The sequence below is a fragment of the Aeromonas simiae genome, from assembly GCF_000820125.1.
GTDB classification, from domain to species: Bacteria; Pseudomonadota; Gammaproteobacteria; order Enterobacterales; family Aeromonadaceae; genus Aeromonas; species Aeromonas simiae.
In genome coordinates this window covers 1-57,671 of sequence record NZ_CDBY01000067.1, presented here as the reverse complement: position 1 = coordinate 57,671, position 57,671 = coordinate 1, and the positions used below count along the sequence as shown (strand labels likewise).

Genomic DNA, 57,671 nt, shown 5'->3' with positions numbered 1-57,671 from the left:
CCCCTTGATGTGGATCATCGAGCCCTGGGAGAAGGCCGCCAGCAGCTTGTGGGTGGATTGGGTCTCATAGACCACCTTGCCCGGAATGGCGTCGCCGCTCATGCCGCACTTGCCCTCATAGATGGGGCTGAAGTTGGTGTAAGGCACCCAGGCGCTGTCGAAGTGGATGAAGGGGGTCTCCAGGTTCTCCTTGATAAAGCCGGTGTTGTAGAGCAGGCCGTCATAGGTGGAGTTGGTGATCACTGCGTAGCGCGGCATCTTGGCGCCTGGGGTCGCCGCAACCTTGGCATGGATGGTCTCGGGCAAGAACTCGCTTTGCGGAATACCGCCGAGGATGCCGTAAGCGTTGCGGGTCGGGCGGAAATAGATCGGGGTCACGTCGCTCATCATCATCAGGTGGGTGAGCGATTTGTGGCAGTTGCGATCCACCAGCACAGTGCTGCCGGCCGGCGCCGAGAACATGCCGACGATCTTGTTGGCCGTCGAGGTGCCGTTGGTGACGATGTAGGAGCGATCGGCGTTGAAGGTGCGCGCGATGTACTCTTCGGCCTCCTTGTGCGGGCCGGAGTGATCGAGCAGCGAGCCCAGCTCCGGCATGGAGATGGAGACGTCCGCCTTGAAGGCGTTGGGGCCGTAGAAGTCATAGAAGATGCTACCGGCCGGGCTCATCTGGAAGGCAGTGCCCCCCATGTGACCCGGGGTGCAGAAGGTGTACTTGCCCTCTTCCACGTACTTGAACAGCGCCTTGGTGAACGGAGGCAGGATAGTATCCTGATAGTCCTGGGTCGCCTGACCCATCTTGAGGGCGATGTCGTCGGCCATGCCGAGACGGTACTCGAAGAAGTGCACGTTGAGGCGCAGGTCGGCCAGGTGGATATCGAGAGTCGACTGATCGTTGGCGAAGGCGAAGATCGGCAGCTTTTCGTTGCGATCGTGGATCTCTTTACACAGACCGAGGGAGTACTTGTCCCAGTCGAAGATGACACCGGTCACGCGCGGGTTCTTCTCGATGAGCTTCAGCAGATCTTGTACGTCGACCGGATAGACCACCTGAAACCCCTTGCTCTCAAGGGAAGCCTGCAACTGATGGATCGGCTCTTCTTTGAAGAAGACCCCCAGGTGGTTGAGGATGGCGATGATATTCATAGAACACTCCACGTGTAAGGGGGCGCTCCCCCTGTGATTCAGGGTGAGTGGGAGCGCCGCTGCGGAAGGAAAGGGGAAATCAGGCCGAGGCGTGACTGGTTTGCTGGGCGTCGTGCTGACGCAGGCCAAGTTTCTTGGCGTAGAACATGAGGATGACCAGGGAGACCACAAAGGTCGCGGTCAGGTTGGAGCCCTTGGCCCCCACCAGGGCAATCAGGCAGAAGACACAGGCCACCCCGGAGAAGAGCATGACGCCGGCACTGCGGGAGGTCATTCCCTCGAAGCGAATGAGGTTAATGCTGGAGTAGAAGTAGGGCAGCATGGTCAGCAGCACCGCATCTGTGGTCAGCACGTTGAACAGATCGGCCGCGTGGGCAGACTGGGCGGTGAAGGCGGTCAGCACCACCATCAGCGCCGTCATCTTGAGCGAGGCCAGCACCAGCCCCTTCTTGGCGACGCCGTTCTTGTCCACTTCCCCATAGATTTTCGGGAAGTTGCCATCATGGGCGGCGCGCTTGCCGGCTTCGCCCACCAACATCATCCAGGAGCCGAGCGAGGTGAAGCAGGCCAGGGCGGTGAAGGCAGAGACAAACGGTGCTGACCACTCCCCGAAGATCGCCGCCGCCGCCATGGCGAACGGGGCCCCGGAGGCAGCCACATCGGCCGCTGGGAACATGCCGCTGATCACCTGGGTCGAGAGGATGTAGATGACACCGGCCATGGCAGTACCGAGCATGGTGGCGATCGGTACGGTGCGCTTGGGGTTCTTGACCATGCCGGAGGAGACCGCCGCCGATTCGACCCCGACGAAAGACCACAGGCAGATCAGCACGGCGCTGATGACGGCGTGGATGTCGTTGCTGCCAGAGGTGTTCCAGTTCTGGTTGTAGAGGGCGCCGTCGAAGTGGCCCCAGCCGATCAGGGCGGTACCGATCACCGGGATCAGGATCAGCACCAGGCCTAAGGTGGTCAAACGGCTCACCCAGCTGCCGCCGAGCAAGTTGACAAAGGTGAACACCCAGACCGCAACGATGGTGGCAACGGCGGCCGGGATCGGATCATTGAGGATCGGGAAAAACACCGACAGGTAGGAGACCCCGGTGATGGCAATGGCCAGATTGCCGATCCAGTTAGCGTGGTAATAGAGCACACCTGTCTGGAAACCGAACACGGGAGAGATCTCACCGGCATAAGCGATAGGACCACCATCCTGAGGGTTCTTGGTGGCCAGGCGGGCGAACACGAAGGCCAGGCCCATCGCCCCGAACAGGCAGATGACCCAACTGAACACCGAGATTGAACCTATCGTGGCCAGCGCACTGGGAAGCAGCGCGATGCCGCTGCCCATCATGTTACCGGCCACTACGCCCGTACAGGCGATGAGGCCAATCTTCTTCGTATCTGACATAAGAACGACTCCGAAAACCTTGGGGGCGCATCGCTGCGCCGCGTGACCTGGCGGACATCCCGCCGGGCAGTGGTTGCAGAGTAGGGAGAAGGGGGCTTAAAGACATCAAGAAGGGCTCAGGGATAAAAACATTAGCCCTGCGCCGGTAAAACGTTGTGCATCAGTCATTAAAAAAAACATAAAGATGTTTATTTTCATGGTGTTAAAAGAGGCTACCGCCTACTGCCATGATATTTTCATGATGTCATCAGCCCCTCCTGATAAGCCGGTTTTCGCTCGCCACGGTGCGCGCAAGGCATGTAGCGCGCCGGCGCACACGTGAGAAAAAAGAGGGCGGCAAGCGGCTGGTCTCGCTCAGTCAGAGCGGATGGGAACGGGAGGAAGTAAATGGTCACTGACACGCGACGAGCCAGTCACCAAGCGGGGTGATGATGGCAAAAGAGGGGGCGAGCGCGCCATCGGCCCCCGGCGCACGCGTACGCCGGGAGCCTGCACTCAAAGTGCTTAGAAGAGCTTGACCTCGCTCGGGGTCATGCTGTGGTAGAGATAGGGAGCCAGGGTTTCGAGATGGCTGTCAAAGCCAAGGTGGGCGCAGAGCCGGAAGGTCTGCTCGCTCGCCTCCATCAGGAAGGCCTCGGCATAGGCGTCGCCCGCCATCTCGGCATGCCCCTCCAGCTCGGCCAGCTTGCCGGAGAGGATGTGATAGAGCACGCTCTGGCCATGCTGGGCCGCCTGGGCCAGATCCTGGCGAGACTGGGAGAGATCCCCCTCCAGCAAGGCCTGCAGGGCCAGCGCCTCCCAAACCCTGGAGGCGACCCCGTGGTTCAGTCCCTCGGCTTGGCCGCGCAGGCGCTGACCGCTCTCCGCCAGCGGCGTCCCCTCCTCCTTGCCGCCCAGCGCCAGGTTCACCATGCCGGCCAAGTAGCGCTCGGCCAGCAGCAGGGCGTTATCCGGCTCATCTTGCAACGCCCGATCGAGCAGCCCGAGGCCATGGCGCTGGCTCTCGAGCTGATTGCTGTTGATGTAGTAATAAGCCTCCATCATGGCCACCAGCGCCCCTTCGTCGCTCGGCCACTCCTGGCCGGGCTCGCTGTGTTCACTGCCCAGCGCCCGCAGCAGATCACGGCTGCTGGCCGCCAGCGCCGCCCCGACATGCTGCTGACCGAGCTGATACTGTTGGCTCAACATCACCCGCCCGGCGCCGTGGTTGCGGTACTCCAGATCGAGATAGGTGCCGCCGCTCTGGCGAGCCACCCGGATGCTGACTTCACGCCCAGGCTGGATGCCGCCGGTCAATCCCGCCTCATCCAGCTGCACCCGCAGCGGGGTCGCCGCCGTCACCTCACGCATCAGGGCGCGGGTGATACCGTCGGCCAGCCGCCCCTCCCGCTCACTGCCCTCGCCCCCATGCAGGCGAAACACCACCAGCTCGGGGTCGAGCACACTCTGCACATGGGGCTTGGACTGCTGCCAGGTGAGCGTGCTCACCAGCGCCACCAGCACCAGCACCACGAAGAGATCGAAGCTGAGCAGGCGCAGACGACCGCCACGGCGATTGGCCTGGTTGGCGCGCAGCGAGAGGGAGCGGGTCAAGGGGCCGGCGGGGAAAGGGGTCTCAATGGGCGCGGCCTCCTCCGGCAAACTCTCCTCCGCCGTGGTGAGCCCCTGCACCTCGACCTCCTCCAGCTCGCTCACCGGCGCCACCAGCTTGTAGCCCCGCTTGGGCACGGTGGCGATATAGTCCACCGGGTTGGTATCCCCATCTTTGAGGATCTTGCGCAGCTCGAAGATGGACTGGGTCACCACCTGATCGGTCACCACCGCCCCCTCCCACACCGACTCGATCAGTTCGTCACGACCGAAGACGGTATTGGGGTTGTCCGCCAGGAAGCGCAGCAGATTCGCCAGGCGCGGCTCGAGCGAGACCTCGCGATCCTGACGGTAGAGCTTGTTTTCATCAACGCGGAGGACCCAGTCATGGATCCGGTAAAAGGGTAATACCATGGCCAATACATCTGCGATTTAAGGAGGGTGGGAAGTGCGATTGACGAGGAGGGGTGATGCCCTGCTCGCGCCATCATGACGACGGTGTCGCGTTGGCATCCATGCGACGATCTTTGCTTTATACCAAACTTTATTCAAAAACTTAGGGGTGATTCAAACTTATCGTCAAATTAATGCGCTAAATATTGATCTAGCCCAACTTAACACCCGTGGCGGAGCGCCGGCGACCCCTGATAAATAAAAAAGCCCCCGCCATGGGCAGGGGCTTTGACCTCAAGGGTTTAGCAGTAACCGTAACTCATCAGACGCTGGTAACGCTGCTCCAACAACTGCTCGTTATCCAGTGGCCGCAGGGCATCGAGATCCTGCTTGATGCGGCTCTTGAGGCTCTTGGCCATCTTCTCCACATCGCGGTGGGCGCCGCCAAGCGGCTCGCTGACGATGTGATCGATGAGCTTGAGCTCCTTGAGGCGCTGGGCCGTGATCCCCATCGCCTCGGCGGCGACGGTGGCCTTGTCGGCACTCTTCCACAAAATAGAGGCGCACCCTTCCGGTGAGATCACCGAATAGGTGGAGTACTGCAACATGTTGACGCGATCGCCCACGCCGATGGCCAGGGCGCCGCCGGAGCCGCCTTCACCGATCACGGTGCAGACCACAGGCACGGTCAGGCCGGCCATCTCCTTGAGGTTGCGGGCAATCGCCTCGGACTGGCCACGCTCCTCGGCGCCCACGCCGGGGTAAGCGCCCGGGGTGTCGATGAAGGTGATGATCGGCATCTTGAAACGTTCGGCCATCTTCATCAGGCGCAGGGCCTTGCGATACCCCTCGGGGCGCGGCATGCCGAAGTTGCGCTTGATCTTCTCCTTGGTCTCACGCCCCTTCTGATGGCCGATGACCATCACAGGCTCGCCGTCGAGACGGGCGATACCGCCCACGATGGCCTTGTCATCGGCATAGGCGCGATCACCGGCCAGCTCGTCGAACTCGGTGAAGATGTGCTCGATGTAGTCGAGGGTGTAGGGACGCTGGGGATGGCGTGCCATCTGGGATACTTGCCAGGCCCCCAGGTCAGCGAAGATCTTCTTGGTCAGCTCTTCGTTTTTCTTCTCCAGCCGACGGATATCCTCATTCAGATCAACGGCATTGTTGTGCTCGCTTACGTGCTTGAGTTCATCGATCTGCGCCTGCAGCTCGGCGATCGGCTGTTCAAAATCCAGAAAAAGACTCATAGGGCCTAGAACCTCTATTCAAAAACCAATTCCACCCGGTCCCGCCCCAGCAGGACTCTCAGGTCATCCATCAGTTGGTCGGTGGGGGTCACCCGCCACTCGGTACCGAGCGTCAATCGTCCCCGAACACCGGGGCGACGGTAGTGTACCTGAACCGGACAGACTCCGGCACGGGCAGGCTCCAAAATCTCGGTAAAACGCTGGAAAAAGCGCTCATCGATCCGGGTTTCATCGATGTAAATACGAATGCCGCGGGCAAACCGCTCCCGCGCCTCATCGATGTCCAGCACTTCGCGGGCCGACATTTTAAGGCCACCGGAGAAGTCATCAAAGCTGACCTGTCCCGACACCACCAAAATGCGGTCCTTCTCGAGCAGCGCCTCGTAGCGCTCCAGCGCCTCACTAAACAGGGTGACATCGAGGCGTCCGGATCTGTCGTCCAGGGTCATGATGCCCATCTTGTTGCCGCGCTTGGTGATGATGGTGCGGGCCGCGATCACCAGACCGGCCGCCGTGGTCACCTTGTCCCGGTCGGTCGGATGCAGGTCACACAAGCGGCCCGAGGTGTAACGGCGCAGCTCACCGCTGTACTGGTTGATGGGGTGACCGGTCAGGTAGAGACCCAGGGTCTCGCGCTCCCCTTCCAGCCACACCTTGTCCGGCCAGTGCGGCACGTTGGCGAACGCCTTCTTGACGTCGTCGATCTCCTCGGTGAGCACGCCGAACATGTCGACCTGACCCATCGCCTGGGCCTTGGCGTGCTGATCGGCGGCGCGCATCGCCTCCTCAAGGGTCGCCATCAGGGCCGCACGGTGCGGCCCGAGTCGATCCATGGCGCCGGAGAGGATCAGTTTTTCCATCACCCGCTTGTTGAGCTTCTTGATGTCGACCCGGTTGCAAAAATCGAACAGATCGCGGAACGGGCCATCTTGGTCGCGCGCCTCGAGGATCGCCTCGATGGGGCCTTCCCCCACCCCCTTCACCGCACCGATGCCATAGACGATGTGACCGTCGTCATTGACGCTGAAGCGATAACGGCCGGTGTTGACGTCCGGCGGTATCACGGTGAGCCCCATGCGGTTGCACTCGTCCACCAGGGTCACGATCTTGTCGGTGTTATCCATATCGGCGGTCATCACCGCCGCCATGAACTCGGCCGGGAAGTGGGCCTTGAGCCACAGGGTCTGGTAGGAGACCAGCGCATAGGCGGCAGAGTGCGACTTGTTAAAGCCGTAACCGGCGAACTTCTCCACCAGATCGAAGATCTTCATCGCCAGCTCGCCATCGACCCCGTTCTTGACGGCGCCCTCCTCGAAACCGGCGCGCTGCTTGGCCATCTCCTCGGGTTTCTTCTTACCCATGGCCCGGCGCAGCATGTCCGCCCCGCCCAGCGTATAGCCCGCCAGGGTCTGGGCTATCTGCATCACCTGCTCCTGATAGAGGATGATGCCGTAGGTGGGCTCAAGGATGGGTTTTAGGCTCTCGTGCTGCCAGGTGGCGTCCGGGTAGGAGATGGCCTCATTGCCGTGCTTACGGTCGATGAAGTTATCCACCATGCCCGACTGGAGCGGGCCCGGACGGAACAGGGCCACCAGGGCGATCATGTCTTCAAAGCAGTCCGGTTGCAGCCGCTTGATGAGATCCTTCATGCCGCGCGATTCCAGCTGGAACACCGCAGTGGTCTCAAAGCGCTTGAGCATGGCAAACGACGGGGCATCGTCGAGCGGAATGGCGGCGATGTCGACCAGTGGCCGCCCCTCGCGCGCCATGCGCGGGTTGATCATCCCGAGCGCCCAATCGATGATGGTCAGGGTACGCAAGCCCAGGAAGTCAAACTTCACCAGACCGGCGTACTCCACGTCGTTCTTGTCGAACTGGGTCACCGGGTGGTGCCCCTCGTCATCGCAATAGAGCGGCGCGAAGTCAGTGATCTTGGTCGGCGCGATCACCACGCCGCCGGCGTGTTTGCCGGCGTTGCGCACCACCCCTTCTAGGCGGCGCGCCATGTCGATGAGATCCTTGACCTCTTCGTCCTGCTCATAGAGCTCGGGCAACTTGGGCTCGGCCTCAAACGCCTTGGCCAGCGTCATGCCCGGATCGGGCGGAATGAGCTTGGAGATGCGATCGACAAAGCCATAGGGGTGCCCCAGCACCCTTCCTACGTCCCGCACCACCGCCTTGGCCGCCATGCTGCCGAAGGTGATGATCTGTGACACCGCATCGCGGCCATACATGTCGGCCACGTGCTCGATCACCTGATCGCGCCGATCCATGCAGAAGTCGACGTCGAAGTCGGGCATCGAGACCCGTTCGGGGTTAAGGAAGCGTTCGAACAGCAGATCGAATTCAAGGGGATCGAGATCGGTGATCTTGAGGGCGTAGGCCACGAGCGACCCCGCCCCTGAGCCCCGTCCCGGCCCGACCGGGATGCCGTTGTCCTTGGACCACTGGATAAACTCCATCACGATGAGGAAGTAGCCAGGGAAGCCCATCTGGTTGATCACCTTGAGCTCGATCTCGAGGCGCTCGTCATACTCGCCGCGCTTGGCCGCCCGCACGGCCGGATCGGGGAACAGGAAGGCGAGCCGGTCCTCCAACCCCTCTTTGGATTTCATCACCAGAAAATCTTCGGTGGTCATCTCTCCGGTCGGGAAGTTGGGCAGGAAGTATTCGCCCAGACGCACCGTGACGTTACAGCGCTTGGCGATCTCCACCGTGTTCTCGAGCGCCTCGGGAATGTCGGCAAACAGCTCCAGCATCTCCTGCTGGCTCTTGAAGTACTGCTGCTTGCTGTAGCGCCGTGGCCGGCGCTTGTCGTCCAGGGTGTAGCCATCGTGGATGGCCACCCGGATCTCGTGGGCGTCGAAGTCCTCTTCGGAGAGGAACACCACCTCGTTGGTGGCCACCACCGGCAGCGCAAATTCGCCTGCCAGCTCCACCGCCATGTGCAGGTAGGCCTCCTCATCGCTGCGCTCAGTGCGCTGCAACTCGAGGTAGTAGGCGTCGGGAAAGTACTGCTGGTAGAAGGCGAGGCACTGCTCGGTCATCATGCGATTGCCCTTGAGCAGGAACTTGCCCACGTCCCCCTCGCGCGCACCCGAGAGCACGATCACCCCCTTGGCATGCTCGCCGAGCCAGGCCTTGTCGATGACCGGGTGCCCTTGCACGTGGCCACGCAGATAGCCACGCGAGATGAGCATGGTGATGTTCTGGTAACCGTCGTTATCCATGGCGAGCAGGGTGAGGCGAAACTGCTCGTCGCCGAGCTCCTCGCTCTGCACCCAGAAATCGGCGCCGACCAGGGGCTTGATCCCCTTGCCGTGGGCCGTGCCGTAAAAGCGCACCAGACCGCACATGTTCATCTGATCGGTCAGGGCCAGTGCCGCCATGTTGTCGGCTGCCGCCGCGCTGACCAGGGGGCCGACTTTCTGCAGGCCATCGACCATGGAGAAATCGGAGTGGACGCGCAGGTGTACGAAACGAGGTTCTGCCATGGGGTTACTCCAGTCCCAAGGCGCGGCGCACCGGCTTGAAGCTCTGACGATACTCGGGCAGCGGGCCACGGCTGGCCAAAACGGCGAGGTGCTCCGCCGTCGGGTAGCCCTTGTGACGGGCAAAACCGTACTCGGGGTGGCGGGCATCCAGCTCGGTCATCTCGCCGTCGCGGGTCACCTTGGCCAGGATCGAGGCGGCGCTGATGGCAGGCACCAGGCTATCACCCTTGACCACGGCGCGCGCCTTCATCGGTAAGTCAGGGCAGCGGTTGCCGTCGATGAAGACCAGCTCGGGGGGGATGGCGAGCCCCGCCACGGCGCGCTGCATCGCCAGCATGGTGGCGTGCAGGATATTGAGATCGTCGATCTCTGCCGGACTAGCCCGGCCGATGGCATACGCCAGCGCCTTCTCTTTGATCTCGTCAAACAGGGCCAGCCGCTTCTTCTCGGAGAGCTTCTTGGAGTCATTGAGCCCGGCGATGGGGCGGCGCGGGTCGAGGATCACCGCGGCGGTGACCACGTCCCCCACCAGGGGGCCGCGACCCACCTCATCCACGCCGGCGACGATCAGGTTGCTCGGGATCTCGATGGTCATGGTTCTACCTTGAGAGAGGGCGCAGCCTGCGCTGCGCCAGAGATTATCGGGCGATCAACGCCAGTACCGCCTCGGCGGCCTGACGATCGGCATTACAACGGATCTGGCGGTGCAGCTCGGTGAAGGTGGCGATGAGCGCGCGGTTGTCGTGCTCGAAGAACTTGCTCACCTCCTCCACCAGATTCTCGGGCGTGCATTCGTGCTGAATGAGCTCGGGCACCAGCATGCAACCGGCGAGCAGGTTCGGCAGCGAAACAAACTCGGTCTTCACCAAGCGCTGGGCCAGCCAGTAGCTGAACGGCTTGAGCTTGTAGCCCACCACCATCGGCTTTTTCACTAGCATGGCCTCGAGCGCGGCGGTGCCGGAGGCGAGCATCACCACATCGGCGGCGATCATCGCCTCACGTCCCTGCCCTTCCAGCAGCACCATGTCGAGATCCGGCGCCACCTCGGCCTTGATGGCCATGAACTGCTCGCGGCGCCGCTCATTGACCAGCGGCACGATGAAGCCGAGATCCGGATAGCGCACCGTCAGGCGCTTGCACGCCTCGAGAAACAGGGGCGACATGAAGCCCACCTCGGCACTGCGACTGCCGGGCAGCACCGCCAGCCAGCGCCGCGTCGGATCGATGCCGAGCGCGGCGCGCACCGGGGCTTGCTCCGGCGCCAGCGGAATGTCATCCGCCATGGTGTGGCCGACGAAGCGGCAGGGGGCATCGAAGCGGTCGTAGAAGGCCTTCTCGAACGGCAGGAAGGCGAGCACCATGTCGGTGGCGGCCTTGATCTTGTGGATGCGGCCCTGACGCCAGGCCCACACCGAGGGGCTGACATAGTGGACCGTCTTGATCCCGGCGCGGCGCAGTTTGAGCTCCACACCGATGTTGAAATCGGGGGCATCCACACCGACGAAAATATCGGGCGGATTATCGATAAAATGGCGCAGCAGCTGACGACGAACGGAGAGGATGCGCGGCAGACGGCCCAGCACTTCGCTGATCCCCATCACCGCCAACTCTTCCATCTCAAACAGCGCCTTGACCCCAAGCGCCTGCATGCGCGGCCCGGCGATCCCTTCGAACTGGGCATCCGGGTAGCGCTGCAGAAGCTCGCGTACCAGGCCGGCCGCGAGGATGTCGCCGGAGACTTCTCCGGCGACGATGCCAATGCGGATCGGCTTAGGCACGGATGATCCCGCGCTCGTTGGCCTTGAGGAAATCCACATAGAGCTGGACGGCCGGCTCGGCCTTGGCCATCTCTTCGAGCACCGGTAGCACCTCTTCGATGGTCTTGCCGGAGCGGTAGATCTCCTTGTAGGCGCGCTTGACCGCCACTATGGCCTCACTGCTGTAACCACGGCGACGCAGCCCTTCGGAGTTGACCCCGAACGGCTTGGCATAGTTGCCGGCGGCCATCACGTAGGGCGGCACATCCTTGTTGAGGGCGGCGCAGCCACCGACGAAGGCGTGGGAGCCGACCCGGCCGAACTGGTGGATGGCAGAGAGGCCGCCGAAGATCACGAAATCCCCGATGTGGACGTGACCGGCCAGGGTGGCGTTGTTGGCAAAGATACAGTTGTCACCGATGACGCAGTCATGGGCCACATGCACGTTGACCATGAACAGGTTGCCGCTGCCGACCTTGGTCAGGCTCTGATCCTGGGCGGTACCACGGTGGATGGTGCAGTTCTCGCGGATGACGTTGTTGTCACCGATCTCGAGGTAGGTGCGCTCACCGGCGTACTTCTTGTCCTGGCAATCCTCACCGATGGAGGTGTGCTGGAAGATCTTGTTGCCGCGACCAATCTTGGTCGGGCCCTTGATCACCACATGGGAACCGACCCAGGTGTGGTCACCGATCGTCACCTCGGCGCCGATGACGGAAAAGGGGCCGATCTCTACCCCTTTGCCGATCACGGCAGACTCATGGACGATGGCGGTGTCGTGAATGATGGCAGTCTGGTCAGTCACAGTTAAATCTCGCGTTTGGCGCACATCAACTCGGCAGTACAGACCACTTCACCGTCGACGGTGGCGACGCCGGTGAACTTGGCAATACCGCGCCGCTCCTTCAGGAACTCCACATCCAGCACCAGTTGATCACCGGGGCCGACGGGGCGCTTGAAGCGGGCGTTATCGATGGACGCAAAGTAGTAAAGCTCGTTCGGGGAGGGCTTGCCCACCATGGTGAAGGCCAGGATGCCGGTGGCCTGGGCCATGGCTTCGAGGATCAGCACCCCGGGGAACACCGGCTTGGCCGGGAAGTGTCCCTGAAAGATGGGCTCGTTGAACGAGATGTTCTTGATGGCACGCAGGGTCTTGCGCTCTTCGCTGATCACGTAGTCTTCCACGCGATCGATCATCAGGAACGGATAACGGTGCGGCAACAGCCCCATGATTTCCTGGATATCCAGGCGTTTCGCTTCTTGTGTCAAAGGAGTAACCCTATACCAATCGTTTATTGTTCGTCGCTCAGCTTCTTTTCGAGCTTGCTGATCCGTTTGTGCATCTCCTCGATACGCAATACCCGGGCGGCGGTCTTGCGCCACTCTTTGTTGGTTTGCAGGGGGATGCCGGAGGAGTAAATACCGGGCTCGGTGATCGGTCGCATCACCATGGCCATGCCGGTCACGGTGGCCTGATCGCAGATCTCCATGTGCCCGTTGAAGACAGATGCGCCGCCAATGATACAGTATTTGCCGACCTTGAGACTACCGGCCATCACGGTCGACCCCGCCACGGCGGTGCCGTAGCCGATCTCGACGTTGTGGGCGATCTGGCACTGGTTGTCGATGATGACGTTGTCGGCGATGCGGGTGTCTTCCAGCGCACCCCGGTCGATGGTGGTGCAGGCACCGATCTCGACCCGGTTACCGATGGTGACGCCGCCGAGCTGGGGGATCTTGATCCACTCGCCACGCTCGTTGGCATAACCGAAACCATCGGCCCCGATCACTGTGCCGGATTGAACCAGACAGTCGGTGCCCATGGTCACATTGTGATAGAGGGTGACGTTGGCCCACAGGCGGGAGCGGTCACCCAACTTGCTGTGCTTGCCGACAAAGCAGCCCGGGCCGATGCGGACATCGTCGCCCAGCACCACGCCGGACTCGATGACCGCATTGGCACCGATGGCAACCCTCTCGCCCAGTTTCACGTCAGCCGCGATGACGGCGCTCGGATGAATGTCCTGCGCCGGTTGCGGCGTGGTGTCCAGCAGCTGGGCCACGCGGGCAAAACCGACATAAGGGTCCTTCAGCACCAGGGCATTGGTGGGGCAGAACGGCAAGTCGGCCTCGGTGATGAGCACCGAGGCGGCCTGAGTCTGCTCCAGGTAATGCCGATACTTCTTGTTAGACAGGAAGGAGATCTCCCCCTCCCCGGCCTTTTCCAGTGTCGCTACCTTGCGAATTTCCAGGTTACCGTCACCGTGGACCTGGGCCCCCAGACGCTGGGCCAACTGTTCGAGAGTGAATGCCATTGAATCAGATGCTCTTACTTGCCGACTTTGGAGATAACCTGGGAGGTGATGTCCATCTTGCTGGAGGAGTACGGAGTCGCGTTGTTCTCCAGGATCAGGTCATAACCACCGTCACGGGCGATTTGGTCGATGGCGCTCTTGACCTGCTTGAGGATCTTGGCGCGCTCTTCGCCTTGGCGACGGGCGTTATCCTGCTCGAAGGATTGACGCTTCTGGTTGAACTCCATCTGCAGCTTGGCCAGCTTCTCCTGGTTTTGCTTCTTCTGGTCCTTGCTCATGAAGGCTTCGTCCTTCTGGAACTTCTCGACCAGCTTCTGACCTTCTTGCTCCAGCTTTTGCAGCTCGCGCACGCGCGGTTCGAACTCACGCTTGAGCTGGGCAGAGACCTGCTCGCGCTGCGGCAGACGCTGGAACACTTGCTCCATGTCAACCACGCCGATCTTGGTGTCGGCCATGGCGGAACCCATGCCGGCGGTCATCAGGGCCAGGGTCAAACCAGCAACTTTCACTACTTTCTTCACACTAACTCCTCGTCCCTATATCTGTTTAGGGTGACTGACAAACCACTAAGGGGCGGCATGACCGCCTTTGTTATAGGGCGCCTCGCGGCGCCCTGAAGGCTTTCCCTGTTAGAAGGTACGGCCGATGTTGAAGGAGAAGAACTCAGTACTGTCCCCTTCATATTTCTTGAGGGGGCGCGCTAGGGTAAATACCAGCGGTCCCATCGGCGAGAGCCATTGCATCGTCATCCCCGCCGACACCCGGATGTTGGCCGGATCGGAGTAGTCGATGAGATACTGACAGCCGCTCACGCAGCGATCGGCATAGACGTCGTAGTTGAAGGTGGTGTCCCACACCGAGCCGGCATCCACGAAGAAGCTGGTACGCAGTTGCGGCTGGTAACTCTCGGAGGCAAACGGCGTCGGCACGATAAATTCGAACGAGGCCACGGTAAGGGCGTTCCCCCCGACCGAGCTGGTGGTGCCCATGATGACGTCGTTACCAAAATCGTTGGCACGATAGAGCGCCTTAGGACCGACCGTGTTGCTCTTGAAGCCACGCACCGTGTCGAAACCACCGGCGAAGTAGTTCTCGAAGAACGGCAGGGTGTGGTCATAATCGCCGTTGCTGCCGTAGCCGTTGCCGTAGGAGGCGCGGAACTTACCGGCCATCACCCACTTGTGCTCGCTATCGATCGGGAAGTAGTGGGCGTCTTCAAAGTTCAGCTTGTAGTACTGCAGATCCATGCCGGGCACGGTGATCTTGCCGTTCAGACGCTGACGGTCGCCGGAGGTCGGGAACATCCCCTTGTTGAGGGTGGAGCGAGTCCAGCCGGCGGTGAAGTCCACCACATCAAACTTGACGCGGCCCGAGCTGTCGCTGCCGTCGGCGTAGATGTCCCAGAACTTCTGGATCTGCAGGTAGGCGTTCACCTGGGAGATCTTGTTCTGCTCGACACCGACGCTGAAGTCGAGGCGGTTGGTCTCGTTGACCGGGAAACCGCTGGAGACGCGCAGACCAATGGTCTCGTTCTCGTAGTCGACGATGTTGGCGTCTTTGGCGCTGAACTTGTTGTAGTAGACCCGGCCGCCCATGCTGACGCCATCTACCGTGAAGTAGGGGTCGGTGTAGCTCAGATCAACGTTCTTGGAGTAGTCGTTGGTGCTGGCTGTGATACCGATCTTCTTGCCGGTACCCATGAAGTTGTCTTGTTGCAGACCAGCGGTCAGGCTGATGCCCGACTCGGTACCGTAGCCGATACCGGCGTTGATCGAGCCGGCAGGCTGCTCCTTGACCTTGAAATCGAGATCGACCTGGTCATCGCTGCCCGGTACTCGCTTGGTCTCCACCTCGGCGGTCTCAAAATAACCGAGACGGTTGAGACGGGTCTTGGACTGCTCGACGTTGTCGGAAGAGAGCCAGGTGCCCTCCATCTGACGCATCTCACGGCGCAGCACCTCATCTTTGGTGGTCACGTTACCGGTGAAGTTGATGTTGCGCACATAGACACGCGGGCCCGGCTCGATGTTGACGATGAGCTCGACCTCTTTGGTCTGGTCATTGATCTGCGGGAAGGTGGCCACCTTGGGGTAGGCATAGCCATAACGACCGAGGAACTTGGAGAGCACCTCTTCGGTGTGGGTCACCTGACTGGCGGAGTAAGTACTGCCTGACTCGATGGGGATCAGCCCCTGCATCTCACCGCCGCGACCGATCAGATCCCCCTTGAGCTGGACGCCGGCGATCTTGTACTGCTCCCCTTCCTTGATGTTGAGGGTGACATAGACCCCCTTCTTGTCCGGGGTCATGGAGACCTGGGTCGACTCCTGCTGGAAGCGGATGTAACCGCGATCCATGTAGTAAGAGCGCAGGGTCTCGATGTCACCGGCCAGCTTCTGCTTCTGATAGCGCTGATCGCCGGTGAAGTTCCACCAGGGCACATCATCTTTTAGCGAGAGCTGGCTGAGCAGCTTCTCTTCCGGGAACACCTGGTTGCCGACGATGTTGATCTGCTGGATCTTGGCCGCCTGCCCTTCGACGAAGGTAAGCTTGAGATCGACCCGGTTGCGCGGCAGCGGGGTGACAATGGCCTTGACCTTGGCGGAGTACTTACCCACACCGTAGTAGAAATCTTCCAGCCCCTTCTCAAGGGAGCTCAGCATGGTACGGTCGAGCGGCTCACCAACGCGGATGCCGGAGGACTCCAGCGTCTGGGTCAGCTGCTCCTCCTTGATGTCCTTGTTGCCGGAAAACTCGATGCTAGCGATGGTCGGGCGCTCCTTGACCTGCACCATCAGCACATTGCCATCGCGATAGAGTTGCACATCCTCGAAGTTACCGGTGGCATACAGGCGCTTGATGGCGCCAGCCAGCGAAACCGAGTCAACCTGATCACCGACCCGGATCGGCAGGTTCAACAGGGCGGCACCCAGGGTCACCCGTTGCAGCCCGTCCACCTGGATATCCTGCACGGTAAAGGTGGAAGGGGCAGCCTGAACGGTCAGAGAGGCGCCCAACAGGCAGCTCAACACCAATGCATTTTTCACGGCCATTTTGTTCTTATGTGTCCTTGTTGATGCCCGCCACTCAGAGGCGGGTGAAATCATTAAACAGCGCAATTCCCATCAGGAATACCAGAACGGCTGCACCAATCTTGAAACCGATCTCCTGGGTCCGCTCGGACACAGGACGCCCCCGTACCGCCTCGATCAGGAAGTAGACCAGATGTCCACCGTCCAGCACCGGCAGGGGGAACAGATTGATGATCCCCAGGTTGACACTGATGAGCGCCAGGAAACCCAGAAAATAGACCAGGCCGTAGTCGGCACTGCTACCGGCTCCCTTGGCAATCGAAATCGGGCCGCTCAGATTGTCGAGGGAAACGATGCCACCGATCAACTTGCCAATCATGTTGAACGTCAGGCCGATCAGATCCCAGGTTTTGAGCGCGCCATGCCACAGGGCCTGCAGAGGGCCATACTGTAGCAGAATTCGATATTCATCCGGTAATGGAACCACCTTGGGGGCCACACCGACATAACCGCTGGTGACACCTTTGGTCGTCCGGCTCTGTGGCACCAGGGTCAGTGGCACGATAGCGTCCCCGCGCTGCACCTCAAGCACCAGACTCTGGCCAGGCGCCGACTGCACCACACGGGCAAACTCCTCCCAGTGGGTGATGGTCTGATCGCCGATGCGCAGCAGCTTATCGCCGGCCTGCAGGCCGGCCTGCTCGGCCGCCCCCTTGGGCACCACCATGGCCACCTCGGGCAGCACCTGAGCCCCGAGCGGAATGATACCGAGGCTGGTGACCGGGGACTCCTTGTCCGGATCAAAGCGCCAGCCGGCAATCGACAGCTCGCGGCTCACCGCATACTGGGTCTCTTTTTGCTGCACCTGCAAGGTGAGGCTCGACTCCCCCATGCGCTCGAGCAGGGCATAGGTCACCCCCTCCCAGTCACGGGTTGCGGTCTCCCCCACCCCGACAATCTCCATACCGGGCTCAAGACGAGCCTCGGCGGCGATGGAGCCGGGTCGCACCTCACCGACCACCGGCTTGACCGAGGGCACACCGATCATGAACATCAGCCAGAAGGCGAGCAGGGCAAAGATGAAGTTGGCAAACGGGCCGGCAGCCACGATGGCCATGCGGGCCCAGACGCTCTTGTGATTGAAAGCCTGGCGCTCCTCACCGGGCTGCAACTCGTCGACCCGGCCATCGAGCATCTTCACGTAACCGCCGAGCGGGATCATGGCCACCACATATTCGGTGCCATCCTTGCCAAGCCGGCGCCAGATGGCCCGGCCAAAGCCGATGGAGAAACGCTCCACCTTTACGCCACAGCGCCGCGCCACCCAGAAGTGACCAAACTCATGCACCGCGACCAGAATGCTCAGCGCGATGATGAAGGCGCCAATATTCCAGAGTACTCCGCCCATTATTCCTCCAGCCATTGTTGCGTCTGTCGTCTGACCCGCGCGTCCAGATCCAGCAACGCCGCCAGATCGCTCACCCCCTCGCCCCCAAAGCGGCTACAGGCGCGCTCGACCAGACCGGCGATCGCCATGTAGCCAAGGCCGCCTTGCAAGAAGGCCGCGACCGCCACCTCATTGGCCGCATTCAGCGCCGTGGTGGCCGCCTGTCCGGCGGCGCAGGCCTCGATGGCCAGCCGCAGGCAGGGGTAACGCCGCTCATCGGGACGAATGAAACTGAACTCTCCGACACTGAAAAAGTCCAGAGGTTCCACGCCGGAAACGATCCGCTGCGGATAGCCCATGGCGTGGGCGATCGGCGTGCACATATCGGGATTGCCGAGCTGGGCCAGCACCGAGCCATCCTTGTACTGCACCATGGAGTGGATCACCGACTGGGGATGGATAATCACCTGTATCTGTTCGGGCGCAGCATTAAACAGCCAGCGCGCCTCGATGTACTCGAGCCCCTTGTTCATCATGGTGGCCGAGTCGACCGAGATCTTCGGCCCCATCGACCAGTTGGGGTGAGCGATCGCCTCCTCGGGGGTCACTGCCGCCAGCGTCTCGATGTCGCGATAGCGAAAAGGGCCACCCGAGCCGGTCAGCAGGATCTTGCTGACCCCGGCGGCGGCGAGATCGCAAAAACCGAGGTGACTCTGCACCTCGGCCGGCAGGCTCTGAAAGATGGCGTTGTGCTCGCTGTCGATGGGCAGCAAGGTCGCACCGTGCTCACGCACCGCGTCCATGAACAGCGCCCCCGACATCACCAGTGACTCCTTGTTGGCCAGCAGCACCCGCTTGCCGGCACGCACCGCTGCCAGGGTGGCCGGCAGGCCGGCCGCACCGACGATGGCCGCCATCACGCTGTCGGCATCGGGGTGAGCCGCCACGTCACACAAGGCATCGGTGCCAGACAAGACCCGAGTGGGGCAGCCATGAGCCCGCAGGCGACCAGCGAGCTCACCGGCGGCCAGCTCGTCCACCATGACCGCAAAGCGGGGGGAGAACTCGAGGCAGTCCCGCAGCATCGAATCGACACTGCGCGCCGCCGTGAGCGCCAGCAGTTGCCAGCGCCCCGGGTGTTGACGCACCACCTTGAGGGTACTCTGACCGATGGAGCCGGAAGCGCCCAAGATCACCAGGTTTTCCATGGTCACTCCTAGGAGAGCAGCAGGTAGCTGAGCAGGAACACCGGCAGTGCGGCGGTCAGGCTATCGATGCGATCGAGGATACCCCCGTGACCGGGCAGCAACGCACCGGAGTCCTTGAGGCCGGCCTCACGCTTGAACATGCTCTCGCTGAGATCGCCAAGGATGGAGGCCAGCACCGCCAGCAGAGAGCTGGCCAGCACGATCAGCGTGGTGTGACCATCGGCGCCCTGATACCAAGTCACCCCGACGGCCAGCAGGCTGGCACACAGCAAGCCACCGAACATCCCCTCCATGGTCTTGCCCGGACTGACCGCAGGCGCCAGCTTGTGCTTGCCAAACGCCTTGCCAAAGAAATAGGCGCCGGAGTCGGCAGCCCACACCAATGCCATCACAAACAGCAGGATCCAGGCGCCAGTGCTGCTGTCGTGCCAAATCTCGACACAGCGAAGGGAGAGCATGGCCCAGAAGAAGGGGATCAGGGTGGCGGCACCAAACAGGGTCTTGAGCCAGACCGAACCGCGCCACAAGGTGGCGCTGGCCGGGTAACGCACCACCAGCAGCAGTGCCAGCAGCCACCAGGAGCCGGAGAGATAGAGGGTCGCGTTGGGCAGCGCGGCCAACGCCGGCCCCCACAGCTGCTCGACCGGTTGCCACAGCAGGGTGGCACCTAGCAACAGGCAGAGCAGCAGCGAGACAGGGTAACGCCATCGGGCGCCGACAAAGGCCCCCCACTCCAGCGAGCCGAGCAGAAAGACGCCGGCAACCAGCAGGGCAAACCACTTGATGGGCAGAAAGAAGAGCGCCCCGAAGACCAGGGGAATTAACAGCAGGGCAGTGATGATACGTTGTTTTAGCAAGAGAGTTCCTCTTCGGGGGAGCGGTTACTTGGTCTGTCGTTCGGCAATCAGCGTGCGGATCTGCTCGCCGGTACAACCAAAGCGCCGCTCGCGGCTGACGAAGGAGGCGATGGCCTCGCTGAAGTGCTGTTCGTCAAAATCGGGCCACAGCACGGGGGTGAAATAGAGTTCGGCATAGGCCATCTGCCAGAGCAGGAAGTTGCTGATGCGATGATCGCCACCGGTGCGGATCAGCAGATCCACCGGCGGCAGATCGGCCATGCAGACATAGTCGGAAAAGGTGGACTCGGTGATCTGGTCGCTGCGCAGGTGGCCAGCAGCCACCTCGTCAGCCAGTCGCCGGGCGGCCTGCACTATGTCCCACTGACCGCCATAGTTGGCGGCGATATTGAGGGTCATGCCCGCATTGTTGGCGGTGAGCGCCTCGGCCTTGGCAATCTTCTCCTGCAGCCGTTCGCTGAAACGGGAGATATCGCCAATCACCCGCAACCGGATGCCGTTCTGATGAAGCTTGTCGACCTCGCGGCCAAGCACCATCATGAACAGCTCCATCAGGGCACTGACTTCCCCTTCCGGGCGGCGCCAGTTCTCGCTGGAGAAGGCAAACAGGGTCAGCGCCTCCATCCCAGCCCGAGCGGAAAACGAGACAGCCTCGCGCACCGACTTGACCCCGGCCTTGTGCCCCTGCACACGGATCTTGCCGCGTTGCTGGGCCCAACGCCCGTTACCATCCATGATGATGGCCACGTGGCGGGGCAGACTCTGGTTGGCGGTCTCACCGACGACGGCCGAAAGCGACATGCATATCTCCCACAAACAGAAAAGCGCCGCACAGGGGGCTGTACGGCGCTCGTAATATACCTGTCGGAGCCTTAGATTTCCATCAGCTCCTTTTCCTTCGCGGCCAAGGCTTCATCCACCAGCTTGACGTAGGTATCGGTCAGCTTCTGGATATCGTCCTGAGCGCGACGGTCGTCATCCTCGGAGATCTCTTTATCTTTGAGCAGTGCCTTGAGGTCGGCATTGGCATCACGACGGATGTTGCGCACGGCCACACGGGCGTTTTCTGCTTCAGCGCGAACGACCTTGGTCAGATCCCGACGACGCTCTTCGGTCAGCGGCGGCAGCGGAATACGCATCGTGGTGCCGGCAGTGGCCGGGTTCAGGCCCAGATCGGAACTCATGATCGCCTTCTCGACCGCCTGGATCATGGTGCGATCGAACACGGTCAGCGCCAGAGTACGGGAGTCTTCGGCCACCACGTTAGCCAGCTGCTTGAGCGGCGTGGCGGAGCCGTAGTACTCAACCTGGATACCATCGAGCAGGCTCGGGTGAGCACGGCCGGTACGGATCTTGGACATCTGGGTCTTGAGCGCTTCCACACTTTTGTTCATGCGCTCTTTGGCATCGTTCTTAATCTCGTTGATCACGGTGGTATTTCCTTGTAATTCGTGGGCAGTGGATCCGACGTTGTTACTTGCCGAGATGGTGGATCAAGGTACCTTCAGGCTCACCCATCAACACACGGCGCAGGGCACCCGGTTTGTTCATGTTGAACACGCGGATCGGCAGATCGTGGTCACGGGCCAGGGTGAAGGCCGCGAGATCCATGACCTTGAGCTCCTTGTCGAGCACCTCGTCGTAGCTCAGCTCATGATACATCACTGCATCCGGATTCTTAACCGGATCATCACTGTAGACACCATCGACCTTGGTCGCCTTGAGCACAACGTCGGCTTCGATCTCGATGCCGCGCAGGCAAGCTGCAGAGTCGGTGGTGAAGAAAGGGTTGCCAGTACCGGCAGAGAAGATGACGACCTTACCGGCGCGCAGATGGCTGATCGCCTCGGCCCAGGTATAGGAGTCGCAGATCCCCTGCAAGGAGATGGCAGACATCAGACGGGCATTCACATAAGCACGATGCAGGGCATCACGCATGGCCAAGCCGTTCATCACGGTCGCCAACATACCCATGTGGTCGCCCACCACGCGGTTCATTCCCGCCTTGGCGAGGCCGGCACCACGGAACAGGTTGCCGCCACCGATGACCAGACCGACCTGAACCCCCAGCTCGACCAGCTCCTTGATCTCTTGCGCCATACGATCCAGGACGGCCGGATCGATGCCGAAACCCTCTGCGCCCTGCAGGGCTTCACCGCTCAACTTAAGAAGAACACGTCTGTATGCTGGCTTGGGATTGGTACTCATGAGACTGATTCCTGGTCATATAAAGACCGCGACATCAGTCGCGGTCCGGGGAACGGTAAAACCGGTTCAATTAGGCCTTTTGAGCGGCAGCGATCTGGGCAGCCACTTCGGCGGCGAAGTCGGTTTCCTGCTTCTCGATGCCTTCGCCTACTTCGTAGCGGGTGAAGGAGACAACGTCAGCGCCTTCTTTCTTCAGCAGCTCGGCAACGGTCATGGAAGGATCCTTCACGAACGGCTGACCAGTCAGGGAAACCTCACCGGTGAACTTCTTCATGCGGCCTTCAACCATCTTCTCGGCGATGTCTTTCGGCTTGCCGGAGTTGATGGCGATGTCGATCTGGATTTCGCGCTCTTTGGCGACCACTTCGGCAGACACGTCTTCCGGCTTAACGAATTGCGGGCTGTTGGCCGCAACGTGCATGGCCAGATCTTTGGCCAGCTCGTCGGTACCACCGGCCAGCTTGGTGATAACACCGATGCGGGAGCCGTGAACGTAGGTGCCCAGGTTGTCACCTTCCACCAGCACCACGCGGCGCAGGTTCATGTTCTCACCGATCTTGGCGATCAGGTTGGTGATGGTCAGCTCAACGGTCTCACCGTTACCGAAGTCAGCGGCCTTCAGGGCGTCAACGTCAGCAATCTTCTGGGTTGCAGCGATCTCAGCGATCTTCTGACCCATGGCCAGGAAGCTGGCATCCTTGGAAACGAAGTCAGTTTCGCAGTTCAGCTCGATCAGAACGGCAACGTTGCCTTCGGTGCGGGCGAAGATGACGCCTTCGGCGGCGATACGGCCAGCCTTCTTGGCAGCCTTAGCCTGGCCGGATTTACGCATGTTTTCGATCGCCAGCTCGATATCACCAGCGGCCTCTTCCAGCGCTTTTTTGCAATCCATCATGCCAGCGGCAGTGCGCTCGCGCAGTTCTTTTACCAGGGCGGCAGAAATGTTTGCCATGTCCAGTATCCTCGGTCTCGAATTAACAAGAAACAGGGGCCATCAAGGGCCCCTGCCAACCAATGTTTCAGCTTGGTCAATAAAAGGGCTTTACAGACCTTATTTATTACTCAGCTTCAACGAAGCCATCTTTCTCGGCTTGAACAACGATGTCCTGCTCGCGGGCTTCCAGCACGGTGTCGGCAGCAGCGTTTAGGTACAGTTGTACGGCGCGGATGGCGTCGTCGTTACCCGGGATGATGTAGTCAATGCCATCCGGGTTGGAGTTGGTATCAACGACAGAAATTACCGGGATACCCAGGTTGTTGGCTTCCTTGATGGCGATGTGCTCGTGCTCGGCATCGATCACGAACAGTGCGTCAGGCAGGCCGCCCATGTCCTTGATACCGCCCAGGCTCTTCTCCAGCTTTTCCATTTCGCGAGTACGCATCAGCGCCTCTTTCTTGGTCAGCTTGTCGAAGGTACCGTCTTGGCTCTGGGTCTCCAGATCCTTCAGACGCTTGATGGACTGACGAACGGTCTTCCAGTTGGTCAGCATGCCGCCCAGCCAGCGATGGTTCACATAGAACTGATCGCAACGGGAAGCAGCTTCCTTGACGGCTTCAGAGGCAGCACGCTTGGTACCGACGAACAGAACCTTGCCCTTCTTGGCAGCAGTGGAGCTCAGGAAGTTCATGGCATCGTCGAACATCGGAACGGTCTTTTCCAGGTTCACGATGTGAACGCCGTTACGAGCACCGAAGATGTAAGACTTCATCTTGGGGTTCCAGTAACGGGTTTGGTGACCGAAGTGGACGCCGGCTTGCAGCATGTCGCGCATAGAAACTTTAGCCATTTTATACCTCTATTGGGGTTAGGCCTCCACACATCCCATGTAACCGACCCGCAAGGGGCACCCCGGCACAGGTGTCGATGTGTGTGTGTTGTTTAGGTTAGGGTGGAAAACCCGGGACAGACCCAGGTTCGGCGCGCTTTATACCATAGTCACGGATGAAACACCACCTTGGCATGGTACCGTCAGGCGCCCGACTGAACCATCATGAGCGCCCTCCATGGCGCCGTGATGACAATCACACTGGAACTTGAAGGGGGGTTGCGGGTAAAATTTTGAACCTGTTGCAAACGCAAACCGTTTTCAGTTGCCCCGCCTGGCGCGTCGCCCGGCATGAGAAGGGCACCAAGAGAGAAGCCATGACTGTCCAGATCAAGACCCCCGAAGAGATAGAAAAGATGCGCGTTGCCGGCCGCCTGGCCGCCGAAGTGCTCGAGATGATCGCCCCCCATATCAAGGCTGGCGTCACCACCGATGAGCTCAATACCCTGTGCCACGACCACATCGTCAACGTGCAGCAGGCCATTCCGGCCCCGCTCAACTATCACGGTTTTCCCAAGTCGATCTGCACCTCGGTCAACGACGTCATCTGTCATGGCATCCCCAATCACAAGAAGCTGCGCGAAGGGGACATCGTCAACCTCGACATCACCGTCATCAAGGATGACTATCACGGCGATACCTCGGCCATGTTCATCGTCGGCCAGACCACACCGCTGCGCCACCAGCTGTGCAAGGTGACCCAGGAGAGCCTCTACGCCGCCATCCGTCAGGTGCGCCCCGGCATGTGCATCACCGAGATCGGCGCCATCATCCAGCCCATCGCCGAGAAGGCCGGCTTCTCCGTGGTGCGTGACTACTGCGGTCACGGCATTGGCAAAGAGTTCCACGAAGAGCCGCAGATCCTGCATTATCGCAACAGCGCCAAGCTCGAACTCAAGCCCGGCATGTGTTTCACCATCGAGCCGATGGTCAACACCAAGAAGCACCACTGCAAGATCAATCCGAAGGATGGCTGGACCGTGACCACCAAGGATGGCGGTGACTCGGCCCAGTGGGAACACACCCTGCTGGTGACCGAGGATGGCTGCGAGGTGCTGACCCTGCGCAACGACGAAACCCTCGAGCGCATCATCAAGCACGCCTGATATCATGCAGACCCCGGCCACGCCGGGGTCTTTCACTTAAGCGAGACCCCATGGACGATCTCTCCCTGCTCCCCTCCTGCGCCCAACCTCTCGAACGTGAAGCCTATCGCAGTGCACTGCATCAGTTTTCAGCGCGCCTGGCCGAACGTTTTCGCCAAGGCGAGCCGGTCACCCAGTTGGTGGCAGAGCGCTCACGCTTCATGGATGCCCTGCTGACCCAACTGTGGCAACAGTTCGGTTTCGACAAGGTGGCGGGGCTGACCCTGATCGCCGTCGGCGGGTATGGCCGTGGCGAGCTGCACCCCCACTCCGATATCGACTTGCTGCTGCTCTACCAAGAGGAGCCGGACGAAGTGCTGGGGCTGCGTATCGGCGACTTCATCGCGCTCTTGTGGGATCTGCGCCTCGAAGTGGGCCAGTCGGTGCGCAGCGTCGCCGAGTGTGTCGCCCAAGGAGAGCGTGACATCACGGTGGCCACTAACCTCATCGAGGCGCGCTACATCACCGGCCATGAGCCGGGCTTCGTCGCCCTGCAAGCCGCCACCGCCCCCTCGCTGTTCTGGCCGAGCGAGGCCTTCTTCGAGGCCAAACGCCAGGAGCAGATCGACCGTCACCGTCAGTTCCAGGGCACCGCCTACAAGCTTGAGCCGGACATCAAGAGCAACCCGGGGGGCATGCGCGATATCCAGACCCTGGCCTGGGTCGCCCGCCGTCACTTTGGCGCCACCTCGCTGGCCGAGATGAGCAGCCAGGGCTTTCTCAACCAGGCCGAGTACCAGGAGCTGCAAGATTGCCAGACCTTCCTGTGGCAGGTGCGCTTCGCCCTGCATCTGGCCATCAACCGGGGGGACAACCGCCTGCTGTTCGACAGGCAGCGCACCGTGGCCGAGATCCTCGGTTTCACCGGCGAGGGTAACGGCCCGGTCGAGCAGATGATGAAGCGCTTCTACCAGACGGTGCGCCGGGTGGCCGAGCTCAATGAGATGCTGCTGCAACTGTTTGACGAGGCCATCCTCGGCAACAGCGCCATGGACGTGCGCCGCATCAGCGACGAGTTCCAGCTGCGGGGTCGCCTCATCGATGCGGTCGAGCCCGACCTGTTCGGCCGCGAGCCGGCGGCCATCTTGCGTCTTTTCTACCAGATCGCCCAGCACCCCAATGTGACCGGCATCCATTCGGCCACCTTGCGCCAGCTGCGCGAGGCTCGGCGCAAGCTCGGCTGCTGGTTGCAGGACATTCCCGAGTGCCGCCGCCTGTTCATCGCCCTGCTGCGCCACCCAGGCGGCATTGGATTGCCGCTGACCCTGATGCACAAATACGGCATCCTGGCGGCCTACCTGCCCCAGTGGCACCTCATCGTCGGCCAGATGCAGTTCGACATGTTCCACGCTTACACGGTGGATGAGCACACCCATCGCCTGTTCAAGCACTTCCACTTCTTCACCGATCCGGCCAGCCGCAAACCCCACCCGCTCTGCCACGAGCTGTTCAACCAGTTGCGCAAGCCCGAGCTCTTGTTCGTGGCCGCCCTGTTCCACGACATCGCCAAGGGCCGCAAGGGGGATCACTCCGAACTCGGCGCCGTCGATGCCCTGGAGTTCTGCCAGCTGCACGGCTTTGATCGCTACGAGAGCCGGCTGGTCGCCTGGCTGGTGCGCCACCACCTATTGATGTCAGTGACCGCCCAGCGCCGCGATATCTATGATCCGGACGTCATCACCGACTTTGCCCAGAAGGTGCGCGACGAGCTGCACCTCGAGCTGCTCTGCTGCCTCACCGTGGCCGATATCTGCGCCACCAACGACACCCTGTGGAACGACTGGAAAGGCACCCTGCTGCGCGAGCTGTTCTTCGCCACCCAGAAGGCGCTGCGCCAGGGGCTGGAGAACCCGCCCGACATGCGCCTCAAGATCCGCGAGAACCAGCGCCAGGCCCGCCAGCTGCTGCAAGAGGCCAGCGACGAGGCGGTGACCCAGCTGTGGAGCGACTTCAAGGCCGACTATTTCCTGCGTCACACCCCGGAGCAGATCGCCTGGCACACCCGCCACATCCTGGCCCACGCCGATCCCTCGGTGCCGCTGGTGCTGGTGGGCAAACACACCAGCCGGGGCGGCAGCGAGCTGTTTATCTATTGCCGCGACATGCCCAACCTGTTTGCCACCGTGGCCTCAGCACTGGATCAGAAGAACCTCAACATCCACGATGCCCAGATCATGAGCTCACGCACCGGCTTCGTGCTCGATACCTTCATCGTGCTCGAGCCCAATGGCCAGCCCATCAGCCCTAACCGCATCGCCACCATCAAGGGGGCGCTGGAGAAGGCGCTGGAGGAGCCGGGCAAGCTGGTGCTGCGCAGCAAACCCCTTTCGCGCCGCCATCGCCAGTTCAATGTCCCGACCCGGGTCACCTTTTTGCCCCACAAGGGCGAGGTGCGCCACACCTTAGTCGAGCTGATCGCCCTCGATGCGCCCGGCCTGCTGGCGCGCATCGGCGCCGTCTTCCAGCAGTGCGGACTGGCGCTGCACGCCGCCAAGATCACCACCATCGGCGAGCGGGTGGAGGACTTTTTCAGCCTCACCACCCTGGAGGGGGAACCACTGGACTTGGCGCAGCAGCGCCAGCTGGAGGAGCGGCTGATCCAGCAGTTGGCCGAGCTGACCGAGGGCTAACTCCCCGTACTGTCTGTACATTTGGTTACAGACGGTCACTCAACGCCCACTGACAGGTTGTGCTCACCGCAGCTACGCTCTGCGCGTAGTTTGTTTGGCTCTGGGCATATCCCATGTCACTTTTCCCCTTTGTCCGGCCCACCTCCTGCCTGGAGGGGCCGGACCCTCTTTTGGGTTCGCGCCAAGGTGCGGCCAGGAGGCGCGCATGAGGCTGCACTGGCGCCACTGGCTGGCCCCCCTGTGCAGCCTGCTGCTGCTTGCCTGCGCCCTGTTGCTGCTCTATCGCCTGACCCATGACTGGCACTGGCGCGATATTCGCCACGCCCTGTGGCAGAGCCCGCCACTCGCCCTCCTCTTGGCGCTGCTGCTGACGATGCTCAGTTACCTCTGCCTCACCGGCTACGACTGGCTGGCCACCCGCCAGGCAGGCGCCCGCCTGCCCTGGCGTCACATCGCCCTGACCTCGTTTGTGGCCTACACCTTCTCCAACACGCTGGGGTTTGCCCTGCTCACCGGCAGCTCGGTACGCTATCGCAGCTACTCGGCGCTCGGGCTCAGTACCGGGGCCATCGCCCGTGTCATCGTCTTTTGCAGCACCACCTTCTTTCTCGGTCTCGGCTCGCTGGGGGGGATCAGCCTGTTGTGGGGGGCTGGCCATCCACTGCTTGCCCTGATGCCGAGCTGGAGTGTGCCTCTTTTCGATATGGCCGGTCTGCTCTCGCTGGCACTGGTGGGGATCTACCTGCTCTGGCCACACCACACAGTACGCTGGCGCCAGTATGCCTGGTCACTGCCGAGGCGAGGCTTGCGCCTGCTGCAACTGCTGCTCGCCCTGCTCGACTGGATGACGGTCGCCGCCGTACTGTTCTGCCTACTGCCGGCCGGCAGCGTCAGCTACCCCGCCCTGCTGGCCGCCTTCGTGCTGGCCTCGCTGCTCGGGGTCATCGCCCACGTGCCAGGAGGGTTGGGGGTGTTCGAGGCGGCCATGACGCTGCAATTGGGTTCACAACTCCCGACCAACCAACTGCTCGCCGCCCTGCTGCTCTATCGGCTGATCTACTACGTCTGCCCGTTTGTGTTAGCGCTGCTGCTCTTCACCCTGCGCGAGTTCTCCCTGCGCCCGCACTGGCGCAGCGGCCTGCTGCGCGCCCGTGAATGGTTGCCGGCGCTGATCAGCCTCGGGGCCTTCGCCGCCGGCGCGCTGCTCCTCTGCGTGGGCATGGTGCCGACCATGCACATCCGCATCGAGGCGCTGCTGACCCTGCTTCCCCTGCCCCTGCTTGAGGTCGCCCACCTGCTCGGCAGCGTCAGCGGTGTGCTGCTCCTGCTGCTCGCCCGCGGCCTCTATCGCCGCTATGACACCGCTTTTCGCATCACTCAGGGGCTGCTGGTCGCCGGCATGCTCTTCTCGCTGCTGCGTGGCGGTGATTGGGAGTCCGCCCTGCTGTTGGGGGGCTTTTTGCTGCTCATCGCCCCCTGCGCGCCGCTGTTTTATCGCAAAGGGGCGCTGCTGCACGCCCCTTTCACGCCGGCCAGCCTGCTGGCGATCGGCGCCGTCCTGCTCGGCGCCATGTGGCTGCTTTTCTTCTCCTATCGCCACGTGGCGTATGACCCCGCGCTGTGGCTGACCGTCACCCCCCACGGCGGGGCATCACGCGGCCTGCGCGCCATGGGCGGCGTGGTCGCCGTGCTGGCCACGGTGGGCATGGCCCAGTTGCTGGCGCCGCTGCGCCGTGCTGGCGAGCCGCCGAGTGCGGCCGAGCTGGCCCTGGCGCGCCAGTTGGTCAGCGGTGACGGTGACATCCATGGCTGTCTGGCCCAGCTGGGGGACAAGTCGCTGCTGTTTCACCCGTCGGGGAGGGCCTTCGTCATGTATGGCTGTGAGGGAGGAAACTGGATCCTGATGGGCGATCCGGTGGGGGATCCCGCGCTCGCCGAGGAGCTTTTGTGGCAGTGCCGCGAACATTGTGACGAGCTGGATGCCAACTTGGTGGTCTACCAGGCCTCCCCACGCTATCTGCCCTGCTATCTGGAGTTGGGCCTGCTGCCCTACAAGCTCGGTGAGGAGGCCGTTGTCGATCTCACCGGCTTCGATCTCGCCGCCAGCCGGCTGCGCAACCTGCGTCAGAGCCACGCCAAGGGGCGCCGCGAAGGGCTGCGCTTTGCGGTGATCGAGCCTGAAGCCGTCGCCCCCTGGTTGGGCGAGCTGCGCGCCATCTCCGATGCCTGGCTGCTGAACAAGCAGGGACGTGAGAAGGGCTTCTCGGTGGGTTATTTTGACGTTCACTATCTGCAAAGCACGCCACTGGCACTGGTGTGGCAGGGCGACCGGCTGGTCGGGTTTGCCAATATATGGAGCGGTCAGCAGCGCGCCTGCCTCTCGGTCGACTTGATGCGCTATCTCCCGGAGACGGGCAGTAGCGCCGTGATGGACTTTCTCTTCGTCGAGCTGCTGCTGTGGGGAAAAGCCCAGCACTATCACACCTTTAATCTCGGCATGGCCCCCATGTCAGGGCTGCGTGACCATCCGCTCGGCGGCTATTGGGCCCGTCTCGGTAACACCCTCTATCGCCGGGGGGGCCGTTTTTACAATTTCCAGGGACTACACCGCTACAAGGAGAAGTTTGCCCCGAGCTGGGAGCCCCGCTACCTGCTGTGTGCCAGCCGGCTGGCACTGCCACGCATCCTGACCCAGCTCGTCACTCTGATAAGCCGTGGCCCGCTCGGCTTGCTGCGTAAATAGGAACCACCATGAGACTGCTTGTTGTTCTGTTGCTCACCCTGTTCTGCTTGCCGCTGCGAGCCGCCGATCTGGACGATGATCTGGGGCTGACCCTCTACCCGGCACAAGGCCACTCGGACGCCCCCATGGTGGTGTTTCTCAGCGGTGATGGGGGCTGGGCTCCGCTCGACCGTGGGGTCAGTCAGGCGCTGCAACGCCATGGCCTGCCGGTGGTGGGTTGGAGCTCGCTGCACTACTACTGGCATGCCAAAACCCCGGAGCAGGCCCTCGCCGATCTCATCCGCCTGCTGCGCCGCTACGGCCCCCTCTGGCAGCGTCCGCGCTGGCTGCTGGTCGGCTTCTCCTTCGGTGCCGAGCTAGTGCCCTTCATGCTCCAAGGCGTGCCCGATGATCTGCGCCAGCAACTGGTGGGGGCGGCCATGCTCTCCCCCTCTGTCGCCTCCGACTTTGAAATTCATGTGAGCGATCTCATGCGCAGCCATCAAGGTGGGCGCTACAACGTGCTTGCCGCAGCCCGCACCATTCATGACGTGCCCCTGCTCTGCCTACAAGGCAGTGATGACCACTCACGCGATCGCCTCTGCCCCCACTTAACCCAGCCGAATGTGACGACGCTGACACTGACTGGCGGGCACCACTTCCAGGATGACTACCCCCTGCTGACCCGAACCATACTCCAAGCGCTGCACATTGAGCCGACGCCGCCGTAAGCCTGCTGACAACTTTTCCCAAAGGTGGGCGGGATGGCTGAACCCAGCGGCAAAGTGTGATACAACAAGCAGAATTTTTTGAAAGGGAACTGACATGACCGAGTTGCAACAGATCATCGAAGCCGCCTTCGAGCGCCGCGATACCATCACTCCTGGCAGCGTGGATGCCGAAACCAAGTCTGCCATCTTGCAGGCCATTGAGCTGCTCGATAAGGGCCAGGCCCGTGTGGCCGAGAAGATCCCCGGCGAGTGGGTGGTACACCAGTGGCTGAAAAAGGCCGTGCTGCTCTACTTCCGCATCAATGACAACGCCATCATCAAAGGCGACGATGCCCAGTACTATGACAAGGTGCCGCTCAAGTTCTCCGGTTACAGCAGCGACGAATTCAAGGCTGCCGGCGTGCGTGTTGTTCCCCCAGCCACCGCTCGCAAAGGCTCCTTCATCGCCCCCAATACCGTGCTGATGCCCTCCTACGTCAACATCGGCGCCTTCGTCGATGAAGGCACCATGGTCGACACCTGGGCCACTGTGGGCTCCTGCGCTCAGATCGGCAAGAACGTCCATCTCTCTGGCGGCGTCGGCATCGGCGGCGTGCTGGAGCCGCTGCAAGCCAACCCGACCATCATCGAGGATAACTGCTTCATCGGCGCCCGCTCCGAAGTGGTGGAAGGGGTCATCGTCGAGGAAGGCTCCGTCATCTCCATGGGCGTCTTCATCGGCCAGTCCACCCGTATCTATGACCGCGAAACCGGTGAGATCCATTACGGCCGTGTGCCGGCGGGCTCGGTCGTGGTCTCCGGCTCCCTGCCCTCCAAGTGTGGCAAGTACAGCCTCTACGCCGCGGTCATCGTCAAGAAGGTCGATGCCAAGACCCGCGCCAAGGTGGGTATCAACGCCCTGCTGCGCTCCATCGACGAGTGATGCAACCGGGTATGCAAAGGGCGCCACAAGGCGCCCTTTTTCATGCCTGTATCATGGTCGCTGCCTTGAGTTAAGATGAGTGCGCAAGGAATGTTCTCAGCCGAGGAAGAGCGATGTACGACAATCTCAAGAGCTTAGGGATCCAAGACCCCGACACGATCGAAAGCTACACCCTGCGCCAGGAAGCCAACCACGACATTCTCAAGATCTATTTCAAGAAGCAGAAGGGCGAGTTCTTCGCCAAGAGCGTCAAGTTCAAATACCCGCGCCAACGCAAGACCATATTGATCGACTCAGGCACCCACGAGTACAAGGATGTCACCGAGATCAACGCCAACCTCAAGTACGTGGTCGACGAGCTAGACAGCCTGACCCAGGGCGCTCACCCTCCCCACATCAACCCGGATATCAAACAGAAGATCCTGGCCGATCTGCGCCACCTCGAGAAGGTCGTGCAAAACAAGATCCGCGAGATAGAGCAAGATCTGGAGAAACTCTGAGCCGGCCCATGGCTCCTCAACAGAGCAGCTTAGCTCAGCGCAAAAACAGAAAAGGGAGGCCATTGGCCTCCCTTTCATCATTCAATCTGGGATCAGTTGTTCTTGATCCAGATGTCCATGTCCGTCTTCAGGTTGTCAGACTTGGTACCGAAGATGGCCTGAACACCGGAGCCAGCCACGACCACACCGGCCGCCCCCAGCTTCTTCAGACCAGCCTGGTCAACCTTGGCCACATCCTTCACACCTACACGCAGGCGGGTGATGCAGGAATCCAGGGAGGCAATGTTCTCTTTACCACCAAAGGCAGCCACCAGAGAGGCAGACATTTCGTCCTTGCCTTGATTCACCGCAACCTCGGCAGTTTCGTCTTCACGGCCAGGCGTCTTCAGGTTCAGGGCGCGAATGACGAAGCTGAACACGACGTAGTAGATGGCAGCGTAAACCAGACCCAGACCAACCAGCAGCAGCATCTTATCGGCACGCGGCGATTGCACCACGAAGTCGATGAAGCCGTTAGAGAAGGTGTGACCATGCACAATACCCAGGGTGTTGGTCAGCACATAGGCCAGACCAGCCAGTACGGCGTGAATGGCGTACAGCACCGGGGCGATGAACAGGAAGGAGAACTCAATCGGCTCGGTGATACCGGTCAGGAAAGAGGTCAGGGCTGCAGAGGCCATGATACCCACGATCTTGGCACGGTTTTCCGGCTTGGCAGCATGAGCGATAGCAAATGCAGCGGCAGGCAGACCGAACATCTTGAACAGGTAGCCACCGGCCAGCTGACCGAAGCCATTGCCCGCAGCGCGGGAAGCATCGTCAGCAGTCAGGAAGCAGGTCATGATACCGTGGACGGTTTCACCCGCACCGTTGACGCAGGTACCGGCCTGATAGAAGAACGGTACGTTCCAGATGTGGTGCAGACCAAACGGGATCAGGGAGCGCTCAACCACGCCGTAGATACCGAAAGCCAGTACCGGGTTCTGGTTAGCAGCCCAGTCGGAGAAGGCTCCGATAGCGGCGCCGACCGGCGGCCAAATCACGGACAGGATGACACCCAGACCGATGGAGAGGAAACCGGTGATGATGGGTACGGCACGCTTGCCGGCGAAGAAGCCCAGATACTCAGGCAGCTGGATCTTGTAGAAACGATTGAAGGCCCACGCGGCGATACCACCGGCCAGGATACCACCCAGCACACCGGTTTCGATGCTTTCAACGCCCATCACAGGCGCCATTACCTTCAGGGTGGCGATCATGATGCCGTAGCCAACGATGGCAGACAGACCGGATACGCCGTCGTTATTGGTAAAGCCCAGAGCCACACCCACTGCAAACAGCAGCGCCATCTGGCCAAAGACGGAACCACCGGCTTGCTCCATCAGCTGGGAGACAATTTCCGGCAACCAGCTGAAGTGGGCCGCACCCACCCCCAGCAAAATACCTGCAACCGGCAGGACCGATACGGGCAGCATCAGCGCCTTACCGACCTTTTGCAGATTGGAGAATGCATTTTTCAACATTGTGTGCTCCTGATTTAGATAAAATCCCTTATAGGAATTCATATGAGACCAGCTGTGATTCAACCGGTTGCAATACGAGCGATTCGGTCTTCATGCTGGGCTAATTCTATTGGTCAGGCTAAATATAACTTCTTGAAGACAAACTTTCTGTACTTTAAATGAATGAAAGAATGAATTTGGAGGGGAGATCACAGGAATTAACTAAGCAGATAAATATATAAAAATAAAGCTAATAACGTCCAAAGTAACTATATCAAAGCCATATGACAATATTAGTCACAAACTGTATTGCCGTAGCACCAAAATAATGCACAAAGTAACAAAGTGTAACCTTGCAAAAATAAAAAAACCCCTGCCAAAGCAGGAGTCTTTTCATCGAACGATGGAATGCTTATTTCTGTGAACGCTTGATTGCGTCGACGAACGTTTGTTTGGCTCTGGTTGAACCGGCACGTTGCGCCTCGTCCACCAGCTTCATCGCCTTCTCTATGTTACCGTCCTGCACCGCTTTCTCGATCTGAGCCTGATAGAAGGTCTCGGTCTCGCTCAGCATGGCAGGGGCCGGTTGCGGGCGAGTGGCGGCCACAGCGGTGGTGCCACTAGCAACGGCGGCAGTCGTCGTCACCGAAGGTTGAACCCCCTGACTTAAGGCTATCTTATCGCTGTATTCGGTCTTAAAGACATTATCCAACCCTTGTTCCTTGGCGCGATCTTTTACATCTAACGCCACGACCCCCCAAGCAGAGTGAGGAATAACGGGATCGGGAATATCTGGCTCCTGAGTCGAATTAGCACGAGCAAACGCCTTGGCCGGATGCAGTACTGTCGTCGCCCCGGAGAGCTCGGCTGCTGGCGTATAAATCACCATATAAGCTTCTTGCTTTACGGCATTACGGCTCACATAGATGGTACCCTCGATGCGATCGTTGTCCATCAGATGGGCCGGTTGGTAGGTAAACACCGACTTACCGAGCACCCGGGTCACTTCATGGTTGCTATCGAGCATCAGCACCTGGGGTACCAGCACGCTCTTGCCGACCTGAGCGGCAACCTTGATAAGCAGGTCACCAGTATTCTCGGGCAGACGATAAGCACCGAGATAACTCATCCCTTCTTCGAAACGAAACGCCTGGGAGGCGCCATCTATAGTCAGCACCGAGCTACCTTCGGGCAAGGGCTGGAACTTAAGCTCAGCCAGAGAAGCGCAGCAGCTCTGTACCGCAGCCAGTGACTGCTTGGCGGATTGGCTCTGATCCAAGACAGCGGAATGCTCCTGCAACGGTACGCCTATGTTCACACAGCCAGACAAAGCGACAGCCACCAAGGCCGCCAAGGATCCGTTAACCAACTTCATCCATACTCCCTATCGAATCATCAGAGGAAACAAAACTGCCCCCATTAGGGGGCAGTTATCAACTTAACTCAAGCGGAACTTACCACCAAGCTTCAGCTTGAACACCGAAGTTCCAGTTGTCCTTGGAGGTATTGCCATCAAACGGCTTACCACTCATATCAGTATCATCAGCCGCCACATAGGAAGCAAACACACGGATTTCCGGACGGGCCCAGAAGCTGGAGCCAGCAGACCAAGCTTGAGCCAGGGTCAGCTTATAGCCGCTATCCTTCTGGCTAGCACCACTGGTGGACTTGTTCTTGTCCTGGAAGTAACCACCTTCAAAGATGGTCTTGTTGTAGTCATCCCACTTGTACATCGGACGAACGACAGCAGAGATAGCTTCCCACTTGTCGTTACCATCCCACATTTCGTTACCTACGCCGTAGACCAGCTGGTGACCCATTTCAACCTTACCACCCATCGGGATCACGCCCCAGTTGATGATACGGAAGCCATCGGCACCGCTCTTAGCTTCAGCACCGTACCAGGAGCCGTCACCATAGAAAGCCATGGTCTTGGAGTAACCTTCGGTACCATACTGCAACACGGTCTTGTTGAAGCCACCCAGCACACCGGCAGTCAGCTCGGCGGTCAGCATCACACCGTTCTTAGCGTCGTCATAATTGGTGTTGGAAGAGTCTTTTTGAGCATCGGTGGCGTTAACGATGGCGTAGTCTACGCCCAGCTCGAGGGAGGCATCTTGCCACAGCGGAATACCGGCATAGCGCAAGTCCAGAGTATTGACGTTGAGGTCGTCGTTGAAGTTCCAACCATCATTAGTACCGCTACGGTCGTTACGTACCCATGCGAGGGAGAGCTTGCCCGGACCAGCTTGAATGTTCTCGATACCGGCACCGGCACCGGAGATGTTCCAGTAGTAGAAGTCGGAGATGTGGATGTCGTGACGTTGGTAGAAGCGCTTACCGGCCCACAGAGTTTCGTTGCCACCAAACAGGTTCTTGGCCTGTACGTTGAACTGACGCAGAGCAAAGGTGGAGTCTTCTTTGTTCTCACAGTTGGCAACAACACCATCAGCACCAGTGCAGCGGAACTTAGACTCAGTGGATTCCCAGTCGTTGGAGCCGTTGGAGGTCATGGCAACCATGGAATCAACGTAGAAAGACTTGTTGTCCTTGTTAAATACTTCCTGACCCAGCTGGATTTCACCGTAGGTGTCTTTCTCGTTACCGAGACGGCCTACTTTCTTCTTACCATCGCCACCACCGAGGTTGGTCTGCATATCGCCGTCGCCGGAAACGCCGACGCCGGAGCGGAAGTAGCCGTGGAAATCAACGGCGGAGACAGAGGCGGAAGCCAGAGCAGCGGTCACTGCTGCTGCAATCGGGAGCCACTTTGCGTTCATGTTTAGTTCCTTTTTTCCCGTTGTGGATGTGTGTTCCTGAAAACTGGTAACTATCGAATCCTTACTATTTTCACGAGTCTGAAAATAGTGAGGACGATAACCGAGAGGGATTATAAGAAGTGGCAAAAGGAATAAACTATGAGGCAATTCACAAAACGATGACAAACGCTTCCGACAGAAATAAATGCAAAGCAAAACCAAAGGAAACCGGTTTCCGCGACAACTTACACTCAATAGTTATTGTTTTAATAAGAACATAACCACATGAAAGCGATATCAGTGGTTATTTCTCCACAAAAATAAACTGAATGCAGCCTGTTTAAATAGTGAAAACATGACTGAAAGCGCTTTCTATAAGTGGGAGATATTTTCAGGAAAGAAGGAATAGCTACTAGTAAGACCATGATGTCGTCTGAAAATTCCATCATCCAACAGATAAATTATCAGAGTGAATACTCCAAATTTGTCCCTGCCCAGCGATCACCTGGTACGGCGCTCATACCATTTTTTCGGGGGGCTTAACGCCCCCCTATATGTATCGCCTTTCTCTTAATGATCCACCTCAGCCGGGATCAGAATGAGGTACGGCGGTAGCGGCGATATTCCGGGCGCCAGAAGTTCGCCTCGATGGCGCGATCGATCACCTCATCCGGGGTCTGTACCGCCTTGCCCTGCAACATGGCGGTCTTGGCCACCATCTTGGCGATATGGCGCGACACCGCCTCGATATCCCCCAGATCCGGCAGCAGCGAATCACCACTTCCCTGCACCAGCGGCGAACACTCGGCCAGGGCGCGGCTTGCCGACATCAGCATGGCGTCGGTCACCCGCTTGGCGCCACTCGCCAGCACCCCGAGGCCAATGCCGGGGAAGATGTAGGAGTTGTTGCACTGGGCGATGGGGTAGAGCTTGCCCTTCACATCGACCGGCGCAAACGGGCTGCCGGTGGCCACCAGCGCCTGACCCTCAGTCCAGCGCAGGATATCGGCCGGGGTCGCCTCAACCCGGGAGGTCGGGTTGGAGAGCGGGAAGACGATGGGGCGGGCACAGTGCTTGTGCATGGTGCGGATCACCTCTTCGGTAAACAGCCCAGGTTGGCCGGACACACCGATAAGGATGTCCGGGTGACCGTGCTCCATCACCTCCTTCAAAGAGATGTTGTCCCCCACCGGCCAGTCGGCCACCCGCTCAACCGGCAGGGAGAGGCGGCGCTGGAACTCGAGCTGGTTCGGGATCTTATCGGTGATCAGGCCGAATCGGTCCACCATGAAGACCCGGGCGCGCGCCTGGGCATCGGTGAGCCCCTCGGCCTTCATCTGGGCCACGATCTGCTCGGCGATGCCACACCCGGCGCTGCCGGCGCCGAGGAAGGCAACCCGCTTCTCCGAGAGCTTGGCCCCCGAGGCCTTACAGGCGGCGATAAGACTGCCGAGGGTCACGGCGGCAGTGCCTTGAATATCGTCGTTGAAGCAGCACAGCTCATCTTTGTAGCGGTTAAGCAGCGGCATGGCGTTGCCTTGGGCAAAATCCTCAAATTGCAGCAGCACATCGGGCCAGCGCCGCTTGACCGCCTGGATGAAGGCATCGACGAACTCGGCATACTCATCACCGGCGATGCGCGGATTGCGCCAACCCATGTAGAAGGGATCGTTTAGCATCTGCTGGTTGTTGGTGCCCACATCCAGCACCACCGGCAGGCAGTAGGCCGGTGAAATCCCACCGCAGGCGGTATAGAGGGAGAGCTTGCCGATGGGGATCCCCATGCCACCGATCCCCTGATCGCCAAGGCCCAGGATCCGCTCACCGTCGGTGACCACGATCACCTTAACGTTCTGCTTGGTGGCGTTTTGCAGCATGTCGTCGATGCGATCCCGATCCGGGTAAGAGATGAACAGACCGCGGGCGCGGCGATAGATGTTGGAGAACTCCTGGCACGCCTGCCCCACGGTCGGGGTGTAGATGATGGGCATCATCTCCTTGAGGTGGTTTTGCAGCAGACGGTAGAAGAGGGTCTCGTTAGTATCCTGAATGTTGCGTAGGTAGATATGGCGGTCCATGTCATTGCCAAACGCCTGGAACTGGCGATAGGCGCGCTCGGCCTGCTCCTCGATGGTCTCGATGTTGTTGGGCAGCAGCCCTTCGAGGTTGAACGAGGCCCGCTCTTCGGCGGTGAAGGCGCTCCCCTTGTTGAGCAGAGGGGTTTCCAGCAGGGCCGGACCGGCATAGGGAATATAGAGAGGACGTTTCTGATTATTATCTTCAAACATGGCTGTTCACCTTCGTGTGGTTGCCAGCCGATACTAGGGAGTTCCTCCTGCAATATCAAATCCTGCCGAGCCCCCTACAGGCAGCCGTCCATGCTGGCGAAAAGCGCCTGGCGCCATGCCGCTGTGGCGGCGGAAGCGATTGGCAAAGTTGGCATCGTCACTGTAGCCAAGCCGGGCCGCCAGCTCGCTCAGCGGCCAGTCGGTGTAGAGCAGCCACTGCTTGGCTTTCTCCATCCGCAGCCGGGTCAACTGGGTCATGGGGCCGCAACCGAGCCACTGCCGGCAGAGCCGGTGCAGGTGCGCCGGCGAGCAGGGGAGCAGCTCCGCCATACTGGCCACACTCCACGGCTCGCCGAGGCGCGTTTCTATCTCACGAAACAGGGCTTGCAGCTTCAACCTTGAGGCCCCTCTCCCCTCCCCTTGCAGCGCCCGCTCCACCAGCGCCACCAACAGGGTCAGCAGATCCGGCAGCAGAGGGGAGCGCGCCGACTCCCCGTGCAGCAACTCCAGCAGATGATAAAGAGGCTGCACCTCGCCGCTTGGGTGCAATTGGCGGCCCACGCGATGCAAATGGCGCCAGCGCGGCACATCGTCGAGCAGCACCCAGCTTATCTGCCAACCGTCTCGCGCCAGGGCAAAGCCTCCCGCACAACCGGCGGGCAGAAACACCAGCGAGCCCGCAGGGATCGCTCGCTCCTGTCCCGGCAGCAGCAGGAGCCCCCCCTCGTTATGGCTCATCAACAGGATGTGAAAATCAGGTCGGTTACGCCGGATGAGATAGTGATCGCGCAGGGTCGACAAGCCGGTCAGGAAGATGCCAGCCTCCCCCAGCAGCGGCACGCCCTCGCGCCCCACCATTCGCTCCTGGCAGCCTGGTGCAATCTCGAGGCACTCATTTGCAAACCGTTCCATCGTCACTCCTTGCTAGTTTTACACAACCAAGTGGATAGTCTGCCACAGCACAGACGAGCCAACTTTCCTTATCATATCCGGCATAGATGTTGATTTTTCTGATCCGGTTGGCAGCAATGATTCAATGGAAGGCAATTTTAAAACAAACTCAAGACCGCGACTTCATGCAGCGTCTGTGGCAGCTCGCGCTACCGGTGTCGCTGCAATCCATGATGTTTTCCCTGCTCGGCCTCATCGATATCATGATGGTGAGCCAACTCGGCGCCACCGAGGTGGCAGCGGTGGGGTTGGGTAACCGGGTCTTCTTTTTCAACCTGCTGGTGATCGCCGGCCTGTGCGGCGGGGTATCGGTGCTGGCAGCCCAATACTACGGCCGCGGCGATCTGGCCGGGGTTCGCCGCTCCCTGGCGCTGGCGCTGGCCGGCTCCCTGCTGGTCTCGCTGCCCTTTGTCCTGCTCTACACCCTGGCGCCCGGTCAGGTGATGGCCCTGGCCACCGACGACGCCGTGCTGCGCCCACTGGCAGATCACTTTTTGCGTATCACAGGCCCCTCCCTGCTCTGCACTGCGCTGGTGATCCCGCTCGAAGCGGCGCTGCGCTCGGTCGGTAATGCTGCCGCCCCAACCCGCATTGGCCTTATCACCATTCTGGCCAACGTGCTGTTTAACTATGCCCTTATCTTCGGCAACCTGGGCTGCCCGGAGCTGGGGGTGGCTGGCTCTGCCTGGGGCACAGTGCTGGCCCGCCTGCTGCAAACCGTGCTACTGCTCGGCTATTTGCTGCGCCGTGAGGCCCGCCTGTGGCCGCGCCTGCCGGACTGGCTCGCGGCTATGCAGCGCCGTGAGATGCGCCGCTTCGGCTTCATCGCCTTGCCGCTGCTGGTGCATGACGGCCTGTGGGCCTTCGGCATGATGCTCTACGGCTTTCTCTACGCCCGGCTCGGGGTGGATGAGCTGGCCATCATGACCACGCTGGGGGCGCTGGAGGGGATCCTCATCTCCCTGTTCTTTGGCCTGGCCGTCGCCTGCTCCACCCTGCTCGGCCACAACCTGGGCGCCGAGCGCTATGAGGAGGCCTGGCAACAATCCCAGCTGTTCCTGCTGCTGGCCCCGCTTGGGGCACTGCTGATCGGGTTGTGCGTCTGGGTGATGCAGGCCCCGCTGCTGGCCTGGGTCGGCAACCTGCCCGCCGAGCTGAGCAGCCAGGCCAGCGAAGTGCTCGCCATCCTCTGCCTCGGCATGCTTATCAAGGTGTTCAATATGGTGGGGATCGTCGGTGTGCTGCGCGCCGGCGGGGATGTCAACTACACCATACTGGTCGACATCATCAGCATGTGGTGCATCGGTCTACCACTGGCGACGCTGGCGGTGGTGCTGCTGGGTTGGTCGCTGCCGGCCGTGGTGGCCGTGGTGCTGCTGGAGGAGGTGAGCAAGGCCATCCTGGTGCTACAGCGCATCGGCCGCCGCCGCTGGCTGCGCAACCTGATCCTCGAGTGATCGGCGTCACATCAATGCATCGCGGCGCCGGGTCGGTTATCATGCGCCAGCTTGATACATGAGGAGAGTTCTATGCGTTCAGAAAGAGCACCCATCAGCCAGGAAGAGCTGCTCGCCATGGCCAACCGGATGATCCGCGAGCATGAGGATTTCATCCATGGCATGCAGGCCGACGCCGTCGAGCAACGCGGCGATGTGCTGGTGTTCAAGGGAGAGTACTTCCTGGCCGACGATGGCACCCCGACCGGTAAGACCATGGCCGTGTTCAATATGTTTAAGTACCTGGCCCACCAGCTGTCAGACAAGTACCAACTGGTCTGACTCAGCCCGCCATCGGCACCGAGGCCGATGGCGGCTCCACCACCACGCAGTTGCGTCCGTCGATCTTGGCCTGATAGAGGCACTCATCGGCCAGCCCGATCAGGCTCTGCGCCGAATCCCCCTTGCGCCCCATGGCCACACCAATGCTGACCGTCACCTCGATCAGGGTCTCGGTTGTCGGGCTCTTGACCTGGCGCGCCTCCACCGAGAGCCGCAGCCGCTCGGCCAGCCGCCGCGCCTCCTCCCGGCCCCCCTCGTGGCGCAGCAGGATGACAAACTCCTCCCCGCCGTAGCGTCCCAGCACCCGGGCCTGCTCCAGCTGCTCGGCCAGGGTCGTGGCCACCGTGTGCAGTACCGCATCACCGGCCAGATGGCCGAATTCATCGTTGACCCGCTTGAAGCGATCGAGGTCGATCAGCATCAGAGTCCACCTCTCACAGCCCTCCTCCTCGCAGAGTTGGCTGATCTTCTTCATCAGCAGGCGACGGTTCATCATGCCGGTCAGTTCATCCGTGGTCGACTCACGATAGAGGCGCAGCAGCATGTTGAGCTGGCCGCACTGCACCCAGGCGGCGGCCAGGGTGAACATGCCAAGCAGCCAGAGCTGGTTGAGGGTCTCCATGCCAAACAACGGCTGGCCGAGCAGCAAGCAGCGACCACCGAGCAGGCTCACGAAGATGAGCAGGGAGATGAGCAATCCCATCATCAGAGTCAGGGGGAACACCGCAAACAAGCTGATCATCAGATAGGGAAAAGCGGTGTAACCCACCTGTAGCTCGGCCGGGTTACCGAGCGCCACCATGCACGCCAGGGCGAAGGCGAGCATCACCCCCATCAGGTAGAACAGGGCGACCCGCATACGGCCAAGCCGGTAGTCGATAAAAAATGAGAAAGGGATGAGCGGTGAGAGGGCCAGGAAGGTGGTCATGCGCGCCTTGAGTAAGAAGGCGTGCAGGGCAGCGTCCAGCGTCAACCAGTCGATCAGCGACCAGGCCGGGATGCCGAGCATCAACAATGCCGCCAGCCAGCGAAAGCGCACCGTCATGAACTCAACCCGAGTCATGGTGAAGTCTTGGGAGTGACAGGCCGCACTCCAGATCTCGGACAGTTTCAGCACCAGGCACCTTCCTTTCTTGCTTGCGAGCCTTCATTCTACTGGCAGCATCCCTGATAATCATGTGTCTTATGCCACACCCGACCGATCTGCTACCCCTCAGGCTGGTGGATGACCCCATCGCCGTATCCCCGACCGAAGGTCACGCCGCCGAGCAGCAGTGGCTGCGCAGCGTGGCTGGCGATGGGCAACCCACCGCCCGACTCTGACACCAGACCCGCGCCCTGATCGTCACCCGCAAGGATACCCGGCTGCCCCACTATGACGCGGCCTGCCAAGCCCTTGCTGCCCTCGGCTGGCCCGTGTATGTGCGCGACAGCGGCGGCACGGCGGTGCCGGCTGGCCCCGGCATCCTCAACCTCTCCTTGTACCTGCCCGTCATCCCCGGCGCCAATCCTGACCACTATTACCAGCGTCTCGGAGCCCCACTGCTGACGGCATTGGGCCGGCTCGGCCTCGACGCGCACTACGGCCCGGTGCCGGGATCGTTTTGCGATGGCCGCTACAACCTGGTAGTGGGCGGGCTCAAGATCACCGGTACGGCCCAGCGCTGGCTGGCCCCCTCCGCCACACATGCTGGAGCCGTCCTCGCCCACGCCATGGTGATGGTGGCCGGCGACATGGATCTCGGCACCGAGATAGCAAGCCGCTTCTATGAGCTGGCCGGCAGCCCGACTCGCTTCCAGCCAGGCACCTCCACCACGGTGGCGGCCCAACTCGGCTGGCAGGGGAGCGACGCGGCGCTGATCGAGCGCTGCCGCACCACCTTGCTCAGCGAGCTCGGCTAACCGCACCGCGGCAGAAACAGGCGAGCCCGGCACTGGCCGGGCTCGCGACGTTACCTATTCCTGCTATCACGCAGCCTGTGTCTGCGTCTCCTGCTCCTGCGATACACCAGCAAAGAAGGCACGGGTTTCGGCCAGCACCACATGGCGCAAACCGATGAGGCCGATGAGATTGGGGATCGCCATCAGGCCGTTGACGATGTCGGCCAGCAGCCAAATCATGTCCAGGTGCAGGAAGGCGCCACACGCCACCAGCACCAGGAAGATGAGACGATAGGGCTTGATGGCCTTGACCCCGAACAGGTACTCGGCGCAGCGCTCACCGTAGTAGTTCCAGCCGAGGATGGTGGTGAAGGCAAAAAAGAGCAGCCCGATGCTCACCAGATACTGGCCGACGTGGGGATTGAGCCCCTGGGCAAAGGCGGCACTGGTCATGGCCGCGCCGCTCAGATCGCCGCTCCACACCCCGGTCACCACCAGGGTGAGGCCGGTCATGGTACAGATGATGATGGTATCGAAGAAGGTGCCAGTCATGGAGACCAGTCCCTGCTCGACGCACGAATCGGTCTTGGCCGCCGCCGCCGCGATGGGAGCCGACCCCAAACCTGATTCGTTCGAAAACACACCGCGCGCCACCCCGGACTGGATCGCCAGCATGATGCCGGCGCCGACAAACCCGCCGGTCGCCGCCTGGCCGGTGAAGGCGGAGGTGACCACCAGGGCGGCCGCCTGCGGCAGTGCCGCGGCGTTGGCGATCAATACCCCAAGGCAGGAGAGGATGTAGAAGAGCGCCATGAAGGGCACTATCTTGCTCGACACGCTGGAGATGGAGTGGATCCCCCCTAGGGTAACCATGGCCACCAGCAGGGTCAGCACCACGGCCGTCGCTTCACGCGGCACCGAGAAGGAGAGGCTCATGGCGTCGCTGATGGCGTTGACCTGGGGAAAAGTCCCGATCCCGAAGAAGGCCACCCCGATACCAAACAGGGCAAACAGCTTGGCCAGCGGCTTGGAGCCCAGTCCACGCTCGAGGTAGTACATGGGGCCGCCGGCCATCTGACCGTTGGCATCGGTGACCCGGTATTTGACCGCCAGCAGGCACTCGGCGTATTTAGTGGCCATGCCGAACAGGGCGGCCATCCACATCCAGAACAGGGCGCCAGGGCCACCGAGCTTGATGGCGGTGGCGACCCCGACAATGTTGCCGGTGCCGATGGTGGCCGACAGCGCCGTGCACAAGGCACCGAAGCTCGAGACATCACCCTCTTTGCCGTGACCCTGATCGCGGCCAAACACCAGACGCAATGCCAGCGGCAGGCGCACGATCTGCAACAGCCCGAGGCGGAAAGTGAGGTAGATGCCGGTACCGACCAGCAGCATGAGCAGGGGCGGGCCCCAGATGAAGTTGTCGACGGCCTGCAGGGCCGATTGAATTGATGACACGCATCCTCCTTAAAATACAGCTAGTTAAGGAGGAGAAGGATGATCTTCCCAATAGCAATACGATCGCAGAGGCGATGCGAAGGGCATAAGCCCGGGTACAACCATCCCATCCCCTCTGTCCTTTTGCCTGAGAGTTTCCGGCTACCGCACGGGTCGGTAGCCTTGCTCCTTCGGCGCCCGATTCAACGGGTCTCTCCAGAGTATCGTCCAGTGGCAGTCCACACCGGTTGCCCGGTACCTGAAAGATTCACTTCTTCGGTGGATGGTTTCCCATCGCTCTCCTGCCACCTTCATCCGAACTAAATTTGGATTAGGCCGGGCTATGGTAATAAAAAAAGTGTGATCTGTCCCGCACCGGCTCGATTTTTTCTCCCCCTCTGGCATTCCGCAGCACAATCAGCCGGCGTCGTTCCGGCCCCTTAATGACAACAGCAGATTCCCCTTTCGTCTCGAACAGAAATACTTGCCAACATATCCAGTCACCATGGTTGCACAAATGCGCAATCTGCCGATAATCACGCGCATAACTAAGCACCCCATGGAATGCCTTAGTTCGGGTCACTCTTGACCCTTCGCCTGAGCCGGCCGCCGCCGGTTCACTGTCACAGGACTGGGCCCACGCCCCCTAAGGATGATCACACGACAATGAACGAGACCTCTCTGGCTCTGGATTACCGCCAACTGGTTGAACAACACGGCTCTCCCCTGCTACTCCTCGACAAGGCCGCCGTCCGCAAGCAATACCGGGCTCTGGCCGCCGCCCTCCCCGATGTGCGTCTGCACTATGCCCTCAAGCCCCTGCCCCACCCGGCACTGGTTGAGGTGCTCAAGGAAGAGGGAGCCTGTTTCGATCTGGCCACCAATGGCGAAGTGGATCTGGTCAAAAGCCAGGGTGTCCGCCCCGGTCGCTGCATCCATACCCACCCCATCAAGCGTGACGGCGATATCCGCCATGCCCTGGAGTACGGCTGCACCGTGTTCGTGTATGACAACCCGTGGGAGCTCGACAAGTTCCTGCCCTACAAGGACGAAGTGAAGCTGCTGCTGCGGGTGAGCTTCCCCAATCCCGAAACCAAGGTCGATCTCTCCAAGAAGTTCGGTTGCACCCCGGAGCAGGCCCTGCCCTTGATGCAACTGGCCCAGGCCAAGGGGCTCAAGGTGATGGGGCTGTCGTTCCACGTCGGCTCTCAGGTGCCCAACGCCAAGCGCCACGTGCAGGCTATTGATGCCTGCCGCGAGATCCTCGAGCAGGCGTGGGAGCTGGGTCTCAAACCCTGGGTACTGGATATCGGTGGCGGCTTCCCGGTCGACTACGAGGGGGGCGATCTCGACATCGACGCCTTCTGCGCCCCGATCCGTGAGGCGCTGGCCAAGCTGCCCGCCACGGTGCAGCGCATCGCCGAGCCGGGCCGTTTCATCTCGGCGCCGGCCATGACCTCGGTGGCCAGCGTCATGGGCAAGGCCCATCGGGGCGACAAGCTGTGGTACTACCTGGATGACGGTCTCTATGGCAGCTACAACGGCCAACTGTATGACCATGTCACCTACCCGGTGAGCGTGCCCTATGCCGACGGCGAGCCGCACCGCAGCGTGCTGGCCGGCCCGACCTGCGACAGCGTGGACGTCATCCGTGATGACATCGTTCTGCCGGAGCTGGAGATAGGCGATCTGGTGGTGGGCCGCGTCATGGGCGCCTACACCTGGGCCTCCGCCTCGACCTTCAACTTCTTCCCCAAGGCCGACATCCTGGTGATTGACTCAAGCCAGCAGGGTAAGAAGCTGACCGCAGTGGCCTAAGACGCCACTTCATGAAAAAGGGGAGCCTCGGCTCCCCTTTTCGCTACCTGTGATCTCAAAACTGGCTCGCCAGCAACCAGCCGGTATAGGCAAAGAACGAGACCAACAGCAGTCCCCCCTCGAGGCGATTGATGCGCCCCTGCCCTTTGCGGGCGACACACATGATCAGCAGCACCAGCGTCAGGGCCATCATCACGCTCCAGTCGCGCGAGAGCACCAGCGGCTCGACGTCGAGCGGGTGGATGCCGGCGGCGATGCCGACCACCGCCAGGGTATTGAAGACGTTAGAGCCCAGCACGTTGCCAAGGGCCAGATCGTGTTCCTTCTTCCGGATGGCCATCAGCGAAGAGGCGAGCTCCGGCAGCGAGGTACCGATGGCCACTATGGTCAGACCGATGACCAGATCGCTGATGCCGAGCCCGTGTGCCACCTCGACCGCGCCCCACACCAGCAGACGCGAGGCCCCCACCAGCAGCACCAAACCCAGCACCAGCCAGATCAGGGCCGATTTCAGGCTCATCCCCTCCGCGTCGAGGTCATCTTGCATCTCGGTATCGAGGGCATCCCCCCGACCGCGCATCCCCTGCCAGATCGACCAGCCCATCAGGATGAAGAAGACCACCAGCAGGATCAGCGCATCTTCGCGACCTAAGTTGCCGTCGATGAGCAGGGCGCCGGAGAGCAGGGTGATGCCCAGCAGCACGGGGATCTCTTTGCGCACCACCTGAGAGGCGACGGCAATGGGGCTGAGCAGGGCGGTGAGGCCGAGGATCAGCGCGATGTTGGTGATGTTGGAGCCATAGGCATTGCCGAGCGCCAATCCCGGATTGCCCTGGGAAGCGGCCAGCGCCGACACCACCATCTCGGGGGCCGAGGTGCCAAAACCGATGATCACCATGCCGATGAGCAGCGGTGGCATCCCCGCGTAGCGGGCGGTAGCAGCCGCGCCATCGACAAACTTGTCAGCACTCCAGACCAACAGCGCCAGTCCGGCCAGGATGGCCAGCAGGGGAAGCGTCATGGGCAGATCCTCTCACAAAACGGATACAAACAGGCGGGCCTGCACGCAGGCAGGCCCGAAACGTTCGCCAGTGTAAACCGTCGACGATGAATTTACAGTAGGGCGAGCAGACTCTCGGCGTCAGAGACCTCGAACTGACCCGGCGCCTCGACTCGTAACCGGGTCACCACCCCATCGTCGGCGATCAGGGCAAAGCGCTGGGCACGCAGACCGCCAAATGCCCCGGTCTCCTTGCCAAGCCCCAGCTTGGTCACGAAACTGCCATCCCCATCTGCCAACATGGTGATCGCCTCGGCGTTCTGCTCCCGCTGCCAGGCGCGCATCACGAAGGCATCATTGACCGACAGGCAGCACAGTCCGTCCACCCCGCAGGCGGCGAACTCGTCGGCCTTGACCACATAGCCGGGCAGATGGGCATTGGAGCAGGTGGGGGTAAAGGCGCCCGGCACGGCAAACAGCACGATGCGCTTGCCGCCGAACAGCTCGCGGCTGCTGCGCGTCACCTTCCCCTCCGGGGTGATGAAGGTAAATTCGTGGTCGGGCAGTGTGCTTCCTTCGCTGATCATGGCAGGCTCCTTTGCGGGTAAGGCCGCTAGAATAGCGGCACTGACAGTGTGATAACACCGGCCAAGCGAGGGGTTATCGAGAAAAAGCGCCGCGCTGGCGCAGCGCCTCGATGGCGATGAGAGAATCGGGAGTGAACTCGGCGGCGCGCCCGGCGATCTCATCTAAGGTCAGCTCGAGCACGGCAGCCACCTCCTCCTCCTGCAGGATCAGTGCGCCGTCATAGGTGCACAGGTAGAGGCCGCCCCAGACATGGTAGTTCTCCCCCTTGGCGTGGAAGGTACCAAACCCCTCGAGCGGCACGCCGACAATGCCGAGCTCTTCACCCAGCTCACGCAGCGCGCTCTCGTCGTACTGCTCACCGGCGCTCACCACACCGCCACAGCAGGCATCGAGCATGCCGGGGCAGAAATCCTTGCTGAGGGTTCGCCGCTGCACCACCACACGGCCATCACCGCGCCGCACCAGAATGTAGGTGGCCCGGTGGGCCAGGTTGTCTCTGCGCACTTCATCACGGGGCGCGATGCGCACCGCCTGGTTCTTCTCGTCTACCACATCGACCAGTTCCATGCCTGCTCCTTTGCTCTGGCAAGGGCGACAGTATAAGAGGCTCGAGGGCAAACGCCACCCCCTCAGTGGGCCAGGATCTGAGAGAGAAAGGTGCGGGTACGCTCCGACTGGGGGTTGCCGAAAAAGGCGCCGGGCTCGTTCTCCTCCACGATCTGGCCCCGATCCATGAAGATGACCCGATCCGCCACCTCCTTGGCAAAGCCCATTTCATGGGTGACACAGAGCATGGTCATCCCCTCCTGGGCCAGCTCGACCATCACATCGAGCACCTCGCGCACCATCTCGGGATCGAGCGCCGAGGTCGGCTCGTCAAACAGCATCACCTCCGGGTTCATGCAGAGGCTGCGGGCAATCGCCACCCGCTGCTGCTGCCCGCCGGAGAGCTGCCCCGGGTATTTGAGGGCCTGCTCTGGAATGCGCACCCGCTCGAGAAACTTCATCGCCAGCGCCTCGGCCTCCTTGCGCGGCCGCTGCTGCACCCAGATAGGCGCCAGGCAGCAGTTCTCCAGCACGGTGAGGTGGGGAAACAGATTGAAGTGCTGAAACACCATGCCGACGCTGCGCCGCACCTGCTCGATCTGCTTGAGATCCGAGGTGAGCGGCGTGCCCTTGACGATGATGTCGCCGCGCTGGTGCTCTTCGAGCCGGTTGATGCAGCGGATCATGGTCGACTTACCCGAGCCCGAAGGGCCGCAGATGACGATCTTCTCCCCCCGGCTGACTTGCAGATTGATGTTGCGCAGCACATGGAACTCGCCGTACCACTTGTTCACATCCTTAAGCTCTACCACTACCTGATGGGCATCCATGTCACTTCTCTCCTAACGCTTGTGGCCTGTGTGCAGCTTGCCTTCCAGATGGATGGAGTAGCGCGACATGCCGAAACAAAATATCCAAAACACCAGGCCGACGAACAAATAGGCCTCGGTAGAGAACCCAAGCCAGGCCGGATCGGCCAGCGCCACCTTGGAGATGGCCAGCAGATCGAACAGACCAATGATGAGCACCAGGCTGGTGTCTTTAAACAGGGAAATGAAGGTGTTGACGATCGAGGGGATGGCGATTTTCAGCGCCTGCGGCAGCACGATCAGCCCCATCGATCTCCAGTAGTTGAACCCCAGTGCCGCCCCAGCCTCATATTGCCCCTTGGGCACCGCCTGCAAACCACCGCGCACCACCTCGGCCATGTAGGCCGACTGGAACAAGATGATGCCGATCATGGCCCGTAGCAGCTTGTCGATCTCAACGCCTGTGGTGACGAAAAGGGGCAGCATGACCGAAGCCATGAACAGCACAGTAATGAGCGGCACCGCCCGCCAAAACTCGATATAGACCACGGAGAACGCGGCGATGACCGGCATCTTGGAGCGGCGCCCCAAGGCCAGTAGCACACCCAGCGGCAGGGCGAATACCATGCCGGTGAGGGCCAGCACCAGAGTCAGCATCAGGCCGCCCCAGAGGTTGGTCGACACCACCTCAAGCCCGGCGCCGCCGTGAATGAGCCACCATGCCAGCGGCGGGAAGCCGAGCAGGGCAAAGAGGCCAAGCCGCCCCTTGCCGGGCAGGCGCGGCAGGAGCAGCCCGGCAATCAGCAAGGCCAGCAGGGCAAACACCAGATTGATCCGCCAGTAGAGCTCGGGCGGGTAGAAGCCATAGATAAACTGGTTCAGGCGATGGCCGATAAAAGCCCAGCAGGCCCCCTCGCTGCTGCACGCCGCCCGGCTCTCTCCTTGCCAGGTGGCCGAGAGCAGGGCCCACTGCAAGAAATGCCACAGGGGCGGCAACAACAGATAGAGCAGCGCCAGGGTGAGCAGACCGCTCCACCAGTTAGGGAACAACCGGTGGCGCAGCCAGCCAAGGACACCGCTGCGCTGGCTGGGCGGCGGCAGGGTCGGTTGCAGCTCATAGATTGCCATGGTGACTCCTTAACGCTCGACCAGCGCTATCTTGCGGTTGTACAGGTTCATCAGGATCGAGGTACCAATACTGATGGTGAGATAGACCGCCATGGTCATGGCGATCACTTCGATCGCCTGACCGGTCTGGTTGAGGGTGGTGCCCATGAAGACCGAGACCAGATCCGGGTAACCGATGGCGGTGGCCAGCGACGAGTTCTTGGTCAGGTTCAGGTATTGGCTGGTCAGCGGCGGGACTATGACCCGCATCGCCTGCGGGATGATCACCAGACGCAAGGTCTGCAAGTTAGAGAGGCCCAGCGCATGGGCCGCCTCGCTCTGCCCGTGCCCAATGGCGAGGATCCCCGAACGCACCGTCTCGGCGATGAAGGCGGCGGTGTAGATGGTCAGCGCGGTGAGCAGTGCGGCCAGCTCGGGCAGCACGGTTACCCCACCGTGGAAGTTGAAGCCGCGCAGCTCAGGCAGGCTCCAGTGCATCGGCAGACCGGTGGCGAGGGCCGCGATCCCCGGCAGCAACACCAGCAGCGCCAAATAAGAGCGCCACAGCGGGAACGCTCTGCCGGTGAGCGCCTGACGGCGGCGGGCATAACGGCTCAGCCCCCAGCACAACGCCAGCGCCAGCAGCAGGGCCAGCGCAATCCAGCCGGCGCCGGCCTCCCACTCAGGGCTGGGCAGGTAGAGGCCGCGCACGTTGAGAAACACCCCGTCGCCGATAGAGAGGCTCTCGCGCGGCGATGGCAGGGCTCGCAGCACCGAGAAGTACCAGAAGAAGATCTGCAGCAGCAGCGGAATGTTGCGAAACGTCTCGATATAGAGGGCGGCAAGGCGCGACAGCAACCAATGGTTGGACAGGCGCATCACGCCGATGGCAAAGCCGAGCAGGGTCGCCAACACAATACCGAGCAGCGAAACCAGCAGAGTATTGAGCAGCCCGACCACGAAGGTGCGACCGAAGCTATCGGTCTCGCTGTAGGGGATGAGGCTCTGCAAAATGCCAAAGCCTGCTGTGTTGTGCAAAAAGGCAAACCCGGTGGTGATGCCGCGCGCCTCCAGGTTGCTCAGGGCGTTGTGCACTATGTAGACGAGCACACCGACCACAGCGGCGATGGCGATCAGTTGAAACAGCAGGGCACGCCAGCGGGCATCATTCCACCAGTGGGCCGGCCCTTGCGAGGATGTGGTTCTTAACATCATGGAACCCACTCCGATTACGGTGAGGAGATGGCCGGGGCAACCCCGGCCATGGGAGATCAGCGGATGGGAGGGGCGTACATGAAGCCGCCCTTGTTCCACAGCGCGTTGATGCCGCGATCGATCTTCAGGGGCGAGCCGCTGCCGACGTTGCGATCGAACACCTCGCCATAGCTGCCGACCTGCTTGATGATGTGGTAAGCCCACTTGTCATCGAGCCCCAGCACGCTCCCCTTGGGCTCTTCCAGCCCCAGCAGACGGCGCACGTCCGGGTTGTCTGACTTGAGCATGCCATCCACATTGGTCGAGGTCAGCCCCGCCTCCTCGGCGTTGAGCATGGCGAACAGGGTCCAGCGCACTATCTTGAACCACTGATCGTCCCCCTGGCGTACGGCCGGCCCGAGCGGCTCTTTCGAGATCACTTCCGGCAGCACCATGGCCTCCTCGGGTTTGGAGAGCTTGACCTTGAGGGCGTAGAGCTGGGACTGATCCGAGGTGAGCACATCGCAGCGCCCCGACTCGAACCCCTTGACGGTCTGATCCGAGGTGTCGAACACCACGGGGGTGTACTTCATGCCGCCATTGGCCCGGAAGTAGTCGGCGACGTTGAGCTCGGTGGTGGTGCCGGACTGGATGCAGATGGCCGCCCCATCGAGATCCTTGGCACTCTTCACCCCGAGCGACTTGTTGACCAGGAAACCCTGGCCATCGTAGTAGGCGGTGCCGACGAAGGTCAGCCCGAGGGAGGCGTCACGGGTCAGGGTCCAGGTGGTGTTGCGTGAAAGGATATCCACCTCACCGGACTGGAGGGCAGTGAAGCGCTCCTTGGCAGTGAGGGAGACATATTTCACCTTGCCGGCATCCCCCAGCACGGCGGCGGCAACGGCGCGGCACACGTCCACGTCCATCCCTTGCCACACCCCCTTGGCATCGGGGTTGGAGAAGCCGGGCAGGCCATCGCTGACCCCGCACTGCACGAACCCCTTCTTCTTGACGGCATCGAGGGTGCTTTCAGCGGCCCATACCTTGCCGACGCTGGTCAATGCCAGCAATACGGCGATCCCTGTATTCCACATCCTTGTCATGTTTTACACCTCACCCGTTAGATGAAAATACTGGAAGACGCTCTTCCACCAACGATTTGCACCATATCCAGCGGACAAAAAACCTGTCAATCGGTGCAAACAAGCCCAAACATGGTGCAACAGCACAAAAAACCACAGAGTGGACAGGGATGGTGACAATCATCGTGCGCCCCCGGCGCTCACCCCATGCTCTGCTCCCTCCTGCCGACCTGACCCCCATGATTTTTTTTCACTCCGGGATCGCCACGCACCGAAACGGTGCCCATGGCACGCCCCTCAATTTACATATTGATAACAGAGTGCAGCTATCGCCAGAATCCATCGCAGCAATTTTGCAACTTAGCCGCGCCAACGCGATCGGTGCCGCGCCACAGGGCGTGGCATGGCCCGGTCACCGGGAGTAATGAGGGGGAATAAGGGAATCTTTATGCAGAGAAAAGGTGGGGTTCAGATTCAGCAGTAGAAATGCACATTATGTGCAAACCTGTTCATCTTGCTGTCATCCTTGGAATGTATAGTGTGAATCACCATATAACACAGAGAAAATCAGATGAAAGTTTTTAAACGCTTCTCTCCGATTCAAATCGCCCGTTATGTGAAAAGTTTCCACAAGGGAGCCTTTGCCGTGGAAGCGGTGGGCGAGTTTGAATTCGAAGCGGGCATGATCAGGGTCGATCGGCTGCCGCAACCCCAGAAACGTGCCTTGGCAGGCAAGGTCAACACGCTGCTGCGCTCCTTGCGCCCCGAGCTGCCTTCTTATTGCTGACGCGGGGATCACTCCCCTACCGGGCCATTCTCTATCTCGGTGACCGTGCCATTGACCACGGTCACCATCTGCATGAAGCGCTGCTTACCGAAGTTGTAGGTCCAGCGCTCACCGTACTTCACCGTGATCCGCGCCCCAAAGCCGTTCTCCTCAAAACGGGTCAGATCCTCCTTCAGCAGCGGCGGCCCACACTTGACCACCAGCAGCGCCGTGCTGTCCCCCTCCGTGATGAGCGCATCCTTGCAACGCACCGTATCAGCCTGTGCGGCCCCTCCTATCAGCGCCAACACCATGACCATCCATTTGCTCATCTTCCCTCCTCCGCTTCGGGCTGCCCGCCCTTGACTATACGCCAGCGGCCATAAAAAAGAGGGCGGCCCATGGGCCGCCCTCCTCTGCTCGACGTCGAATTACAGGATATCCAGCAGCTCGACTTCAAACACCAGCGCCGAGTACGGCGGGATGGAGCCGGCACCGCGGGCACCGTAGGCCAGATCCTGCGGGATGTAGAGCTTCCACTTGGAGCCAACCGGCATCAGTTGTAGCGCCTCAACCCAACCCTTAATGACGCCGGTCACCGGGAACTCGGCCGGCTGGCCACGGCTGACGGAGCTGTCGAACACACGGCCGTCGGTGAAGGTGCCGTGGTAGTGTACGCGCACGGACTGACCGGCCACCGGCTTCTCGCCATTGCCTTCCACCAGCACTTCGTACTGCAGACCGGAGTCAGTCATCTGCACCCCATCGCGCTTGGCGTTGTCCGCTAGGAAGGCTTCGCCATCGGCGGCTGCGGCCTTGGCAACGGCTTCCTGCTCGGCTTGCATGCGCTCGGTGATGACGCCGAAGGCGTCATTGATGTCGTCACGGCTCACGGCAAACTCGAGGCCGTTGAGGGCATCGGCAAGACCCTGTTGCAGGGCCGGAATATCCAGGCCGCTGAAAGCTTGCTGGGCCAGTTGATCGCCCATGTTACGGCCGATGCCGTAGCTGGCCTTCTGTTCGATGGTGGAGTATTGGGACATGTGTCTCTCGCTTGTCTCGCGGGTTAATGAGGGGGCGATGATAACAAAGCCGGCGGCCGCTGTCGTGTCAGCCGAGCAGCCGGCGCACGGCGCTAATCTTGTCTGCGTCGACCACATTGATGCGGCCGTCGTCGTTGCTGCCCATGGCGACGCCACTTTGCAGCGCACTGCCGCGCCACACCATGCCGGACATGTGCACCTCGGTCACCGCGCAGGCGGCCAGAATGTTTCGCACGTTGCCGGCATTCACCCCCGCCCCCGGCATCAGGCTGGCACGTCCTGCCAACTGGCGCTGCATCTCGCCAAGGGTCTGCAATCCGGCCTCGGCACTGGCGGCCTGGCCCGAGCTCAATATCCGCTCGCAGCCGGCAGAGACAATCACCTCGAGATCGGCCCGCCAGTCGCACGAGAGATCGATGGCGCGGTGAAAAGTCACGCCCAGCGGCCCTGCCGCTTGCACTAGGCGTTCAAGGGCATCGCCGGGCACCCGACCGGTTTTATCGAGCAGCCCCACCACCACCCCTTGCAGGCCGGCCTGGCGGGCGGCAGCGATATCCAGCGCCATCAGCGCCAACTCGGCATCCGAGAAGCAAAAATCACCGGCCCGCGGCCGGATCATGGCGTAGACCGGGATACGGGCATGGTGCGCCGCCTGTTGCATCAGGCCGAAGGAGGGGGTGAGCCCACCCAGAGCAAGCGCACTGCACAGTTCGATGCGATCGGCCCCTGCCGCTTGCGCTGTGTGCAGGGACTCCAGATTATCGATACAGACTTCGAGCTTGGTCATTTGCCTCTCCGGCCCGCTGGCCTTAGTGGATAACATTGAGCAGCGCCGCCCCGCGTACCCCGCCAGCCCCGCCGAAACGGGCCTCGCGGATCGCCGGCAACGCCACGCCGGAGAGCAGGTGACCGGGCAGACGCAGCGGCAGTTGTTCATAAAGCACGGGCAGGGCGCTCACCCCTCCCCCCAGCACCACCACATCGGGGTCCAGGGTGGAGAGGGCACAGGCCAGCCCTGCGCTCAACACCTCCAGCCAGCAGTCGATGGCTGCCTCGGCATGAGGCTCCTTGCCATGAAAACGCGCCACCACCTGCAGACCGCGCAGGCGCTCGCCGCTGAAGTGGTGATAAAGGCGCTCAAGACCGTTGCCGGAGGCCAGCGTCTCGAAGCAGAGCAGGCGGCCACAGCCGCAGCGCAGGCGCGGCAACTCGGGATACTTGAGCAGCAGGGTGCCCGGCAGCGGATAGTGACCGATCTCCCCAGCCAGCCAGTTGCGCCCCTGATGGATGCGACCGTTGAGATAGATGCCGCCACCAATCCCCGTGCCTATGGTCATGCCAAGCGCCGAGCGAGCACCGTCAGCCGCCCCCCCTTGCACTTCCGACCAGAGAAAACAGTTGGCATCGTTGTCGACGGCCACCGGCCGATCCAGACGCTCGGACAGATCGCGCTCCAGATGGCGGCCATGAATGGCGGGCAGGTTGGCCGCCACTATGCTGCCATCCTGTGGATTGAGGATCCCCGGAAACCCGACCCCGACGGAGCCACGCGCCCCGAAGCGCACGTCAGCCTGACGCACCAGCTCGGTCAGCAAGATCAGCAGTGCCTCGTAATCCTGCGTCGGGGTCGCAACTTGCAGCTCCTGGCGCAGCGCCAGTGCCCCGTCGTAGGCGGCAAACGCCACCTTGGTGCCACCAATATCAAAACCGTAATACATGCCCTCTCCCTGCCTGCGGCTCAGCCGCGCTCCCTATTGCACAGCACCATTTTATTAATTTGCATAAAAAATAAAGTGATGGCGGGCGTAAAACCCGGATTCAGAGGGAGCGCGCCAACCTGTGCTGCACGCAATCATGGCCGAGCGACACCAGGGTGCGCCGCTCTCCGGTCGGCCGGAAACCTTGCCGGAAGTAAAACCCGGCACCGATGCGGTTGCCCGCCAGCAGCCACAGGTGTACCGCGTCGCAGCCGGCGCGGCGCATCTGCAAGGCGACCGCATGCCACAGCCGCTGGCCCAGCCCTTGCCGCCAATGGGAGGGATGCAGATAGAGGGCGCGGATCCAGGCCTGCGTCCCCTCCTGCTGCCAGTAGAGCAGCCCGACCGGCGCCTCATCGACGCACACCAGCATGGGCCTTGCCCCCTCCTCAAGCCGGCGCTGCCATACCTGCTCGTGTTCGACCTCGCTCATCTGCTCGAGCAGGTCGTTGCCAAGCACGCTGGCATAGGCCCCCAGCCAGCTGGCCCGTTGCAGTTGCGCCATGGCGGCGGCATCCTGTGGCCGCGCCATGCGCAGGGTTACAGCTTGCACTGGGGACGCAACCCGGCCGCCTGGGCGGCGCGATAGAGCGGCTCGACCTGCGGCTGCAACTTTTGCAAGGTGACGATGCGCTGATCATCGCTTGGGTGGGTGGAGAGCAACACCGGGGGTTTCTCGCCACCGCTGGCCGCCCCCATCCGCTGCCACAGGGTCACCGCCTGGGCCGGATTGAAGCCGGCGCGGGCCATCAGCTCGAGGCCCATCTGATCGGCCTCGCTCTCTTGGGCTCGGCCGTAAGGGAGCAGCACCCCGACCTGCACCCCGAGCCCCAGCGCC

General features: G+C 61.2%; 50 protein-coding genes, 1 pseudogene and 1 riboswitch (1 of these 52 running past the window's edge). Of the genes and pseudogenes, 11 read left to right on the top strand and 40 right to left on the bottom strand.

Going from position 1 to position 57,671, the window contains the following annotated elements:
• From cadA to rpsB, 20 genes are all read right to left on the bottom strand, one after another.
• A protein-coding gene (gene cadA, locus BN1134_RS14680; protein WP_042048132.1) for a lysine decarboxylase crosses the window boundary here: on the bottom strand, positions 1 to 1,146 show its 5' portion. The gene continues 987 nt to the left of window position 1, outside the view; 1,146 of the gene's 2,133 nt are visible here — the first part of the coding sequence; the start codon lies at positions 1,144 to 1,146; the stop codon falls past the left edge of the window.
• A gap of 79 nt (positions 1,147 to 1,225) precedes the next feature.
• Entirely contained in the window at positions 1,226 to 2,554 is a 1,329-nt protein-coding gene (cadB, locus tag BN1134_RS14675; protein WP_042048131.1) for a cadaverine/lysine antiporter, read from the bottom strand.
• A 504-nt stretch (positions 2,555 to 3,058) separates the two neighbouring features.
• On the bottom strand, positions 3,059 to 4,558 hold the full coding sequence (cadC, locus tag BN1134_RS14670) for a lysine decarboxylation/transport transcriptional activator CadC (protein ID WP_042048130.1): 1,500 nt from the start codon (positions 4,556 to 4,558) through the stop codon (positions 3,059 to 3,061).
• A 281-nt stretch (positions 4,559 to 4,839) separates the two neighbouring features.
• Positions 4,840 to 5,790 (bottom strand): acetyl-CoA carboxylase carboxyl transferase subunit alpha, encoded by a 951-nt coding sequence (accA, locus tag BN1134_RS14665; protein WP_042048129.1) that lies wholly within the window; start codon positions 5,788 to 5,790, stop codon positions 4,840 to 4,842.
• 14 nt (positions 5,791 to 5,804) lie between these two features.
• Complete coding sequence (gene dnaE / locus BN1134_RS14660) at positions 5,805 to 9,284, bottom strand: DNA polymerase III subunit alpha (RefSeq protein ID WP_042048126.1); 3,480 nt, start codon at positions 9,282 to 9,284, stop codon at positions 5,805 to 5,807.
• Between the two features lie 4 nt (positions 9,285 to 9,288).
• The gene (rnhB, locus tag BN1134_RS14655) at positions 9,289 to 9,879 is read right to left on the bottom strand and encodes a ribonuclease HII (RefSeq protein ID WP_042048124.1); all 591 of its coding nucleotides are present in this window, start codon (positions 9,877 to 9,879) and stop codon (positions 9,289 to 9,291) included.
• Positions 9,880 to 9,922: 43 nt separating this feature from the next.
• Positions 9,923 to 11,062: a lipid-A-disaccharide synthase gene (gene lpxB, locus BN1134_RS14650; RefSeq protein ID WP_042048123.1), complete on the bottom strand. Its 1,140-nt coding sequence runs from the start codon at positions 11,060 to 11,062 to the stop codon at positions 9,923 to 9,925.
• A complete protein-coding gene (gene lpxA / locus BN1134_RS14645) occupies positions 11,055 to 11,846 on the bottom strand; it encodes an acyl-ACP--UDP-N-acetylglucosamine O-acyltransferase (RefSeq protein ID WP_084214820.1) in 792 nt (263 codons plus the stop codon). Before lpxA ends, lpxB begins: the two co-directional genes overlap by 8 nt.
• Before the next feature lie 2 nt (positions 11,847 to 11,848).
• Entirely contained in the window at positions 11,849 to 12,310 is a 462-nt protein-coding gene (fabZ, locus tag BN1134_RS14640; protein WP_042048122.1) for a 3-hydroxyacyl-ACP dehydratase FabZ, read from the bottom strand.
• A gap of 23 nt (positions 12,311 to 12,333) precedes the next feature.
• Entirely contained in the window at positions 12,334 to 13,356 is a 1,023-nt protein-coding gene (lpxD, locus tag BN1134_RS14635; protein ID WP_042048121.1) for a UDP-3-O-(3-hydroxymyristoyl)glucosamine N-acyltransferase, read from the bottom strand.
• Positions 13,357 to 13,370: 14 nt separating this feature from the next.
• On the bottom strand, positions 13,371 to 13,877 hold the full coding sequence (locus BN1134_RS14630) for an OmpH/Skp family outer membrane protein (RefSeq protein WP_042048120.1): 507 nt from the start codon (positions 13,875 to 13,877) through the stop codon (positions 13,371 to 13,373).
• A gap of 108 nt (positions 13,878 to 13,985) precedes the next feature.
• Positions 13,986 to 16,409: an outer membrane protein assembly factor BamA gene (gene bamA / locus BN1134_RS14625; RefSeq protein ID WP_042048119.1), complete on the bottom strand. Its 2,424-nt coding sequence runs from the start codon at positions 16,407 to 16,409 to the stop codon at positions 13,986 to 13,988.
• Between the two features lie 34 nt (positions 16,410 to 16,443).
• Entirely contained in the window at positions 16,444 to 17,796 is a 1,353-nt protein-coding gene (gene rseP, locus BN1134_RS14620) for a sigma E protease regulator RseP (RefSeq protein ID WP_042048118.1), read from the bottom strand.
• Positions 17,796 to 18,983 carry a 1-deoxy-D-xylulose-5-phosphate reductoisomerase gene (gene ispC / locus BN1134_RS14615; protein WP_042048117.1) on the bottom strand — a complete coding sequence of 396 codons (1,188 nt, stop codon included), beginning with the start codon at positions 18,981 to 18,983 and terminating at the stop codon, positions 17,796 to 17,798. Before ispC ends, rseP begins: the two co-directional genes overlap by 1 nt.
• An 8-nt stretch (positions 18,984 to 18,991) precedes the next feature.
• Positions 18,992 to 19,840: a phosphatidate cytidylyltransferase gene (locus BN1134_RS14610; RefSeq protein ID WP_042048116.1), complete on the bottom strand. Its 849-nt coding sequence runs from the start codon at positions 19,838 to 19,840 to the stop codon at positions 18,992 to 18,994.
• A 24-nt stretch (positions 19,841 to 19,864) separates the two neighbouring features.
• Positions 19,865 to 20,641, bottom strand: coding sequence for a polyprenyl diphosphate synthase (uppS, locus tag BN1134_RS14605; RefSeq protein ID WP_042048115.1), 777 nt, complete (start codon positions 20,639 to 20,641; stop codon positions 19,865 to 19,867).
• A 71-nt stretch (positions 20,642 to 20,712) separates the two neighbouring features.
• Entirely contained in the window at positions 20,713 to 21,270 is a 558-nt protein-coding gene (frr, locus tag BN1134_RS14600; RefSeq protein ID WP_042048113.1) for a ribosome recycling factor, read from the bottom strand.
• 43 nt (positions 21,271 to 21,313) lie between these two features.
• Positions 21,314 to 22,048 carry a UMP kinase gene (pyrH, locus tag BN1134_RS14595; RefSeq protein WP_042048112.1) on the bottom strand — a complete coding sequence of 245 codons (735 nt, stop codon included), beginning with the start codon at positions 22,046 to 22,048 and terminating at the stop codon, positions 21,314 to 21,316.
• A gap of 70 nt (positions 22,049 to 22,118) precedes the next feature.
• The gene (gene tsf, locus BN1134_RS14590) at positions 22,119 to 23,000 is read right to left on the bottom strand and encodes a translation elongation factor Ts (protein ID WP_042048111.1); all 882 of its coding nucleotides are present in this window, start codon (positions 22,998 to 23,000) and stop codon (positions 22,119 to 22,121) included.
• A gap of 106 nt (positions 23,001 to 23,106) precedes the next feature.
• Positions 23,107 to 23,835: a 30S ribosomal protein S2 gene (gene rpsB / locus BN1134_RS14585; protein ID WP_042048110.1), complete on the bottom strand. Its 729-nt coding sequence runs from the start codon at positions 23,833 to 23,835 to the stop codon at positions 23,107 to 23,109.
• Between the two features lie 356 nt (positions 23,836 to 24,191).
• On the opposite strand from rpsB, the gene map reads away from it, so the two are divergent.
• The 6 genes from map (at position 24,192) to BN1134_RS14555 (ending at position 32,524) form a co-directional block, all read left to right on the top strand.
• Positions 24,192 to 24,980, top strand: a complete 789-nt coding sequence (gene map, locus BN1134_RS14580; protein WP_042048109.1) for a type I methionyl aminopeptidase — start codon at positions 24,192 to 24,194, stop codon at positions 24,978 to 24,980.
• Between the two features lie 50 nt (positions 24,981 to 25,030).
• Positions 25,031 to 27,649, top strand: coding sequence for a bifunctional uridylyltransferase/uridylyl-removing protein GlnD (gene glnD, locus BN1134_RS14575; RefSeq protein WP_042048108.1), 2,619 nt, complete (start codon positions 25,031 to 25,033; stop codon positions 27,647 to 27,649).
• Between the two features lie 205 nt (positions 27,650 to 27,854).
• Positions 27,855 to 30,392 carry a bifunctional lysylphosphatidylglycerol flippase/synthetase MprF gene (gene mprF / locus BN1134_RS14570; RefSeq protein ID WP_042048107.1) on the top strand — a complete coding sequence of 846 codons (2,538 nt, stop codon included), beginning with the start codon at positions 27,855 to 27,857 and terminating at the stop codon, positions 30,390 to 30,392.
• An 8-nt stretch (positions 30,393 to 30,400) separates the two neighbouring features.
• On the top strand, positions 30,401 to 31,102 hold the full coding sequence (locus tag BN1134_RS14565; protein WP_042048106.1) for an AcvB/VirJ family lysyl-phosphatidylglycerol hydrolase: 702 nt from the start codon (positions 30,401 to 30,403) through the stop codon (positions 31,100 to 31,102).
• Positions 31,103 to 31,196: 94 nt separating this feature from the next.
• Positions 31,197 to 32,024, top strand: coding sequence for a 2,3,4,5-tetrahydropyridine-2,6-dicarboxylate N-succinyltransferase (gene dapD, locus BN1134_RS14560; protein WP_042048105.1), 828 nt, complete (start codon positions 31,197 to 31,199; stop codon positions 32,022 to 32,024).
• Positions 32,025 to 32,137: 113 nt separating this feature from the next.
• On the top strand, positions 32,138 to 32,524 hold the full coding sequence (locus tag BN1134_RS14555; protein WP_042048104.1) for a DUF3461 family protein: 387 nt from the start codon (positions 32,138 to 32,140) through the stop codon (positions 32,522 to 32,524).
• A gap of 92 nt (positions 32,525 to 32,616) precedes the next feature.
• Here BN1134_RS14555 and ptsG read toward each other — a convergent pair whose 3' ends face one another.
• From ptsG to BN1134_RS14530, 5 genes are all read right to left on the bottom strand, one after another.
• Positions 32,617 to 34,047 carry a PTS glucose transporter subunit IIBC gene (gene ptsG, locus BN1134_RS14550; protein ID WP_042048103.1) on the bottom strand — a complete coding sequence of 477 codons (1,431 nt, stop codon included), beginning with the start codon at positions 34,045 to 34,047 and terminating at the stop codon, positions 32,617 to 32,619.
• Between the two features lie 391 nt (positions 34,048 to 34,438).
• A complete protein-coding gene (locus BN1134_RS14545) occupies positions 34,439 to 35,401 on the bottom strand; it encodes a MalM family protein (RefSeq protein ID WP_042048102.1) in 963 nt (320 codons plus the stop codon).
• A 79-nt stretch (positions 35,402 to 35,480) separates the two neighbouring features.
• Positions 35,481 to 36,806: a maltoporin gene (locus tag BN1134_RS14540; RefSeq protein ID WP_042048101.1), complete on the bottom strand. Its 1,326-nt coding sequence runs from the start codon at positions 36,804 to 36,806 to the stop codon at positions 35,481 to 35,483.
• A 572-nt stretch (positions 36,807 to 37,378) separates the two neighbouring features.
• Positions 37,379 to 39,073 carry an NAD-dependent malic enzyme gene (locus BN1134_RS14535; protein ID WP_042048099.1) on the bottom strand — a complete coding sequence of 565 codons (1,695 nt, stop codon included), beginning with the start codon at positions 39,071 to 39,073 and terminating at the stop codon, positions 37,379 to 37,381.
• Positions 39,074 to 39,106: 33 nt separating this feature from the next.
• Positions 39,107 to 39,985 (bottom strand): helix-turn-helix transcriptional regulator, encoded by an 879-nt coding sequence (locus BN1134_RS14530; RefSeq protein ID WP_232300655.1) that lies wholly within the window; start codon positions 39,983 to 39,985, stop codon positions 39,107 to 39,109.
• A gap of 116 nt (positions 39,986 to 40,101) precedes the next feature.
• Here BN1134_RS14530 and BN1134_RS14525 point away from each other — a divergent pair, with 116 nt between their 5' ends.
• Positions 40,102 to 41,481 carry an MATE family efflux transporter gene (locus BN1134_RS14525; protein WP_042048097.1) on the top strand — a complete coding sequence of 460 codons (1,380 nt, stop codon included), beginning with the start codon at positions 40,102 to 40,104 and terminating at the stop codon, positions 41,479 to 41,481.
• Positions 41,482 to 41,553: 72 nt separating this feature from the next.
• On the top strand, positions 41,554 to 41,802 hold the full coding sequence (locus BN1134_RS14520) for a YciN family protein (protein ID WP_042048096.1): 249 nt from the start codon (positions 41,554 to 41,556) through the stop codon (positions 41,800 to 41,802).
• A 1-nt stretch (position 41,803) separates the two neighbouring features.
• Here BN1134_RS14520 and BN1134_RS14515 read toward each other — a convergent pair whose 3' ends face one another.
• A complete protein-coding gene (locus tag BN1134_RS14515) occupies positions 41,804 to 42,919 on the bottom strand; it encodes a GGDEF domain-containing protein (RefSeq protein ID WP_052449505.1) in 1,116 nt (371 codons plus the stop codon).
• A gap of 68 nt (positions 42,920 to 42,987) precedes the next feature.
• Between BN1134_RS14515 and BN1134_RS14510 the strand changes: the two are divergent.
• A pseudogene (locus tag BN1134_RS14510) lies at positions 42,988 to 43,704 on the top strand (lipoyl protein ligase domain-containing protein).
• A gap of 66 nt (positions 43,705 to 43,770) precedes the next feature.
• On the opposite strand, the gene BN1134_RS14505 reads toward BN1134_RS14510, so the two are convergent.
• On the bottom strand, positions 43,771 to 45,144 hold the full coding sequence (locus BN1134_RS14505; protein WP_042048095.1) for an alanine/glycine:cation symporter family protein: 1,374 nt from the start codon (positions 45,142 to 45,144) through the stop codon (positions 43,771 to 43,773).
• A gap of 105 nt (positions 45,145 to 45,249) precedes the next feature.
• Positions 45,250 to 45,353: riboswitch (glycine riboswitch) on the bottom strand.
• Between the two features lie 436 nt (positions 45,354 to 45,789).
• Here BN1134_RS14505 and BN1134_RS14500 point away from each other — a divergent pair.
• Positions 45,790 to 46,941: a type III PLP-dependent enzyme gene (locus tag BN1134_RS14500; RefSeq protein ID WP_042048093.1), complete on the top strand. Its 1,152-nt coding sequence runs from the start codon at positions 45,790 to 45,792 to the stop codon at positions 46,939 to 46,941.
• Positions 46,942 to 46,996: 55 nt separating this feature from the next.
• Here BN1134_RS14500 and BN1134_RS14495 read toward each other — a convergent pair whose 3' ends face one another.
• From BN1134_RS14495 to BN1134_RS14465, 7 genes are all read right to left on the bottom strand, one after another.
• A complete protein-coding gene (locus BN1134_RS14495) occupies positions 46,997 to 47,962 on the bottom strand; it encodes a calcium/sodium antiporter (RefSeq protein WP_042048092.1) in 966 nt (321 codons plus the stop codon).
• A 92-nt stretch (positions 47,963 to 48,054) separates the two neighbouring features.
• Positions 48,055 to 48,528: a peroxiredoxin gene (locus BN1134_RS14490; protein WP_042048091.1), complete on the bottom strand. Its 474-nt coding sequence runs from the start codon at positions 48,526 to 48,528 to the stop codon at positions 48,055 to 48,057.
• A 73-nt stretch (positions 48,529 to 48,601) separates the two neighbouring features.
• The gene (gene yfcD / locus BN1134_RS14485; protein WP_269746975.1) at positions 48,602 to 49,147 is read right to left on the bottom strand and encodes an NUDIX hydrolase YfcD; all 546 of its coding nucleotides are present in this window, start codon (positions 49,145 to 49,147) and stop codon (positions 48,602 to 48,604) included.
• A gap of 11 nt (positions 49,148 to 49,158) precedes the next feature.
• Positions 49,159 to 49,905 carry an amino acid ABC transporter ATP-binding protein gene (locus BN1134_RS14480; protein WP_084214819.1) on the bottom strand — a complete coding sequence of 249 codons (747 nt, stop codon included), beginning with the start codon at positions 49,903 to 49,905 and terminating at the stop codon, positions 49,159 to 49,161.
• Between the two features lie 12 nt (positions 49,906 to 49,917).
• Positions 49,918 to 51,012, bottom strand: a complete 1,095-nt coding sequence (locus tag BN1134_RS14475; protein WP_042048088.1) for an amino acid ABC transporter permease — start codon at positions 51,010 to 51,012, stop codon at positions 49,918 to 49,920.
• Between the two features lie 9 nt (positions 51,013 to 51,021).
• Complete coding sequence (locus BN1134_RS14470) at positions 51,022 to 52,206, bottom strand: amino acid ABC transporter permease (protein WP_042048087.1); 1,185 nt, start codon at positions 52,204 to 52,206, stop codon at positions 51,022 to 51,024.
• A gap of 56 nt (positions 52,207 to 52,262) precedes the next feature.
• Complete coding sequence (locus BN1134_RS14465; RefSeq protein ID WP_415857806.1) at positions 52,263 to 53,279, bottom strand: amino acid ABC transporter substrate-binding protein; 1,017 nt, start codon at positions 53,277 to 53,279, stop codon at positions 52,263 to 52,265.
• Between the two features lie 559 nt (positions 53,280 to 53,838).
• Here BN1134_RS14465 and BN1134_RS14460 point away from each other — a divergent pair.
• Positions 53,839 to 54,054, top strand: a complete 216-nt coding sequence (locus BN1134_RS14460; RefSeq protein ID WP_042048085.1) for a DUF1107 family protein — start codon at positions 53,839 to 53,841, stop codon at positions 54,052 to 54,054.
• 8 nt (positions 54,055 to 54,062) lie between these two features.
• On the opposite strand, the gene BN1134_RS14455 is transcribed toward BN1134_RS14460, so the two are convergent.
• The 6 genes from BN1134_RS14455 to BN1134_RS14430 form a co-directional block, all read right to left on the bottom strand.
• Positions 54,063 to 54,365, bottom strand: coding sequence for a DUF2845 domain-containing protein (locus BN1134_RS14455; RefSeq protein WP_042048084.1), 303 nt, complete (start codon positions 54,363 to 54,365; stop codon positions 54,063 to 54,065).
• A gap of 99 nt (positions 54,366 to 54,464) precedes the next feature.
• The gene (locus BN1134_RS14450) at positions 54,465 to 55,076 is read right to left on the bottom strand and encodes a BamJ family beta-barrel-assembly machinery protein (protein ID WP_042048082.1); all 612 of its coding nucleotides are present in this window, start codon (positions 55,074 to 55,076) and stop codon (positions 54,465 to 54,467) included.
• A 67-nt stretch (positions 55,077 to 55,143) separates the two neighbouring features.
• Positions 55,144 to 55,863: a copper homeostasis protein CutC gene (locus BN1134_RS14445; RefSeq protein WP_042048081.1), complete on the bottom strand. Its 720-nt coding sequence runs from the start codon at positions 55,861 to 55,863 to the stop codon at positions 55,144 to 55,146.
• A 22-nt stretch (positions 55,864 to 55,885) separates the two neighbouring features.
• A complete protein-coding gene (locus BN1134_RS14440) occupies positions 55,886 to 56,794 on the bottom strand; it encodes an ROK family protein (protein ID WP_042048079.1) in 909 nt (302 codons plus the stop codon).
• A gap of 100 nt (positions 56,795 to 56,894) precedes the next feature.
• Complete coding sequence (locus tag BN1134_RS14435; RefSeq protein WP_042048078.1) at positions 56,895 to 57,386, bottom strand: GNAT family N-acetyltransferase; 492 nt, start codon at positions 57,384 to 57,386, stop codon at positions 56,895 to 56,897.
• On the bottom strand, positions 57,374 to 57,671 hold a 298-nt coding region (locus BN1134_RS14430), incomplete at its 5' end, for a M48 family metalloprotease (protein WP_042048077.1). The genes BN1134_RS14430 and BN1134_RS14435, both read right to left, overlap by 13 nt.

Bases quoted from the DNA above. Each gene is read 5' to 3' on its own strand.
- uppS (WP_042048115.1), bottom strand. From the start codon at position 20,641: ATGTCGCTTTCGGCCGTCGTCGGTGAGACCGCCAACCAGAGTCTGCCC.
- BN1134_RS14490 (WP_042048091.1), bottom strand. From the start codon at position 48,528: ATGATCAGCGAAGGAAGCACACTGCCCGACCACGAATTTACCTTCATC.
- BN1134_RS14545 (WP_042048102.1), bottom strand. From the start codon at position 35,401: ATGAAGTTGGTTAACGGATCCTTGGCGGCCTTGGTGGCTGTCGCTTTG.
- BN1134_RS14520 (WP_042048096.1), top strand. From the start codon at position 41,554: ATGCGTTCAGAAAGAGCACCCATCAGCCAGGAAGAGCTGCTCGCCATG.
- BN1134_RS14455 (WP_042048084.1), bottom strand. From the start codon at position 54,365: ATGAGCAAATGGATGGTCATGGTGTTGGCGCTGATAGGAGGGGCCGCA.
- BN1134_RS14530 (WP_232300655.1), bottom strand. From the start codon at position 39,985: ATGGAACGGTTTGCAAATGAGTGCCTCGAGATTGCACCAGGCTGCCAG.
- rpsB (WP_042048110.1), bottom strand. From the start codon at position 23,835: ATGGCTAAAGTTTCTATGCGCGACATGCTGCAAGCCGGCGTCCACTTC.
- BN1134_RS14495 (WP_042048092.1), bottom strand. From the start codon at position 47,962: ATGACGCTTCCCCTGCTGGCCATCCTGGCCGGACTGGCGCTGTTGGTC.
- glnD (WP_042048108.1), top strand. From the start codon at position 25,031: ATGGACGATCTCTCCCTGCTCCCCTCCTGCGCCCAACCTCTCGAACGT.
- BN1134_RS14470 (WP_042048087.1), bottom strand. From the start codon at position 52,206: ATGATGTTAAGAACCACATCCTCGCAAGGGCCGGCCCACTGGTGGAAT.
- BN1134_RS14540 (WP_042048101.1), bottom strand. From the start codon at position 36,806: ATGAACGCAAAGTGGCTCCCGATTGCAGCAGCAGTGACCGCTGCTCTG.
- cadC (WP_042048130.1), bottom strand. From the start codon at position 4,558: ATGGTATTACCCTTTTACCGGATCCATGACTGGGTCCTCCGCGTTGAT.
- dapD (WP_042048105.1), top strand. From the start codon at position 31,197: ATGACCGAGTTGCAACAGATCATCGAAGCCGCCTTCGAGCGCCGCGAT.
- cadB (WP_042048131.1), bottom strand. From the start codon at position 2,554: ATGTCAGATACGAAGAAGATTGGCCTCATCGCCTGTACGGGCGTAGTG.
- lpxD (WP_042048121.1), bottom strand. From the start codon at position 13,356: ATGGCATTCACTCTCGAACAGTTGGCCCAGCGTCTGGGGGCCCAGGTC.
- dnaE (WP_042048126.1), bottom strand. From the start codon at position 9,284: ATGGCAGAACCTCGTTTCGTACACCTGCGCGTCCACTCCGATTTCTCC.
- tsf (WP_042048111.1), bottom strand. From the start codon at position 23,000: ATGGCAAACATTTCTGCCGCCCTGGTAAAAGAACTGCGCGAGCGCACT.
- BN1134_RS14500 (WP_042048093.1), top strand. From the start codon at position 45,790: ATGAACGAGACCTCTCTGGCTCTGGATTACCGCCAACTGGTTGAACAA.
- pyrH (WP_042048112.1), bottom strand. From the start codon at position 22,048: ATGAGTACCAATCCCAAGCCAGCATACAGACGTGTTCTTCTTAAGTTG.
- map (WP_042048109.1), top strand. From the start codon at position 24,192: ATGACTGTCCAGATCAAGACCCCCGAAGAGATAGAAAAGATGCGCGTT.
- ispC (WP_042048117.1), bottom strand. From the start codon at position 18,983: ATGGAAAACCTGGTGATCTTGGGCGCTTCCGGCTCCATCGGTCAGAGT.
- BN1134_RS14445 (WP_042048081.1), bottom strand. From the start codon at position 55,863: ATGACCAAGCTCGAAGTCTGTATCGATAATCTGGAGTCCCTGCACACA.
- BN1134_RS14475 (WP_042048088.1), bottom strand. From the start codon at position 51,012: ATGGCAATCTATGAGCTGCAACCGACCCTGCCGCCGCCCAGCCAGCGC.
- BN1134_RS14565 (WP_042048106.1), top strand. From the start codon at position 30,401: ATGAGACTGCTTGTTGTTCTGTTGCTCACCCTGTTCTGCTTGCCGCTG.
- rseP (WP_042048118.1), bottom strand. From the start codon at position 17,796: ATGGGCGGAGTACTCTGGAATATTGGCGCCTTCATCATCGCGCTGAGC.
- BN1134_RS14555 (WP_042048104.1), top strand. From the start codon at position 32,138: ATGTACGACAATCTCAAGAGCTTAGGGATCCAAGACCCCGACACGATC.
- BN1134_RS14480 (WP_084214819.1), bottom strand. From the start codon at position 49,905: ATGGATGCCCATCAGGTAGTGGTAGAGCTTAAGGATGTGAACAAGTGG.
- accA (WP_042048129.1), bottom strand. From the start codon at position 5,790: ATGAGTCTTTTTCTGGATTTTGAACAGCCGATCGCCGAGCTGCAGGCG.
- BN1134_RS14525 (WP_042048097.1), top strand. From the start codon at position 40,102: ATGATTCAATGGAAGGCAATTTTAAAACAAACTCAAGACCGCGACTTC.
- BN1134_RS14535 (WP_042048099.1), bottom strand. From the start codon at position 39,073: ATGTTTGAAGATAATAATCAGAAACGTCCTCTCTATATTCCCTATGCC.
- BN1134_RS14465 (WP_415857806.1), bottom strand. From the start codon at position 53,279: ATGTGGAATACAGGGATCGCCGTATTGCTGGCATTGACCAGCGTCGGC.
- BN1134_RS14460 (WP_042048085.1), top strand. From the start codon at position 53,839: ATGAAAGTTTTTAAACGCTTCTCTCCGATTCAAATCGCCCGTTATGTG.
- rnhB (WP_042048124.1), bottom strand. From the start codon at position 9,879: ATGACCATCGAGATCCCGAGCAACCTGATCGTCGCCGGCGTGGATGAG.
- ptsG (WP_042048103.1), bottom strand. From the start codon at position 34,047: ATGTTGAAAAATGCATTCTCCAATCTGCAAAAGGTCGGTAAGGCGCTG.
- BN1134_RS14450 (WP_042048082.1), bottom strand. From the start codon at position 55,076: ATGTCCCAATACTCCACCATCGAACAGAAGGCCAGCTACGGCATCGGC.
- mprF (WP_042048107.1), top strand. From the start codon at position 27,855: ATGAGGCTGCACTGGCGCCACTGGCTGGCCCCCCTGTGCAGCCTGCTG.
- bamA (WP_042048119.1), bottom strand. From the start codon at position 16,409: ATGGCCGTGAAAAATGCATTGGTGTTGAGCTGCCTGTTGGGCGCCTCT.
- BN1134_RS14440 (WP_042048079.1), bottom strand. From the start codon at position 56,794: ATGTATTACGGTTTTGATATTGGTGGCACCAAGGTGGCGTTTGCCGCC.